This is a genomic window from Streptomyces sp. NPDC003034 (genome assembly GCF_053591375.1).
Map to the genome: position 1 here is coordinate 56,311 of NZ_JBSFTS010000001.1, position 57,671 is coordinate 113,981.

Consider the following 57,671-nt stretch of genomic DNA (forward strand, 5'->3'; position numbering starts at 1 on the left):
CGCACGGGCCGGCCCTACCCGGTCCCGCTGGGTCCACCATCCGGGGCCGCCCCGCCCGCCGCACGCCGGCTACGCCCGGGTGGCGTACGCGCACACCTTCGGGCCACCGCAGACAGGACCTAGCGGGATCCCACGATGCGGCCGGTGACCTCGCCGAGGCCCACTCGGGTGTCCTGCGGGCCCGGGGCCCATGCGGTCAGGGTGACGGTGTCGCCGTCCTCCAGGAAGGTGCGCTTGCCGTCGGCCAGTTCGATGGCGTCGCGGCCGTTCCACGTCAGCTCCAGCAGCGAACCGCGCTGGTCGGTGTCCGGGCCGCTGACCGTACCGGAGCCGTAGACGTCACCGGTGCGCAGCGAAGCGCCGTTGACGGTCATGTGCGCGAGCTGCTGGGCCGCGGTCCAGTACATCGAGGCGAACGGCGGCCGTGCCACCTCCTGCCCGTTGATCGCGACGGAGATGCGCAGGTCGAAGCCGCCCGGCCGGTCACTGTCGGCGTCGTCCAGGTACGGCAGCAGGGGCAAGTCCCGGGCGGGCGGGGCGACCCGGGCCGCGTCCAGGGCCTCCAGCGGGGTGACCCACGCGGAGACGGAGGTGGCGAAGGACTTGCCGAGGAAGGGGCCCAGCGGCACGTACTCCCACGCCTGGATGTCCCGCGCCGACCAGTCGTTGAGCAGGAAGAGACCGAAGACGTGGTCCTCGAAGTCGCCCAGCGCCACCGGTCGCCCCAGCTCGGAGGGCACGCCGACGACGAAGCCGACCTCCGCCTCGATGTCGAGCTTGACGGACGGCCCGAAGACGGGCGCCGGGTCGGTGGGGGCCTTGCGCTGTCCGCGGGGCCGTACGACATCCGTCCCGGAGACCACGATCGTGCCAGAGCGGCCGTGGTAACCGATCGGCAGGTGCTTCCAGTTGGGGGTCAGCGCGTCCCCGTCGGGGCGGAAGATCCGGCCCACGTTGGTGGCGTGGTGCTCGCTCGCGTAGAAGTCCACGTAATCGGCGACCTCGTACGGCAGGTGCAGCGCGACCTCCTCCAGCGGCAGCACGTGCGGCTCGACCGCCGGGCGGTGGCCGGGGTCGGTGACCCAGGCGGTCAGCGCGCGCCGCACATCGCGCCATGCGGTGCGCCCGGCGGCCAGCAGCGGGTTGAGCGAGGACTGCCCGAGCAGGCCCGCGTACGGGGAACCGAGCGCGGCCGCGGCCGCCCCCGCGTCGAGCACGTGCCCGCCGATCCGCACACCGATCCGGCGCCGCGCCGGGTCCTGCGCGGTGGAGAAGACGCCGTACGGGAGGTTGTGCGGCCCGAACGGGTCGCCCTCGGGGACATCGAGGGGGCTCTGCTGGGGCATGGGGTACTGCCTCACTTTCGACGCGGTCCGGGGGTGTCCCGGGGGCTGGTTGACACGTTACGTGGCATGTGGGGCCCGCGGGAGGCCGGATTGGGGCGCTATTTGTAGGACTTGTCCAAAGGGGTCCGTATCCTTGGCGCCGTGACTTCCGCCCTCCCCCACGCCTTGATCGCCACTGACCTGGACGGGACTCTGCTGTGCGCCGGAGACACCGTCTCCGCCCGCTCCCACCAGGCGCTCGCCAAGGCCCGCACGGCCGGCGCCCGGCACATCATCGTCACCGGCCGCCCGGTCCCGCAGGTACGCCACGTCCTCGACGGTCTCGGCTACACGGGGCTCGCGGTGTGCGGGCAGGGCGCGCAGGTGTACGACGCGGCGCGCGGACGCCTGCTGCACTCCGTGTCGATGGACCGGGGGCTGGCCGAAGTGGCCCTCGGCAAGATCGAGGCGGAGATCGGCGAGGTCTACGCCGCGGTCAACCAGGAGGGGGCGGACGCGGAGATGCTGATAGGGCCGGGTTACCGGATGTGGCACCCGCACCTGCCGACCGTGCGGGTCCCGCGGCGGAGCGACCTGTGGTCCGCCCCCATCAACAAGGTGCTGCTCCAGCACCCCGAGCTGGACGACGACGAACTGACACGGGTGGCGCGGTCGGTCGTCGGCGACCTGGTGAACGTCACGATGGCGGGGGAGCACACGGTGGAGCTCCAGCCGCCGGGCATCGACAAGGCGAGCGGCCTGGCGCGGGCGGCGGAGGTCCTCGGCCTGCCGGCCGAGTCGGCCATCGCCTTCGGGGACATGCCGAACGACATCCCGATGTTCGCGTGGGCGGGCTGGGGCGTGGCGATGGCCAACGCGCACCGCGAGCTGATCGCGGTGGCCGATGAGCTGACGCTGTCGAACGAGGACGACGGCATCGCGGTGGTCCTGGAGCGTCTGTTCGGCTGACCGCCGGTATCCCAGGGCTCCGCCCGCCCCGCACCGCTGCGCCGCAAACGCCGGCGGGGCCGGGTGTGGCCGAGCCGCGCCGGCGGATGCCGCCCGGCGGGCCGAACTGCCGCGCAGCGGAGATTCCAGCCCCGCCGGCGATTGAGGCGCGGGTCCGGGGCGGAGCCCCCGCAGAGGTGCCGCGCCCGGGCCTCCTACCCGGGCCCCCTCAGCCGGCGGCGCGCGGGAGGCGGCGTTCCCACGTGCGGTGGAAGAGGACCTCGTCGCCCTCGCGGCAGATCACCTCGTTCGACGTCAGGAAGCCGCCCTCGTCGCACGAGACCTCCGACCGCGTTTCGATCCGGGCGTCCCAGGACAGCTCCGGCCGGTGCAGCCGGATCCGCCGTTCCGAGCGGGTGCGGGCCGACAGCGGGTCCGCCTCCTGGATCTCGTAGACGTCCAGCGCGTCCTCGCCGTACTCCAGGCCGTCCGGGTACATCCGCGTGCCCCCGGGCCGGGGGTCCACCTCCAGCCGCCACGTCCCGCGCGCGACATCCCGTACGACCAGCCGCTGCGGACGCGGTTCGTCCAGCGTGGCGGGGCTGTATCCGAGATCGGCCACGCCGAGGGCGACGCCCAGCGGCGGAGCCTGCTCCGGCGGCTCGAAGACGATGCCCTCCCCGGCCGGGGACGCGGCACGGACCGGCAGGGTCAGCGCGCTGCCCGCGGGGTCCAGGGTCCAGCCCGCCGTGGAGCCGGCCCGGGGCCAGATCCACGGCCAGTAGGCGGAGGACACGGCGAGGCGGATGCGATGGCCCGGCGCGAAGGCGTGGCCGGTGCCGTGCAGCTCGAAGGTGACGTCCTCGTACGCGCCCACGGGCCAGGGCAGCGCCCGGTCCCGCCCCCGCCGGGCGGAGAGGTTCAGCGCGCCGCGCGTGATCAGTGTCGAGGCGCCGTCCGGGGCCACGTCGCACAGCCGGGCCACGACCTGCCCGTACGGCACGTCGAGGCGCAGCCGCAGGGTCACCGAGGGCCGGCCGAGGATCTCCACCGATTCCTCGCGGCCGACCGGGAACTCGAAACAGGCGGACTTGGCGTCCTCCTCCCGCTGGTCCGGCGGCAGGTCGGCGTCCTGGCCGAGGGGCGCGAAGCGGCCCGCGTCCACCCCGGTGTGCTGGGGGGAGGCGACGGCCACCGGCGGGCCCTGCAAGCCGTACGGGACGGGGATGACGGAAGCCGACGGCCAGCTCTTCTCCCCGACCCAGCGGCCCGGCAACTCCTCGTACACGGGGGCGGGACGGTGCGACCCGCTGATCCAGGCGCGCAGCAGCGGCTCGCCCGGCACGCCGTTGTCCAGACCCTTGAGCCAGTGGTCCCACCAGCGCAGGGTCTCCTGGAGGAAACCGATCGCCGGGCCCGGCCGCAGTCCGCGGTCCGGGTACTGGTGCGACCACGGGCCGATCAGGCCCCGTACCCGCGAGGACGGCAGGTGCTCGATCAGCCGCAGCACCGTGTCCCGGTAGGGGTCGTGCCAGCCGCCCACGGCCAGCACGGCGGCGCCGATCGCGGCGTGGTCCTCGCTGACGCCGCCCCGGCGCCAGTAGGCGTCCCGCGTCTGGTGCGAGAGCCAGGTGTGGATCAGGGGTTCGACCGACTCCAGCCGGTCCAGCCACCGTTCGCGCCAGCCGTCGCCGACGAACCGCGGGTCCGGCGGGTGCGCGGCGGAGGCGAGCAGGCTCGCCGCCCGCGCGGGCATGCCCGCCGCCAGCACGGAGCCGCCCAGGTAGTGCGCGTCGCCGTCGTACGGGTCGTCCGGGGCGCAGACCGTCACCACGGCCTTGAGCGGCCCGGGCGCCAGCGCCGCGATGCGCAGGCTGTTGAATCCGCCCCACGAGAGCCCGAACATGCCCACCGATCCCGTGCACCACGGCTGACCGGCCAGCCACTCGACCACCGCGGCCCCGTCGGCCGCCTCCCGGGGGCCGTACCCGTCGCCCGGGCGGCCCGCGCTGCACCCGTGGCCGCGCGCGTCGACGCGCACCGAGGCGTAGCCGTGCCCCGCGTACCAGGGGTGACGCTGGCGGTCGCGCGACGCGGTGCGGTCCGTCAGGCGGCCCGGGAGGTACTCCAGCAGCGCCGGAACCGGCTCATCCGTCACCGGTCGCCAGATCCGGGCGTACAGCTCCACGCCATCGGAGAGCGGGATCCGGACATCCTCGCGGGTGGTCTCGTAGGGGAAATCGGTACGGGTGATCATCGGATCCAGCCGCCAATCGCCTCAGAGGACGCATCAGTCGACACCGGGCTCTCAAGAACATACCGGGGTGTTTCGGGTGGTGCGCGGGTGGCGACGGGACGGGCGCTCTCGGTGATCGAAAGGGGACCCGATACGCTGGCTTGAGTGATGGCAGCGACACATCGACAATCCAGGTGATCGTCAGCGTGATCGTCAGCAGACAGGAGTACCCCTCGTGACCGTCGTCGGGCCGTTCGGACTGAGCGTGCGGGACCAGGCTCTTGAGACCGATGTCCAGGCCGGACTGGCCGCCGTCGAGGCGGGTCTGCTGGAAGCCACCAAGAGCGAAGTCCCCTTCATCACCGAGGCCGCGCAACACCTGGTACGAGCCGGAGGCAAGCGGTTCCGGCCGCTGCTGGTGATGCTCGCGGCCCGTTTCGGCGATCCGTACGCGCCCGGAATCGTGCCCTCCGCCGTGGTGGTGGAACTCACCCACCTCGCGACGCTCTACCACGACGACGTCATGGACGAGGCGGACGTACGCCGCGGGGTGGCCAGCGCGAACACCCGCTGGGGCAACTCGGTGGCCGTCCTGACGGGTGACTTCCTCTTCGCCCGTGCCTCGCACATCCTGGCCGACCTCGGGCCCGAGGCCGTACGCATCCAGGCCGAGGCCTTCGAGCGGCTGGTGACGGGCCAGATCCTGGAGACCGCCGGTCCGCGCGACGGCCGCGACCCGGTCGCCCACTACCTCGACGTCATCGCCGGCAAGACCGGCTCGCTGATCGCCGTCTCCGGTCGCTTCGGCGCGCTGATGTCCGGCGCCGACGAGTCGGTCGTCGACATCCTGACCCAGTACGGCGAGCGGCTCGGCACCGCCTTCCAGCTCGCCGACGACGTCCTCGACATCGCCTCCGACGCGCACGAGTCCGGCAAGACCCCCGGCACCGACCTGCGCGAGGGCATCCCGACGCTGCCCGTGCTGCGGCTGCGCGAGATCGCGGCCCGCGACGGCCGCCAGGACGACGTCGAGCTCGTACGCCTCCTGGACGGCGATCTGACGGACGACGCCCGGCACGCCGAGGTACTGGCCCGGCTGCGGGTCCACCCCGCCCTGGAGCAGGCCCGCCGCGACACCATCCGGTACGCGCAGGACGCGCGGGCCATGCTGGCTCCGCTGCCGGAGTGCTTCGCGAAGTCGGCGCTGGAGGAGCTCTGCGACGCGGTGGTCCACCGCGCGGGCTGACGGCCCCGGCGGCCACGGGCCACCGCGGCTGCGGAACGGGCCCTTCCGTGCCTCGACCCCTACGGGTCGGGGGAGAAGGGCCCTTGCCGTGTCATCCCACGGTCGTACGCGCAGTTGCTTCCGGGGGCTGACGCCTTCGCCCCGCCGATTTGGTCAGATGGATCCATCAACCCCACCAGATCGGGTGAGCGCGGCGACACGGCGGTCGCCGCCGTCGACACAGAGGGCAGGGCACTGACATGGCAGCGAAAACGAAGACTTCTCGCAGGGTCGCCCGGTACGCGGTACCGGTCGCGGTAGCGGGTGTGGCCGCGGCGACCGTCGCGATGGTCCCCGCCTTCGCCAACGCCGGCGGACCGGACCTGCCGAAGGTCACGGCGCAGCAGCTCATCGAGAAGATCGCGGCCTCGGACGTGCAGGAGCTGACCGGCACCGCCAGGCTCAGCACCGACCTGGGTCTGCCGTCCTTCGCGACCGGCCTGCTCGGCGGCGGCGGGGTCGCGGGCGGCTCCGCCGACCCGGAGGACAAGGTCGCCCAGCTCGCGAGCGGCACGCACACCTTCCGCGTCGCGGCCGACGGCCCCGACCGCCAGAAGCTCACCTTCCTGGACGGGAAGGACGAGTACAGCCTCATCCACAACGGCGACGACCTGTGGGGATACGACTCCAAGTCGAACGAGGTCTTCCACGAGAAGAACCCGCAGGCCGGTGGAGGCGGGGCCGAGGACGGCGGTCAGGACGGCGGCAAGGGCGCGGGCCGGGAGCACAAGACCGGCGACCGCCTCGACGCCTCGCCGCAGCAGCTCGCCGAGGAGGTCCTGAAGGCCGCCGGCCCGACCACCGACGTCAGTGTCGGCGACACCGCTCAGGTCGCCGGTCGCGACGCCTACCAGCTCGTGCTCAAGCCCAAGCAGAGCGGCTCGACGGTCGGCTCGGTGCAGATCTCCGTGGACGCGAAGAACGGCGTGCCGCTGCGCGTGCAGCTGCTCTCCGCCCAGGGCGGCAAGCCCATCGTGGACGCCGGTTTCACCAAGGTGGACTTCGCCAAGCCGTCCGCCGACACCTTCGCCTTCACCCCGCCCAAGGGCGCCAAGGTGACCGAGGGCGCGGCCGGGGACGCCCGCGGGGAGAAGGGCGAGGACGGCGAGGAGTTCAAGGCGCTGGAGTCCTTCCCCGGTCTGGGCGGCCTGTTCGGCGGAGCGAACGGCTCCGGGGACGGCAAGGGCGAGACGAAGGTGCTCGGCGAAGGCTGGGCGACCATCGCGCGGATCGACTCCGGAGCCGGCCCGGGCCTGAAGGAGCTGGAAGCCGGCAAGGGCGCGCCGAAGGAGGCCCAGCAGTTCATGGACTCGCTCGGGGACAAGGTCTCCGGCAGCTTCGGCGAAGGCCGGGTGCTCTCGACCCGCCTGGTCAACGCCCTGATCACGGACGACGGCAAGGTCTACGTCGGGGCGGTCACCAAGGACGCGCTGGTGAAGGCGGCCGAAGCGAACAAGTAGGCATCAGCAGCGCAGGCGTCAAGCGTCAAGCGTCAAGCGTCAAGCGTCCGAAGGGTGGGCGGGGACTGTGTCCCCGCCCACCCTTCGGGCATTCCCCTCCTGCGTACAGCGCGGTCGCTGTACGGTGGAGGGCATGTCGAGACACGTCACCATCCGCCTGGACGAAGAGTTCCACGAACGCCTGAAGGCGCGCGCGGCGGCCCTGGGGACGACGGTCACCGCACTGATCACCGAAGTCACGGAACGCGAACTCGACGAGGACCGGAAGAACTTCCTGTCCGGCATAGAGGAGTTCGCGGACCACTGGAGCTATTTCCAGGAGCGGTTCGGCAATTGAAGATCACCATGGAGTGGGCCTGGACCGCTCTGGCCCACCATCTCCCGTCCGATCCCGCCGTGTGGGATCCCTCCGGGGTGGCCGCCGCCGTCGCCCGGCACCAGAACGACCTCGTCCTCGTGCCCGAACAGCCCGCCCCGGACACCGCGTGGCGGGCCGCCGCGTTTCTGCACACCCTGGCCGTGTGCCCGGCGCTGGAATCCCCGATGAACGAGTTCTACGCGGCCGCCGCCACCCGCTCCTACCTGCGCGTGGCGGGGGCCGAGCAACTGCCCTCCCCGGAGGTGCTGGGCGATCTGGTCGAGGCGGCGAAGCTGGGCCGCGCGGACGTCGCGGCGGTGGCCGAGGAGCTCCGCGCCCGGATACGGGATCCGCTGACGTCCTCCGGACGGGCGGCCCGCACCGACGAGCCGTAGCCGCCGCCGCTCCCCACCGCGGGGGTGAGGGATCTGTTCAGCGGCGGCGGCAGCGGCGGCGGCCCGGACGCTCAGGCCGGCGGCTCGGGTCGCTCAGGTCGGCCGGTCGGTTGGCCGGCCGGTTCGGCCGGTCCGGTCAGAAGGTGATCTTCCAGCTGTTGATGTAGCCGACGTCCTGCGCGGCCACGTCCTTGACCTGGAGCTTCCACACCCCGTTGGCCGCCTCGCTCGACGCGTTGACCGTGTACGAGGCGATGACGTTGTCCGCCGAATCCGATCCGCTGGAGTTCTTCAGCAGGTAGGCGGTCCCGTCCGGGGCGATCAGGTGCACGACCAGGTCGCCGCGGAAGGTGTGGACGATGTTGACGTCCACCTTGGTGGTCGCGGGCGCGTTGCCCGAGACGCCGGAGACCGTGACCGGTGAAGTCACCGCCGCCGCGGGGGAGTCCGGGATGCTGACGTCCGCGGTGTTCTCGAAGGAGGGGCCCGGCGGGACCGGCGTGGCCGCGCCGAGGTTCCAGATCGCATGGGCGATGGCGTCGGCGTTGCGGTCCAGGGCGGTGTCGTTGATGTTGGCCGTGCCGTCGCAGGAGGAGTGGTAGCAGCGGTCGAAGGCCTGACCGGCGGTGCCGCCCCACTTCTGCGCCTGGGCCGAGGACTTGGTGTTGCTGGCGCCGGTGAACAGGCCGCCGACGGGTATGCCCACGTTCTTGAAGGAGGCGTGGTCGGAGCGTCCGTCGCCCTCGGTCTCGATCTCGGTCGGGACGCCGAGGCCCGCGTAGTAGTTCTTGAAGGTCTGCTCGATGGCCGGGTCGTCGTCGTAGACGAAGTAGCCCGGGTTCGGCGAGCCGATCATGTCGAAGTTCAGGTATCCGGAGAACTTCGCGCGCTCGGTGCTCGGCAGGTTGTTGACGTAGTACTTGGAGCCGATCAGGCCCAGCTCCTCCGCTCCCCACCAGCCGAAGCGCAGGTGCTTCGTCGGCTTCAGGCCGGCCCGCGAGACGGCGAGCGCGGTCTCCAGGACGGCCGCCGACCCGGAGGCGTTGTCGTTGATCCCGGCACCCGAGGACACCGAGTCCAGGTGCGCGCCGGCCATCAGGACCGCATTGCCGTCACCGCCCGGCCAGTCGGCGATCAGGTTGTAGCCGGTGGCTCCGCTGGAGGTGAAGGTCTGCACGGTGGTGGTGAAGCCGGCCGCGTCGAGCTTGGCCTTCACGTAGTCGATCGACGCCTTGTAGCCGGGCCGTCCGTGGGCGCGGTTGCCGCCGTTGTTGGCGGCGATGGCCGAGAACTGCGACAGGTGGGCCTTGACGTTGGCCAGCGGAATGTCGGGCGGCGTCGGCGCCGCGGTGGCCGCCGTGGGGGCGGCGAGCGCCGCTGGTGCGGTGGAGGCGAACAGGCCCGCGACCGCGAATGCGGTCACGGCAGCGAGGCGCCGGGAGACGGACAGGCTCATGTGGGGGCTCCGGGATTCCGCGGGGATATGACGGAACGTGCGGGGGGTAGCGCGGGTGAGCGTTCGTGCGTCAGTGCGAGCCTGATGGTCAGTGAGATTGTGACATTGAGTCAAGACCACAATTCGGTCAGAGCCGTTCGGAAAACGGACGATCCCCGGTACGGGGCTTCCGTACCGGGGATCGTGAGAGGAGAGGGGGCGCTGTTACGCGGGCCCGCGCGCCGGCGTCACCACCGCGGCGGGGATCCCCGCGAGCCGCGCCCGGGGGCGCCGCGCCGTACGCAGCGCGTCCCACGTCAGGACGGCGAGCGCGGCCCAGACCAGGGAGAAGCCGATCCAGCGCTCGGGCGGCATGGCCTCGTGGAAGTACAGGACGCCCAGTGCGAACTGGAACACCGGCGCCATGTACTGGAGCAGCCCGAGGGTGGAGAGCGGGACCCGGATCGCGGCCGCCCCGAAGCACACCAGCGGGATCGCGGTGACGAGCCCGGCCGAGGCGAGCAGGGCGGCGTGCCCGACGCCGTGCGAGGCGAAGGTGGACTGCCCCTGCGCGCCCAGCCACAGCAGGTACCCGAGGGCGGGCAGGAACAGCAGGGCCGTCTCGGCGGTCAGCGACTCCAGTCCGCCCAGGTTGATCTTCTTCTTCAGCAGGCCGTACACCGCGAAGGAGAAGGCGAGGGCCAGCGAGATCCACGGCGGCCGTCCGTAACCGACGGCGAGCACCAGCACGGCCGCGAAGCTGACGCCGACCGCCGCCCACTGCGTGCGGCGCAGCCGCTCGCCCAGCAGGAGGACGCCGATCGCGATGCTGACCAGCGGGTTGATGAAGTAGCCGAGGCTCGCCTCGACCACCTGCCCGTTGTTGACGGCCCAGATGTACAGGCCCCAGTTCACGGCGATCACCAAGGCGGCCAGGGTGGTCAGGCCCAGCTTGCGGGGCTGCCTGACCAGCTCCCGTATCCAGCCCCAGCGGCGCAGCGCCAGCAGCGCCACCCCGACCACGGCGAGTGACCACACCATGCGGTGGGCGAGTATCTCGATGGCGCCGGAGGGCTTCAGGAGCGGCCAGAAGAGGGGGACCAGGCCCCACATCCCGTATGCGCCCAGTCCGTAGAGCAAACCCGTGCGCTGCTCGGTCTCCGCCTTCACGGGGCCTCCTGTACGACTTCCAGCCAACCTGAAGACCGTAACGCCGCACGGGGCGGATGTCATACCCATGAGGGCGAGATGCTCATGACATCAGCCCTCATGGCATCAGTGATGCAGCGTGCGGACGGGGCGACGGGGGCACGCCGAAGCCCGGGCCCCCGGGGGAGGTCCGGGCTTCACGCGGTCGGGCCGTCGGGCGGGCAGCGGTCAGCCGGGTCAGCCGATGACGGTCCAGGTGTCGTTGCCGCTCAGCAGGGCGCCGAGGTCGCCCTTGCCGTGCTGCTCGACGGCCGTGTGCAGCTGCTCGGCCATGAGCGTGTCGTAGACGGGCCGGCCGACGCTGCGGAAGACCCCGATGGGGGTGTGGTGCAGGGTGTCGGGGTCGGCGAGGCGGGAGAGGGCGAAGGCCGTCGTGGGGCTGGCCGCCGCGGCGTCGTGGACCAGGATCCGCGATGCGTTCTCCGGGGTGACCGCCACCACCTCCAGGTCTCCGGTGGCCGGGTCGCGGACGACGCCCTTGGCTCCGTCCGCGCCGAAGCGGATCGGCTGCCCGTCCTCCAGGCGGATGACGGCGTCCCGCGCCCGCTCGTTGTCCTTCAGGGCCTCGAAGGCGCCGTCGTTGAAGATGTTGCAGTTCTGGTAGATCTCCACCAGCGCCGTGCCCTGGTGCTCGGAGGCCCGGCGCAGGACCTCGGTGAGGTGCTTGCGGTCGGAGTCGATGGTGCGGGCCACGAAGGAGGCCTCGGCGCCGAGGGCCAGGGACACCGGGTTGAAGGGCGCGTCGAGCGAGCCCATCGGGGTCGACTTGGTGATCTTGCCCAGTTCGGAGGTGGGGGAGTACTGGCCCTTGGTCAGACCGTAGATCCGGTTGTTGAACAGCAGGATCTTCAGGTTGACGTTGCGGCGCAGGGCGTGGATGAGATGGTTTCCGCCGATGGACAGGGCGTCGCCGTCACCGGTGACCACCCACACGCTGAGGTCACGGCGGGAGGTGGCCAGGCCCGTGGCGATGGCGGGCGCGCGGCCGTGGATGGAGTGCATCCCGTAGGTGTTCATGTAGTACGGGAACCGGGAGGAGCAGCCGATTCCGGAGACGAAGACGATGTTCTCCTTCGCCAGGCCGAGCTCCGGCATGAAGCCCTGCACGGCGGCGAGCACGGCGTAGTCACCGCAGCCGGGGCACCAGCGGACCTCCTGGTCCGACTTGAAGTCCTTCATCGACTGCTTCGCCTGCGCCTTGGGCACGAGCGAGAGCAGCGCGGAAGCGGAGGCCCCGGCCGCCCGCGTCGTCCCGGTCGCCCCGGTCGTCTCCGTCGCCCCGGTGGTTGCCTCAGTCATGGGTGGCCTCCTTGAGGACCGTGGCGAGCTGCTCGGCCTTGAAGGGCATTCCGTTGACCTGGTTGTAGGACTGGGCGTCGACCAGGTACTTCGCCCGGATCAGGGTGGCCAGCTGCCCGAGGTTCATCTCCGGCACTACTACGTTCTCGTAACGCTTCAGGACCTCGCCGAGATTCCTCGGGAAGGGGTTCAGGTGGCGCAGGTGGGCCTGGGCGATGGGAACGGAGTCGAGGCGCAGGCGGCGGACGGCGGCGGTGATGGGGCCGTAGGTCGAGCCCCAGCCCAGGACCAGCGTGCGGGCCCCGTCCGGGTCGTCGACGTCGAGGTCGGGGACCTCGATTCCGTCGACCTTGGCCTGGCGGGTGCGGACCATGAGGTCGTGGTTGGCCGGGTCGTAGGAGATGTTGCCGCTGCCGTCCTGCTTCTCGATCCCGCCGATGCGGTGTTCGAGGCCGGGCGTGCCCGGGACGGCCCACGGCCGGGCCAGGGTCCGCGGGTCACGCTTGTACGGCCAGAAGACCTCGGTGCCGTCCGCCAGCTCGTGGTTCGGCTCGCACGCGAACGGGGTCCGCAGGTCGGGCAGGTCGTCCACCTCGGGGATCTTCCAGGGCTCGGAACCGTTGGCCAGGTAGCCGTCGGAGAGCAGGAAGACCGGCGTCCGGTACGTCAGCGCGATCCGCGCCGCGTCCAGTGCCGCGTCGAAGCAGTCGGCGGGGGTCCTGGGCGCCACGATCGGCACCGGTGCCTCGCCGTTGCGCCCGTACATGGCCTGGAGGAGGTCCGCCTGCTCCGTCTTGGTGGGCAGACCGGTGGAGGGGCCGCCGCGCTGGATGTCCACGATCAGCAGCGGCAGCTCCAGCGATACCGCCAGGCCGATCGTCTCCGACTTCAGGGCCACACCCGGCCCGGAGGTGGTCGTGACGCCGAGGGCCCCGCCGAAGGCCGCTCCGAGCGCCGCGCCGATGCCGGCGATCTCGTCCTCGGCCTGGAAGGTCCGCACGCCGAAGTTCTTGTGCTTCGACAGCTCGTGCAGGATGTCGGAGGCCGGGGTGATCGGGTACGAGCCCAGGTAGAGGGGCAGATCGGCCTGCCGGCTCGCGGCGATCAGCCCGTACGACAGGGCCAGGTTCCCGGAGATGTTGCGGTAGGTGCCGGTCGGGAAGGCCTTGGTCGCCGGGGCGACCTCGTAGGAGACGGCGAAGTCCTCGGTGGTCTCGCCGAAGTTCCAGCCGGCCCGGAAGGCGGCGACGTTCGCCTCCGCGAGCACGGGCTTCTTCGCGAACTTCCGGCGCAGGAACCGCTCGGTGCCTTCGGTGGGCCGGTGGTACATCCAGCTCAGCAGGCCCAGCGCGAACATGTTCTTGCTGCGCTCGGCCTCCTTGCGGGACAGCCCGAAGTCCTTCAGCGCCTCCACCGTGAGCGTCGTCAGCGGCACCGGGTGCAGGTGGTAGGCGTCGAGGGAGCCGTCTTCGAGGGGGGAGGTCTCGTAGCCCACCTTGGCCATGGGCCGCTTGGTGAACTCGTCCGTGTTGACGATGATCTCCGCGCCGCGCGGCACGTCCGCGATGTTGGCCTTGAGAGCGGCCGGGTTCATCGCGACGAGGACGTTCGGCGCATCACCCGGGGTGAGGATGTCGTGGTCGGCGAAGTGCAACTGGAAGGAAGAGACGCCCGGCAGCGTCCCGGCGGGGGCACGGATCTCGGCGGGGAAGTTCGGCAGGGTGGAGAGGTCGTTGCCGAAAGACGCCGTTTCCGAGGTGAAGCGGTCACCGGTGAGCTGCATGCCGTCACCGGAGTCACCCGCGAACCGGATGATCACACGATCGAGGTGGCGGACTTCCTTGCCGCCAGGGCTCGCCGGGGCGCGCTGTCCTGTGACGACCGCACCCCCGGCCCCGTCGGCCTGCTCGGCTGGGCTACTGACCTGGCTGGTCACTGAACTGGACCTCCTTCGAGGCGTGACGTCCCCGATTCCCACCCTACGTCCGTAGGGACTCAGTCCCCGGGAACCACCACGTTCCGGACCGTCGGCCCGCACATCGAGACGACCCGACCGGTTATGCCATGTCTGACAGAGTGTCGGCCGATCAAGACTTCAGGTAGGTGAGAACGGCCAGAACGCGCCGGTGATCCCCGTCACTCGGCGAGAGGCCCAGCTTCATGAAGATGTTGCTGACGTGCTTCTCCACCGCCCCGTCGCTGACCACGAGCTCCTTGGCCACGGCGGAATTCGTACGGCCCTCGGCCATCAGCCCCAGCACCTCGCGCTCACGCGGAGTCAGACCCGCCAGGACGTCCTGCTTGCGGCTGCGGCCGAGCAGCTGGGCCACGACCTCCGGGTCCAGGGCGGTACCGCCGCGGGCCACGCGGACCACCGCGTCCAGGAATTCCCGCACGTCGGCGACGCGGTCCTTGAGGAGGTACCCCACACCCGTACTGGAACCGGCCAGCAGCTCGGTGGCGTACTGCTCCTCCACGTACTGCGACAGGACCAGCACCCCGATCCCGGGGTACTCGCGGCGCAGGCGTACGGCGGCCCGTACGCCCTCGTCGGTGTGCGTCGGCGGCATCCGCACATCCGCCACCACCACGTCCGGCAGCGCGTCCTGCGCCGCCAGCTCCGCCACCGTCTTGAGCAGGGCCTCCGCATCCCCGACCCCGGCGACGACCTCGTGCCCCCGGTCGGTCAGCAGCCGGGTCAGCCCCTCACGCAGCAGCACCGAATCCTCGGCGATGACCACTCGCACCCTGTCGTCCACGACTCAGCAGCTCCCGCATCCACTCGTACCCGCACGCTCGGGCTCGGGGCCAAGCATCCCAGGTCGGGGGCCACGTCGCGGCGGAGCCGGGGCAACGGGCGTGCGGGCGGGCGGAGTTTCGGCGGGCCTGCCGGGTCCGGGCGCCCCGTCAGGCGGGGGCGGGCCGCCTCAGGGCCGGGCGCGCCAGGGGAGCTCCGCCGTGACCGTCGTACCGCCCTCCGGAGGCGAGTCGACCACCAGCATCCCGTCCACCGCGTCCACCCGCTCGGTCAGGCCCGCCAGCCCCGAACCGGGCCGGGGATCCGCCCCGCCGCGGCCGTCGTCGGCGACCCGGACCAGCAGCCGCTCCCCGGACCTCCACACGTCCACCGAGGCCGAGCGCGCCCCGGAATGCTCGCTGATGTTCCGCAGCAGCTCGCAGACCGTGAAGTACGCGATCCCCTCGATCGCGGCCGCGGGCCGGTCCGGGAGATCCACCGCCACCCGTACCGGAACCGCGCACCGGGCGGCCACCGCCGACAGCGCCGCGTCCAGACCGCGGTCGGTCAGGACGGCCGGATGGATGCCGCGGGCCAGGTCCCGCAGCTCGCGCAGGGCGACCTTCACCTCCCCATGGGCCTCGTCCACCATCCGCGCGGCGGCCCGGGGATCCTCGGTGAGCTTCTCCTTCGCCAGCCCGAGGTCCAGCGCGAGGGCCGCGAGGCGTGCCTGCGCGCCGTCGTGCAGATCGCGTTCGATGCGCCGCAGATCGGCGGCGGCGGTGTCCACGACGACTCCGCGGTCGCTCTCCAGCTCGCTGACGCGGCTGTCGAGGCCGTCGCGGCGGGAGGCGCCGAGCAGCCCGCCGATCAGGACCCGGTCGACGGTGGTCAGGGCCCGGATCACCCACGGTGTGGCGAGCGTGAAGGCCAGACCGACGAGGCTGGCGAGGGCGATCTCCGCGGGGGAGTCGAGGTGGAAGGAGTAGTCACCGTTCTGGAAGAGCTGCAGCCCTGGCTGATCGGTATAGGCGGGGAAGACCCAGAACCAGACCGGGTACAGCAGGAAGCCCCACCCGTACGCCCAGAACACGACCGCCACCGTGAAGCTGAACACCGCCCACGGGAAGTGGACCACGCAGTACAGCGCATGCCGCCAGGCGCTCCCGCTCGTGAGCAGCGCCCCCATCGCGGCGAGGGCGCCGGGCTTGCGGGCGCGGACGGGGGAGGGAGCGGGGATGCCGGTCCGGAGCAGGGCGCGGACGCGGGCCCGTTCCAGGCGCCCGAACCCGCGGCACATCGCGAGTACGCCGGCGAGTACCGGAATTCCGAGGAAGGTGACCAGCAGCCCGGCGCCGAGGCTCAGGCCGGCGATGGCGAGCGAGAAGTACAGGGCGCTGAGCGGAAGCCCGAGGAGCAGATGACCGAACTCCCGCCAGGTCCGCCCCTCGACGGGCGCCCGCACCACAGCCCCGAAACCCCGCCGCCCGCCGGATCCCGTGCGGCTGCGGGCGCGGGCGCCGAACCCACCGGCTCCGGTGCCGGTCCCGTAGCGGCCGCCGGTGCCGCCGCCGGTGCGGGGTCCGGATCCGCTGCCGTAGCCACCGCTGGTGCTGGCGGCGATGCCGGGCCCGGATCCGCTGCCGTAGCCACCGCTGGTGCTGGCGGCGATGCCGGGCCCGGATCCGCTGCCGAAGCCACCGCTGGTGCTGTCGGTGCGGGTGCGGGTGCCGTGGCCATCGGTTCTGGTGCCCCCGCTGCCGTAGCCACCGCCGGTGCTGGCGGCGAAGCCAGCGCCCGTGCCGCCGGTCGCGCCGCCCGTGCCGGTGCCACCGCCGGTGCGCTGGTTGCCGTTGCCGTGGTCCATGCTCGTGCCCCGTCCTTCGGTCCGCCCTCTACGCCTCCACCCTGCCGCCCGCCGCGCGGCCGAACCATGCGGCGAGTCGGCCTGTCCACCGGGGGGTTAACCCCACCCGGCGGCGGCTTCGGCCCCGGCCCGGGCGCCTGCGGGGAGGGAGCCCGGGCCACCGGATCCCGGCCCGACGGCTCGGGCCGGGGTCACCACGCGCTCACGCCGAGCGGTCCGTGGCCCGCTGCCCGGAGCACGGCCCGCCACCCCGTAGCCAGCGGGGGCCGGCCGCCACGCAACGGCAACTGGGACGCACCTTCGAGCTCGCCGAGCAGCGCCGGCACTCAGGCCGCACGGACCGCCTGCCTGGGGTCTTCCTGGCCGTGCCACCGGCCTCCACACCCAAGATGCTGGCCCATCAGCGGGCACACCGGCAGAACCGGAGCCCCCGCCGCCATGCGCATCCGCCGCACGCGGGACCACCCCCACCAGCCGGAGCCACCGCACGCAAGCGGGACCCCCGTCCACCTCGGACGGGAGTCCCACACCCCAGCGGCGGCGTCAGTGCCCCGCGGCCCCGCGGTCGCGCCACGGCAGCTCGGCCGTGACCACCGTGCCCGAGCCCTCGGGGGAGTCCAGCACCAGCACCCCGTCCACCGCGCCCAACCGCTCCGCGAGTCCGGCCAGCCCCGTGCCACCGGACATCCGCGCACCACCGCGCCCGTCGTCCGACACCCGGATCAGCAGCCGCGCGCCCGCCCGCCACACCTCCACGCCCGCGCCCCGCGCGCCCGCGTGCTTGCTCACGTTCTGCAGCAACTCCGACACGACGAAGTACGCGATCCCCTCGATGGCCTCCGCCGGCCGCGCCGGCAGGTCCACCGCCACCTTCACCGGCACCACGCACCGCGATGCCACCGACGACAGCGCCGCGTCCAGTCCCCGGTCCGTCAACACGGCGGGGTGGATCCCCCGGGCGAGGTCCCGCAGCTCCCGCAGCGCCAGCTTCACCTCGCCGTGGGCCTCGTCCACCATCGCCGCCGCGCCCTCCGGATCCTCCAGCAGCTTCTCCTTGGCCAGGCCCAGCCCCATCGCCAGGGCCACCAGCCGCGCCTGCGCGCCGTCGTGCAGATCGCGTTCGATCCGCCGCAGGTCGGCCGCCGCCGTGTCCACCACCACCCCGCGGTCGGATTCCAGCTCCGCGATCCGCCGCTCCAGCTCGTCGGAGGGCGACAGGAGGCCCCGTACCATCGCGCGGTCCGCGTTCGCCATCCCCCGTACCACGTACGGCAGGACCGGCCACAGCACGAACAGCCCGGTCAGCACGACGGCGAAGGTCAGCACGCCCCACGGCAGCCGGATCAGCGCGTACAGCACCGTCCGCCAGGCGACCGGGTCCTTGACGCTCGTCCACAGCCAGGGGAAGAACCCCCCGCTCCGCCCCGGCCCGGGGATCGGCGTCGGTTCGTCCACCCGTACGCCCAGCAGCGCACGCGCCCGTGCCCGCTCCAGCCGTCCCAACTGCCGGGACAGGAAGAGACCGCCGGCGAGCAGTGGAAGTCCGACGGCCGTCACGGACAGGCTGCCCGCGGTCGCGACCAAGGCGAGCGTGCAGGTGAAACCGACGACCGCCACCGGCAGGTTGCCGAGCAGGTAGCCGATCTCCTTCCAGGTCACGGCGCCGAAGACGGGGCGTACGGGGGGCGGCCGGTCGTCGCCGGGCTCCCGACGGGGCCGCTCCGGCGGGTCGGAGCCAGTGGCGCGGCCGGACCCGGTGGGCCGAACGGCGTGATTGATCGCGGTCATGCCGCCCAGCCTGTCAAGTACGGCCCCCGTCGTGCCATGGGGCGGCCGGGGTGCTGTGAACGGGGGATAACCCCACCCTGTGTGAGGCAGGGCCTAGACTCCCGTACATACCAGATTTTCGACGGTGGCCGAGAAGCGAGGAACGGACGTGCCCGACCCAACGGTATCGACCGCAACCGTGCTCGCGGCGGACTACTTCCAGAGTTATTCGGTCGTCGGTCTGCTGGCCGTACTGGGCGTGCTCTTCGTGGCCGTGGCCTTCGGAGCCGGGCGCCTGCTGCGGCCGGCGGTCCCGAGCCCCGAGAAGCTGCTGACCTACGAATGCGGCGTGGACCCGGTGGGCGAGGGCTGGGCCCACACCCAGGTCCGCTACTACGTCTACGCCTTCCTCTACGTCATCTTCGCCGTCGACTCGATCTTCCTGTTCCCGTGGGCGACGGTCTTCGCCGCCGCCGGTTACGGCGCCACGACCCTGGTGGAGATGTTCATCTTCCTGGGCTTCCTGGCCGTCGGCCTGCTCTATGCGTACAAGAAGGGCGTCCTCGAATGGACGTGACACCGGCCGTGACACCCGCTGCGACACCCGCTGGGGCTCCCGCCGCGGCGCCCGCCCAGGCCGAGCTGCTCCCCGAGCCCAGGCGCCTGGGAGTGCTCTCCCGGCTGGCCCCGGAACCGATGAAGGTGGTCCTCAACTGGGGCCGCCGCTACAGCCTGTGGGTCTTCAACTTCGGCCTCGCCTGCTGCGCGATCGAGTTCATCGCCGCCTCCATGGCCCGGCACGACTTCATCCGGCTCGGCGTCATCCCCTTCGCGCCCGGCCCCCGCCAGGCCGACCTGATGATCGTCTCGGGCACGGTCACGGACAAGATGGCCCCGGCCGTGAGGCGCCTGTACGAGCAGATGCCGGAGCCGAAGTACGTCATCTCCTTCGGTGCCTGCTCCAACTGCGGCGGGCCGTACTGGGACTCGTACGCGGTGACCAAGGGCGTGGACCAGATCATCCCGGTCGACGTCTACGTCCCCGGCTGCCCGCCGCGGCCGGAGGCGCTGCTCCAGGGCATCCTCAAGCTCCAGGAGAAGATCGCCCGGGAATCGCTGGCCGACCGCTACACGACGGGCCCGTCCGTCTCGCAGCTCACCAGCGGCCTCGTCACGCCCCCCGCCGGGGCCCCGACGCCGGTCACGGCCCCGTCCGCACCCGCGCCGGGGGCCGGCGCGTGAACCTCTACGACTCCCTCCCCGACGCGGCGCCGGAGGTCTTCGGCGCCGAGGCCGTCGCCGAGCTCTCGTACGACGTCCTCACGGTGGATGTGCCCGTCGGCAGCTGGATCTCCTCGCTCGAAATCGCCCGGGACAAGCTGGGCTGCACGTACTTCGACTGGCTGAGCGCGGTCGACGAGCCGGGCGCCGGCTTCCGGATCTGCGCGCACGTCGTCTCGCTGGAGCCCCACCGCGTACGCCGCCTGCTGCTGCGTACGACGGTCCCGCACTCCGCGCCCTCGCTGCCGTCGGCGGTCGCCGTCTACGCGGGCGCGGAATGGCACGAGCGGGAGACGTTCGAGATGTTCGGCGTGGTCTTCACGGACCACCCGCACCTCGTCCCGCTCCTCCTGCCGGAGAACTTCGAGGGCCACCCGCTGCGCAAGGACTTCGTCCTGGCCGCGCGGGTCGCCAAGGCCTGGCCGGGCGCGAAGGAGCCGGGCGAGGCCGCGGACCCCGACGCCCCGAAGCGCCGGCAGATGCTCCCGCCCGGCGTCCCGGACCCCAACGACTGGGGCCCGATGAAGGGCCAGCTCCCCCCGGCGCCCGCCCGCCCGGCACGCACCCCCCGTGCGGCGGGCGCCACCGGTGCGGCCGCCCGCACCCCCCGCGAGGGCACCCCGCCCCGCCGCACCCGCTCGGTCACCGAAGGCTCGGCCACCCAGTCCCCGGCCACCCAGTCCCCGACTACGGAGACCCCGGCGACCGAGGCTCCGCCCCGCCGCACCCGCCCCACGACGGACGCCCCGCCGACGGCTCCCGCCCCGGAGGCCGAGGCCCCGGCGCGTCCTGCGCGCCGTACCCGCTCGGTGGCGGACGGCTCCGCGAGCCAGACCGCGTCCGGCAGCCCGGATGAAACCGCCGGTGCCGCGGCGGGCACCCCGGCGGCGCCGGACGCGTCGGCAGTACCCCCGGTGACGGAATCCGCCCCGGAGGCCGAGGCCCCGGCGCAGCCTGCGCGCCGTACCCGCGCGGCGGGCGACGGCTCCGCGAGCCAGTCGGCCCCCGCACCCGGGCCGGAGGCCACCCGGCGCAGCCCGGACGCCCCTTGGCACGACCCGAAGCCCGCCTTCGAGGAACCGCAGCCCGGCCGCACCACCCCTACCGGCCGAACCCCCGCGAGCCCGACCCCGGAGGCCTCGGACGAGCCGACGGCCACGTCGGCCCCCGACCCCACGGCCCCCGACCCCACGGCAGACGACGCCACGGCAGACGACGCCACGGCAGACGACGCCACGGCAGACGACGCCCCAACGTCCGAGCCGGCCGCGGGCAACGGGGCGGCAGCCACGCCCCGCACACCGGCATCCGAGCCCGCCGCAGGCGACCGGCCGACGGCTGCGCCACGGACCTCGACGGCCCAGCCCGCCGCAGGTGACGACCCGGCGGCCACGCCACCCACCCCCCCTGCCGAGCCCGTCGCAGGCGACCGGCCCACCCCCGACCACGGAGGCGACGCGTGAACGACGTCCTCGACGTCGCCCTGCGGCTGATCGTCGTCTTCGCCGTCTTCCTCGTGCTCCCGCTCGTCATCGGGCAGACCGAGCACAAGGTGATGGCCCACATGCAGGGCCGCCTCGGCCCCATGTACGCCGGCGGCTTCCACGGCTGGGCCCAGCTCGTCGCCGACGGCGTGAAATTCGCGCAGAAGGAAGACATCGTCCCGGCCAACGCCGACCGACGGATCTTCCAGCTCGCCCCCGCCGTCGCCCTGCTCCCGTACCTCCTCGTCCTCGTGGCCATCCCCATCGGCCCGGGCGAAGGCGCCGTCGGGCAGGTCGTCGACGCCGGAGTGTTCTTCGTACTCGCCGTCATGGGCGTCGGAGTCCTCGGCTCGCTGATGGCCGGCTGGGCCTCCGCCAACAAGTTCTCGCTGCTCGGCGGCCTGCGCACCGCCGCCCAGCTGCTCGCGTACGAGCTGCCCATGCTGCTCGCCGCCGCCTCCGTCGCGATGGCCGCCGGGACGGTCTCCCTCCCCGGCATCGTCGCCGCCTTCGAGTGGTGGTGGCTGCCCTGGCAGATCGTCGGCGCGCTGGTCTTCTTCACCGCCGGCCTCGCCGAACTCCAGCGGCCCCCCTTCGACATGCCCGTCGCCGACTCCGAGATCATCTTCGGCGCGTACACCGAGTACACAGGGCTGCGCTTCGCGCTGTTCCTGCTCGCCGAGTACGCCGGCATCGTCGTCCTGTGCGGCCTCACCACCGTGCTCTTCCTCGGCGGCTGGCAGGGACCGCTCGGCGCCGAAGGCCTCGGCTGGGTGTGGACCCTGCTCAAGACCGCGGTCCTCGCCTTCCTCGTGATCTGGCTCCGCGTGAGCTACCCCCGGCTGCGCGAGGACCAGCTCCAGAAACTCGCCTGGACCGTACTCATCCCCCTCGCGCTCGCCCAGATCGCGCTCACCGGCATCGTGAAGGTGGCGATCAGCTGATGCCCATCCCCGGATCCGGCCTCGCCAAGGGCCTGGCGGTCACGCTGCGCACGATGACGAAGCGTTCGCACACCGCCCAGTACCCCGAGGTCCAGCCCCAGCTCCCGCCCCGCAGCCGCGGGGTCATCGGCCTGTTCGAGGAGAACTGCACGGTCTGCATGCTGTGCGCCCGTGAGTGCCCCGACTGGTGCATCTACATCGACTCCCACAAGGAGACGGTCCCGGCCGCCGCACCGGGTGGCCGCGAGCGCAGCCGCAACGTCCTGGACCGCTTCGCCATCGACTTCTCCCTCTGCATGTACTGCGGCATCTGCATCGAGGTGTGCCCCTTCGACGCCCTCTTCTGGTCGCCGGAGTTCGAGTACGCCGAGACCGACATCCACGAGCTGACCCACGAGCGCGACAAGCTCCGGGAGTGGATGTGGACGGTGCCGGCCCCGCCCGCGCTGGACCCGGCCGCCGAGGAGCCCAAGGAAATCGCCGCCGCCCGCAAGGCGGTGGAGAAGGCCGAAGCCGCCGCTGCCGCCGAAGCCGCCGCGGCTGCGGCGTCCGCCGCCGAGACGCAGCCGCCGACCACCACGACCCCGGAGGGAGACGCGTGACCCCCGCCGCCACCCTGGCAGCCGCCGCCGCCAACGGGCCCGGCTTCCTCTCCCCGACCGGCGTCGAGATCGCTTTCGTACTCGTCGGCATCGCCACCCTCGGCGCGGCCGTCGTCACGGTCACCACCAAGCAGCTCGTGCACGCCGCCCTCTGGCTGGTCGTCGCGCTCGGCGGCATCGCCGTCGAGTACCTGCTGCTGACCGCCGAGTTCGTCGCCTGGGTCCAGGTCCTGATCTACCTCGGTTCCGTGATCGTCCTCCTCCTCTTCGGACTGATGCTGACCAAGGCCCCCATCGGCCGCTCCCCGGACGCCGACTCCGGTAACCGCTGGGTGGCCCTCGGCGTCGCGGTCACCGCCGCCGTCGCGCTCGTCTGGGTCGTCGTCGACGCCTTCCGCACCACCTGGATCGATCTCGACGGCCCCGCCCAGGGCTCCACCAAGGTCTCCGGTGAGATCCTCTTCCAGCACTGGGTCCTGCCCTTCGAGGCGCTCTCCGTCCTCCTCCTCGCCGCCCTGATCGGTGCCATCGTGCTGTCCCGCAAGAACGACGCGGCTGACCACCCGGCCGCCGTGGCCGACGCGGCCACCCCCGCCCCGACGGCCCCGGCCGACGCCCCCGCCGACGCCGGCGGCGAGAAGGGTCAGCGCTGATGCACCTCGCCTACCCCGCCGTGCTGGCGGCGCTCCTGTTCTGCACGGGCCTGTACGGAGTCCTCGCCCGCCGCAACGCCATCCTGGTGCTGATGTCCGTCGAGCTGATGCTCAACGCCGTCAACCTCAACCTGGTGGCCTTCGACGTATGGCTGCGCGACGCCCTGCACGCCGGCCAGGCCCTCACCCTCTTCACCATCGCCATCGCCGCCGCCGAGATCGGCATCGGCCTCGCGATCGTGCTGATGGTGTACCGCAACCGAGGCACATCGGACGTCGACCGGCTGCGTGACACCGCCGAGGGCCACGAACCCCCCTCCCCTACGGCGAGCACATCCGGTGCATCCGGTACGTCGAGCACGCCGCATACGCAGAGCGAGGTCGCCGCGTGACCACCCCGACCCTCGCCGTCCTCGTCCCCCTCCTTCCCTTCCTCGGAGCGGTGGCAGGACTGCTGTTCGGCCGCACCGCCCCCGGCTTCGTGCGGCCGCTCGCCCTCCTGCCGACGCTCGCCGCCGCCGTACTGGCCGTGCTCGTCGCCGTCCGCCACGGCGGCGGCAAGGCGATCGACACCGCCACCGAGCTGACCCCGACCGGCTCGGTGCCGATCGAGCTCTCGCTCCACCTGGACGGCTTCGCCGTGCTCGTCGCCGTCCTGGTCGGGGTCGTCGCCACCTGCGTGCAGCTCTACTCGACGGCCTACCTCCGCGAGGACCCGCGCTACCCCTCGTACGCCGCGCTGATCTCCTTGTTCACCTCCGCCATGCTGCTCGTCGTCTACTCCGGCGACCTGATGGTGCTGCTGGTCGGCTGGGAGATCATGGGCATCTGCTCGTACTTCCTGGTCGGCCACTACTGGGAGACAGAGGCCGCCCGGTCCGCCTCCCTGAAGGCCTTCCTCGTCACCAAGCTCGGCGACGTCCCCTTCCTGATCGGCCTGTTCGCCCTCGCCGCCGACGCGGGCTCCTTCCGGATCACGAACATCCTGGGCACCGTCGCCGCCGGCGGGCTCGACCACCCGACGCTGATCGCCCTGCTCCTGCTCGCCGGCGTCGCGGGCAAGTCCGCGCAGTTCCCGCTGCACACCTGGCTCCCGGACGCCATGGCGGGCCCCACCCCGGTCTCCGCGCTGATCCACGCCGCGACGATGGTCGCCGCCGGTGTCTACTTCATCGCCCGCCTCCTCCCCGTCTTCGCGGCCTCCCGCGCCGCGCTGCTGGTCATGGCCGTCATGGCTGCCGTCACGATGATCGGCTCCGCCCTCGCCGCCCTGGCCCAGGACGACATCAAGCGGGTGCTCGCCTACTCCACGGTCGGTCAGCTCGGCTACATGACCGGCGCCCTGGCCGTCGCCGACCGCGGCGCCGCCGTCTTCCACCTCCTGTCCCACGGCGCCTTCAAGGCGCTGCTGTTCCTCGGCGCGGGCGTGATCATCCACGCCGCCGGTACGAACTCCCTGGCCGCCATGTCCCGCATGGACGGCCTGTCCAAGCGCATCCCGGACGCCTTCTGGACGATGACCATCGCCCTGCTCGCGCTCGCCGCGATCCCGCCCTTCGCCGGCTTCTTCTCCAAGGAAGCCGTCCTCGTCGCCGCCGAACACACCGTCACCGGCGACGCGGGGCTCGCTCCCGCGGCCGCCGGCTGGGTGGTGCTGGTCGCCGGCGTACTGACCGCCCTGCTCACCGCCGCCTACGCCACCCGGCTGTGGCTGATGGCCTTCCGCGGCCGGGGCGCCGCCGCCCCGGACCACGGCCCCGTACCCGACTACGCACCCGCCGCCGACCACGCCCCCGCCCACGCCAAGGAGCCCGTCGCCATGACCGGCGTCCTGTGGCTGCTCGCGATCCCGTCGCTCGGCTTCGGCCTCGCGGCGGGCCCCCTCGCCGACTGGTTCGACGGCGTGGAACTCACTCCCTCCGTGACCACCTCGGTCCTCGGAACGGGCGCCGCGGTCATCGGCGCGATGCTCACCTACGCCCTGTGGCAGCGCCCTGCCGCCCGGGCCGCCGCCGCTCCCGCCACGGTCACCGCGTACGCGGCCTCAGCCGCGGCCGTCCATTCCGCCGCACAGGCCCCCGAGGTCGACGAGGTCGCCCCGCAGGGAGCGGCCGCCGCCGTCCCCGTCACGGGCTACACGGCCTCCGCCGCCCCCGTCGCCGACCCCGGCAAGGCCCTCCTCGGCCCGCTCCACCGCCACGCCGCCGACGGCTTCCACCTCGACGCCGTCTACGACCGGCTCTTCGTCCGCCCCGTCCGGGCCGCCGCGAGCCTGGTGCGCTTCCTCGACCGCGAGGTGGTGGACACCTACGTCCGTGGCGCGGGCACCGGCCCCCGGCTGCTCGGCAGCCTCGTACGCCGTGCCCAGACCGGCAACGTGCAGAGCTACCTGAGCGCCCTGCTCGCCGGCGCCGTGGTCCTGACGATCGCCACCGCCGTCCTCGCCAACGTCAACGCCGGATCGTGAGCCGTGAGTCAGCCGTGATTGATATCAGCCCGTCCGTGATGCAGTTCCTTCTGGCGTTCATCGTCGCCGCGCCGCTCCTCGGCGCCCTCGCGGCCCTGCTGCCGGCCCCGCCCGGCCTCAAGGGGCGCGGCCCCGAACAGGCCGTCCTGCGCCACGGCGTGACCGTCACCGGTGTGATCCTTGCCGCCGCGATCGCCCTCACGCTCGGCTTCGACCACAACGCCCCCGCCCGCTTCCAGGCGACGACGGACATCAGCTGGATCCAGGCGCTGAACGTCCGGATCCACCTCGGCGTCGACGGCATCTCGCTCCCCCTCCTCCTGATGACCGCGCTGCTGTTCTTCCTCTGCGCGCTCTACAGCTACTTCAAGCTGCCCGACGGCCCCTCCCCGAAGGCCTTCGTCGCACTGCTCCTCGTCCTGGAGTCCGGCACCCTCGCGACCTTCGCCGTCCTCGACCTGCTGCTCTTCTTCCTCGCCTTCGAGATGGTCCTCATCCCGATGTACTTCCTCATCGCCCGCTGGGGCGGTGCTCAGCGGCAGGCCGCCGCCTGGAAGTTCATCCTCTTCACCCTCCTCGGCTCCGTCGTCATGCTGCTCGGTCTGCTGCTGATCGGACTGAACAGCGGCACTTTCGACATGGTGGCACTCGCCACTGACAACGGCTCAGGACTGACCCGTACCACCCAGCTCCTGGCCGTTGTGGCCATCGGCATCGGCCTCGCCGTGAAGACCCCGATGTGGCCGCTGCACAGCTGGCTGCCGGACGCCCACACCGCCGCCCCCACCGTCGGCTCCGTCCTGCTGGCCGGCGTCCTGCTCAAGATGGGCACGTACGGGTTCGTCCGCATCCTGCTCCCCATCACCCCCGACGGCATGCACACCTTCGCCCCCTACCTGGGCGCCTTCGCCGCCGTCGGCATCGTCTACGGATCCCTCGCCTGCCTCGCGCTGGCCCGCAAGGGGAACAAGGGCGACCTCAAGCGCCTCATCGCCTACTCCTCGGTCGGCCACATGGGCTTCGTACTCCTCGGCATCGCGAGCATGACCCCCACCGGCGTCAACGGCGCGCTCTTCGCCAACATCGCCCACGGGCTGATCACCGGCCTCCTCTTCTTCCTGGTCGGCGCCCTCAAGGACCGTTACGGAACCGCCGACCTCGACACCCTCGCCGGGGCCACCGGAGCCGCCCTCTACGGCCGCGCCCCCCGCCTCGGCGCGCTCCTCGCCTTCGCCGCCGTCGCCTCCCTCGGCCTGCCCGGGCTGGCCGGCTTCTGGGGCGAGATGCTGGCCCTGTTCGGCGCCTTCGACCCGGCGGAGGGCCTGTCCCGGCCCGCCTTCCTCACCTACATGGCGGTCGGCGCGTTCGGCACCCTGCTCACCGCCGCCTACCTCCTGATCGTCGTCCGGCGCGTCTGCATGGGCGACCCGAAGGCCGAGAGCGCCGCCCCGGCCGCCCTCCCGGACGTCCAGCGCTACGAGTTCGCCGCCTGGACCCCGCTCGCCGCCCTCACCGTCCTCGCCGGCCTGTGGCCCGCGGCCCTCCTCGGCCTCACCGATCCGGCCGTTCAGAAGCTCCTCGCAGGAGGCACCTCATGACGGCCCTGACCACCCTCGGAACCGCCCTGGGAACCGCCACCGCGACCGGTGCCGCCGCCGAACCGGCCGCCGCGAGCCTGATCCAGTCCGTCGACTGGCTGGCCATCGCACCCGTGGTCATCACCGCCGCCGTCGCCCTGGTCGTCCTGGTCGCCGACCTCTTCGTACCGGAGCGCCGCAAGCCGCTCCTCGGCTGGATCTCCGTCGCCGGTCTGGCCGCCGCGACGGCCACCCTGCTGCCGCTGCGCGCCGGCGACCGCAGCACCTTCTGCCTCACCGGCGACGCGACGGCCTGCAGTTACACCGCCGACCACTTCACCCTCGTCGTCCAATTCCTGGTCCTGACCGGCGCGTTGGTCACCGCGCTGCTGTCGGTGACCGCCGTCCGCGAGACCCGCCTGCCGGCCGGCGAGTACTGGTTCCTGCTGCTGTCCTCCGCCGCCGGCGCGGCCCTGCTGCCCGCCTCCCGCGACCTCGCCACCCTGATCGTCGCCCTCGAAGTCGCCTCGCTGCCCGCCTTCGCCCTCGTCGGCATGCGCCGCGGCGACCGGCTCTCCTCCGAGGCCGCCCTCAAGTTCTTCCTCTCCTCCGTCACCGCCACCGCCGTCTCCCTCCTGGGCGTCAGCTTCGTCTACGCCGCCACCGGCACCCTGCACCTCACCCAGGTCGCCGAGCGCCTCGAAAACGTGCCCGGGCAGCTCGACACCCTGGCCGTGGCCAGCGTCGCGCTCACCCTCGTCGGCTTCGCCTTCAAGACCGCGGCCGTCCCCTTCCACTTCTGGGTCCCCGACACCTACGTCGGCGCGCCCCTGCCCATCGCCGGCTACCTCTCGGTGATCGGCAAGGCCGTCGGCTTCACGGGCCTGATCCTCGTCACGGTGATCGCCTTCCCCGCGTACTCCGAGGTCTGGGGCCCGGCCCTCGCCGTCCTGGCCGCGCTCACCATGACGCTGGGCAACGCGGCGGCGCTGCGCCAGTCCGCCGACCGCGCCAACAGCGCCGTACGGCTGCTCGCCTGGTCCTCCGTCGGCCAGGCCGGCTACCTGCTGGTCCCGATCGCGGCGGCCGCGTACTCCGAGCGCGACCAGATCGGCTCCACCCTCGCCTACGCCCTCATGTACGCCGCCGTGAACCTGGGCGCCTTCGCCGTCGCCGCGCTGGTCGCCCGTACGAAGCCGCTCCACCGGATCAGCGACTACCGGGGCCTCTACGCCGAACGCCCGCTCGCCGCGCTCTCGATGGCCTTCTTCCTGCTCTGCCTGGCGGGCCTGCCGCCCGGCCTCATCGGGCTCTTCGCCAAGGTCATCGTCTTCCGGTCCGCCGTCGACGCGGGCCTGGGCTGGCTGGCCGTGATCATGGCGATCAACGTGGTCGTCGCCCTGTACTACTACCTGCGGTGGACGGCGCTGCTCTTCCGTACGCCGGAGGGCGCCGAGGGCGCGGTGCCCCCGGCGAAGGCACCCTGGCCGGTCACGGCCACCATCGGGCTCACCGCGGTGGTCGCGCTGGTCCTCTCGGGCGCCCCGCAGCTGATCCTGCGCGTCGCGGCGGGCAGCCTCTTCCCGCAGTAGCCGTACGCCGTCTCCCGGTCCCGTACGCCCCGTCCCGTACGTCATCACCCGTACGCAGTAACGCCCGCCGCCGCCCCGCCGCCCCCGACGGCGGGGCGGCGGCCCCGCCGTGCCCCGGGAACCTGACGCCCTCACCTCGCGTTGACCAGGAAGGAAGGGTCCACTGGACCGTAGACCCTCAGATCCCTCGACGGGGCTCCCCTGCCGCACCACTAGGAGGGCGTACCGTGCACCGCCGGCACAACGGGCTCAAGACCGCCGTACTCCTCGGCGGGCTGTCCGCACTGATCATCGTCATCGGAAGCCTCTTCGGGCGGGGCGGCCTGATCGTCGCCGTCGTCATCGCCCTGGGGACGAACGCGTACGCGTACTGGAACAGCGACAAGCTGGCTCTACGCGCGATGCGCGCCCGCCCAGTGAGCGAGTTCGAGGCCCCCGGCCTCTACCGGATGGTGCGCGAACTGTCCACGTCAGCCCGCCAGCCCATGCCCCGCCTCTACATCTCGCCGACCGACGCGCCCAACGCCTTCGCCACCGGCCGCAATCCGCGCAACGCCGCGGTCTGCTGCACCGAGGGCATCCTGCGCATCCTCGACGCGCGGGAGCTGCGCGGAGTGATCGGCCACGAGCTGAGCCACGTCTACAACCGCGACATCCTGATCTCGTCGGTCGCCGGCGCCCTGGCCTCGGTGATCATGTTCCTGGTGAACTTCGCCTGGCTCATACCGGTCGGCCGCTCGGACGACGACGAGGGACCGGGCCTCTTCGGCATGCTCCTGATCATGATCCTGGGCCCGCTGGCCGCGTCCGTGATCCAGCTCGCCATCAGCCGCTCGCGCGAGTACGAGGCCGACGCGTCCGGGGCCCAGCTCACGGGGGACCCGCTCGCCCTGGCCAGCGCACTGCGCAAGCTCGAAGCGGGCACCAAGCAGCTCCCGCTGCCCGCCGAACCGCGACTGGAGACAGCGAGCCATATGATGATCGCCAACCCATTCCGTCCGGGCGAGGGACTTTCCAAGATGTTCTCGACCCACCCCCCGATGGCCGAGCGCATCGCCCGGCTCGAACAGATGGCAGGACGCCCGCAGTGAAGACAATCCTGAATGTCATCTGGCTCGTACTGAGCGGCATCTGGCTGTTCCTCGGCTACTGCCTCGCCGGGGTGCTGCTCTGCATCACCATCATCGGCATCCCCTTCGGCATCGCCGCGTTCCGCATCGCGGTCTACGCGCTCTGGCCCTTCGGCTACACCGCGGTCGAACGGCGCGACGCGGGCGCGGCATCCTGCGTCGGCAACGTCCTGTGGCTGGTCCTGGCGGGCTGGTGGCTGGCGCTCAGCCACATCGTCACCGGCATCGCCCTCTGCGTCACGATCATCGGCATCCCCTTCGGCATCGCCAACTTCAAGATGGTCCCGCTCTCCCTGCTCCCGCTCGGCCGCGAAATCGTCCCGACCGACGCCCCGTTCGCCTCTCGGTAAGCGCGCGGCTCGACCGGTTCGCGCAGGTCAGGGCGATTGTCAGTGGGGTCGTCCACCATGAATGCATGGACGAGACCGAGCAGTTGCTGGAGCAAGTCGCGGACCGCGTGCGCCAGGCCGCGCAGGGGCACGGAAAGTCCCTGCCGGCGCCCCTGGGCACCGGGGACCTCACCCGCTCCGCGCACATACTCGGCTTCGCCCTGCCGCCCCTGCTCGCCGGTCTCTACACCCGCGTCGCGGACGGCGGCTGCGGACCGCAGTACGGGCTGCTGTCGCTGGATCAGGCCGTGGGGGCCTACGAGGCCCAGCGGGGTTCCGGCTGGCGCTGGCCCGAGGGCGTGCTGCCGATAGCCGACTTCGGGTGCGGCATGTACGCATGCGTGGACTGCCGCTCGGAAACGGCCCGGGTGCTGCTGTTCGACCCCAATCCGGGGGAGCCCGACCTCGCCTGGTACGTCGACACCCCGAGCCTTGCCGACTGGCTGCGCGGCTGGCTCGACGGCACCGCATGGTTCTGCGAGGAATCCGGCTTCGGAGAGGAGGAAGAGCTGGAGATGACCCAGTGGACCGAGTTCAGATCCCGGCTCTGATCCGCCGCCGGACCACATAGGCCAGCGCGCCCAGTGCCAGTACCGCCGCCCCCGCCACCGCCGACACGAAGGGCAGCGCGCAGACCAGCACCACACAGCCGGCCAGCCCGACCGCTGCCACGGCCCGCCCCTTGACATGTGAATCGAGCGTCCACGCGGAAGCGTTCGCGATCGCGTAGTAGACCAGCACTCCGAAGGACGAGAAACCGATCGCGCCCCGCAGATCGGCGGTGGCCGCGAGCACCGCCACGACCGCACCCACTGCCAGCTCCGCATGGTGCGGCACCCGACGCCGGGGGTGTACGGCGGCCAGCGCGCGGGGGAAGTGGCCGTCCCGCGCCATCGCCAGGGTGGTCCGCGAGACCCCGAGGACCAGGGCGAGCAGCGATCCCAGCGCGGCCAGCGCCGCGCCAACCCGGACCACCGGGGCCAGTTCGGGCCGGCCGGCGGCCCGTACCGCGTCGGCCAGCGGGGCCGGCGACCGCGCCAGCCCCTCGGCGCCGAGCACCGACAGCGCCGCCACGGCCACGGCGGCGTACACCAGCAAGGCGATCCCGAGCGCGAGCGGCACCGCGCGCGGGATCGTCCGTTCCGGGTCGCGCACCTCCTCGCCCAGGGTGGTGATCCGGGCGTAGCCGGCGAAGGCGAAGAACAGCAGCCCCGCCCCCTGCAAGACCCCGAGGACCGCCCAGTCCGCGCCTCCCAGCCGCCCGGGCCGGGCCACTTCGGAGAAGAGGCACACGATGACGACCCCGGCCAGCACGGCCAGTACCGCCGCCACGATCAGCCGGGCCAGCCCAGCGGACTTCTGCACGCCGCCGTAGCTCGCGGCGGTCAGCGCCACCACCGCCGCGACGGCCACCGCATGCTGCTGCCCGGGCCAGACGTACGCGCCGACGGTGAGCGCCATCGCCGCGCAGGAGGCCGTCTTGCCGATCACGAATCCCCAGCCGGCCAGGTACCCCCAGAAGGGCCCGAGCCGCTCGCGCCCGTAGACGTAGGTGCCGCCGGAGGCCGGGTACCGGGCGGCGAGCCGCGCCGAGGAGTGCGCATTGCAGTAGGCCACGAGGGCCGCCAGTGCGAGGGCCGCGAGGAGGGCGCCGCCCGCCGCGCGCGCGGCCGGGGCGAGAGCGGCGAAGATACCGGCGCCGACCATCGCGCCGAGCCCGACGACGACCGCGTCGCGGACCCCCAGGGTGCGCTTGAGCTCGTGTTCCACGGGCGGGAGGGTAGCCGAGCCGGATGACACCCGGGTGAGCAAGCCGTGTCGTCGAAGCGGGACCACCGGCAGAAGCAAGGCCTAGAGGCGACGCCCTCGCGGCCGGGGAGCGGCGTGCCCTTGCGCTGCCAGCCCTCAAGGGCGGTCAGGCAGGCGTGGTCGAGGTGGCGCAGCCCGCCCGGACCGAGCCGTACCGGTTTCCCGTGAGGCAGCGCGTCCAGCGCGTCCAGCAGCTTGGGCAGCCACAGGAAGGTGGCGTTGCCCAGGACGCGGACACACAGCTCATCGCCCTCCCACGCCTCCTCGACGTGCACGTGGAGGTTTCCCAGGCCGCCTTGGCGACGGCCAGGCACAGTCCGATCAGCGCGCCCCCGAAGAGGCTGGTGACCGCGATCGCGCAGGCCGTGGCCACCAGCACCACGGCCTCGCCCCGGTGGGTCCGCCACAGGGCGGCCACCGCCCGGCCCGGCAGCAGCTTCCAGCCCGCGTGGAGCAGCACCCCGGCCAGCGCGGCGAGCGGCACGACCTCCAGCAGCCGGGGGAACGCCGCGGCGAAGAGGAGCAGCCAGCCGCCGTGCAGCACCCGCGCCGCCCCGGGTACGGGCCCCGGCCTCCACATGGGCGGCGCTGCGCACGATCACGGCGGTCATCGGCAGCGCCCCCAACAGCCCGCCCGCGAAGGCGCACGCGTCGGGCACGCCCCGCACACACCCCCCTCCGCACCCTCCGCACCTGCCGAGCAGCCGGAACAGGCCGGGCAGAGAGACCGGGCCCGTGCACACCGCGGCCCGGCGGTCGGGGCGACCGCCGGGCCGGCGTGGAGTCAGGTCGAGGACCTGGGTCGGCGAGGGGTCAGCGGTAGTTCACGAACTGGATCGCGAAGTCCAGGTCCTTGCCCTTGAGGAGCGTCTGCACGGTCTGCAGGTCATCGCGGCTCTTGGAGCTGACGCGCAGTTCCTCGCCCTGGACCTGCGCCTTGACGCCCTTGGGACCCTCGTCCCGGATGATCTTCGCGACCTTCTTGGCGTTCTCCTGGGAGATGCCTTCCTCGATCGTGGCGAAGATCTTGTACTCCTTGCCGGACAGCTGCGGCTCGCCGGCGTCCAGCGCCTTCAGCGAGATCCCGCGCTTGACCAGCTTGGTCTCGAAGACGTCCAGTACAGCCTTGACGCGCTCCTCGGAGTTCGCCTCCATCAGGATCTTCTCGCCGGACCAGGCGATCGTGGCGCCGGTGCCCTTGAAGTCGTAGCGCTGCGAGAGCTCCTTGGCGGCCTGGTTGAGGGCGTTGTCGACCTCCTGCCGCTCGACCTTCGAGACGATGTCGAAACTGGAGTCGGCCATGTGCTGTGGCTCCTTGAAGTCGGTTGCGATCACCCCGGAGGGCGCGGCCGGACATCCCCGGCCCGTTCGGCAAAGCCTAGCCACCGCACCCACCCGCGGCGCTGATCAATCCGGTGGTGAAGCACCCCCGGTCATCAGGTATCGTTTACGTCGTTGCCACGGAGCGCCGCCGCAAGGCGGAAAAACGGCAACATCTCTTGGCGGTGTGCCCGAGTGGCCAAAGGGAGCAGACTGTAAATCTGCCGGCTCAGCCTACCCAGGTTCGAACCCTGGCGCCGCCACGCGATGTGAGACCCCCGTTCAACTGCGGAAGCGCAGTGAGCGGGGGTCTTCTCGCATGCGCCGGTCATCGGCCGCATCGTCGCACGCTCCTGTTCGTTCACCGGGGGTGAAATGGACATCTGACATGCGAGGGAAGGTCGGGGGCGGAGTACTGCTCGCCCTGCTCGGCGCCGGGATTCCGGCTCTGGTGGGGGCGGCGCTCCATACGGACGTGGGGCAGCCCTACCAGGAGACCCGGCTGTACTTCGGCACCGACCGCCCGGGCGGCCGGGACCCGATCGGGGAGGGCGAGTTCATGCGGTTCCTCGACCGGGAGATCACGCCCCGCTTCCCGGAGGGGCTGACCGTCCACGACGGGTACGGCCAGTGGCGCGGGCGGAACGGCGCGGCCGTCCGCGAGACCTCGTACGAGGTCGTGCTGCTGTACCCCGAGAAGGAGGCCGGCGAGCGCAGTGCTCGCATCGAGCGGATCCGGCAGGCCTACGAGGACCGCTACCAGCAGGATTCGGTCGGACGGTCCGACGACAAGGTGACCGCCGAGTTCTGACACACCGCGCGCACGGACATGGCGGTGCGTCAGTTGCCCGCCATGTCCTTGACGGCCACCGACACCGGGGTCGACCCGGAGACCAGTTCCAGGGTCAGTCCCGCCGTCGCCGGGGTGTCGATCAGCTCGGCCAGGACCGCCGCCACGTCGTCGCGCGGGACCGCCCCGCCGCCCGTGTGCGCCTCCAGGTGGACCAGGCCCGTACCGGCGTCGTCGAGCAGCGAGCCGGGCCGCAGGATCGTCCACTCCAGGCCCAGCCGGGTGCGGAGGTGCTCATCCGCCTCGCCCTTCGCCCGCAGGTAGGCGTCGAAGACCTCGTCGCCCTCGCGCCGCGCGTCCGCGCCCATCGAAGAGACCATCAGGAAGCGCCGCACCCGGGCCCTTTCGGCCGCGTCGGCGAACAGCACCGCCGCGCCGCGGTCCACGGTCTCCTTCCGCTCGACGCCGCTGCCGGGGCCCGCCCCGGCCGCGAACACCGCCGCGTCCGCGCCCTGCAGGATCCCCGCCACGTGCTCCACCGACGCCGACTCCAGATCGCACAGCACCGGTTCGGCGCCCGCCTCCCTGAGGTCGTCACCCTGTGCCAGGTCGCGGATGATGCCCGCGACCTCGTACCCGCGTGCGGCGAGCAGTCGCTCCAGCCGCAGCGCGATCCGACCGTGTCCACCCGCGATGACGATGCGCATGACCCGACCGTACGTCCAGCCGGGCGGCCACGCCCGCGAACGACGGCGAACGCCCGGCGAAGCTTCAGGGTCCGGCTTCCGTACGGCCCTGCCGGGGAAGGTCCAGGGCCACCGCGACGGCGGAGTCGCAGTACTCGCGGACGGCACTCGTACGGGCTACCACCCGGCCGCGGTGGATCACGATCCTGCTGTACGCGAGCGAGAGCACGGCCGCGATCCGGTCCCCGCGTACGGCGAGCAGCTCCGCCGGGAAACCGGCCTCCACCCGCACCTCCGGCAGGCCCATGGCCTCCCGGGCGGCGGCGCTGACCGACTCGTAGGCCTCCGCCGCCCGCAGGCCGCCCTGCGAGGCCAGCAGGTACGCGGCCTCCAGCGGGTCACCGCGCCCGACCGGGTTCCCCGCGTCCCGCAGCGCCCCGCTCCCGGCCGCCACCCGCACCCCGGAGGCCCGCAGCAGCCGTACGGGAGCCGTGCGCAGGCCGCGCCGCTCCAGGGCCGCGCAGTCGCCCTGGGGCAGACACGTCACCCGCAGGCCGGCGGCGGCCAGCTGGTCTGCGGCGCGGCCCGCCACGTCCAGCGGAAGCCGGGACAGGCCGCCGCAGGGGCCGATGGTCACCCCGGGGCGCAGCCCGCCGGCCATCGCCGCGAGCCGGGAGAGGCGGGCGGGATCGTCACCGTCCGTGTGCAGGTCCACCGGGCAGCCGTGCTCGCCGGCCAGCTCCAGGACGGCTTCGAGGAAACCCGTCGGGTCGGGATCGAGGTCGGGGCAGCCACCGATCACCGAGGCGCCCATCTTGACCGCGTCGCGCAGCATCGCGAAGCCGTCCGCACCCGCCACCCCGGTCAGCAGCCGCGGTACGGCCACGGCGGTGAGGTCGGTGAGCCCGCGCAGCGAGCGGCGGGCCTGGAGCACCGCCTCCAGGGGGCCGAGGCCGTGCACGTCGCCGATGCGGACGTGCGAGCGTACGGCGGTGGCCCCGTGGCCGAGCTGGAGCAGGGCCGCTTCGGTCGCGCGGCGCTGGACCTCGTCCGGGGTGTACGAGACGGGCCCCTCGCAGTCGGCGGTCAGGGCGGTGTCTCCGTGGGCGTGGGGCTCGGCGGGCGCGGGGAGCAGCAGGTAGCCGCTGAGGTCGACCCGGGAGTGGGCGGGCGCGGGGAGGCTGCCCGCGGTGCCGACGGCCTGGATCCGGCCGCCGCTGAGGCGGACGTCGACGGTGCGGCCGTCGGTGAGGCGGGCCCCGGCGAGCAGCAGGCTGGTGCCTTCGGAGGCGGCGGCTTCGCCGTGCCCGCCCGGGAACGACCGGCCGTGCCCCTGGCCGTGCCCCTGCCCTTGCCGCTGGCCCGACCTGGGGCCGGATCCCGCCCCCTGGCCCGACCCTTGGCCCGAGCTTTGGGACGGGCCCGGCCCCCGGCCGCCGCCATCGCCGGGGCCGCTGCGCGGGGAGTGGAACGGCTGCTGCGGCTGGCTGTCGGACATCGCGCTCCTGCGGGGGCTCGGGCGGTTCCTGGGCCCGTGGCCGCGGCCCAAGATCACGCAGCGTGCTCAGAGCCTAGGGGGCCGCGCTCCCCGCCTCACGGAAGAGCGCAATAGTCGTACCGGTGTGGTGCGGCAGTCGTACCGGGCGCTACGGCGCCCCCGCGTCCGGGCGCCGCCGGCGCGTCCCCCCGGCCGCCTCCGCCCGAAAGCGATGCCGACACCGACACCGACACCGACACCGACTGACACCGACCCGACACCCGCACCGACCCGACACCCACACCGACACCGGCTCACCTGAAGCCACCGCCGACCACCGGTGAGCACGGCTGAGCGGCGCCCTCCCGTGTGAGTCCGCGCACAATCCGGCCCAGAACCAGGCCCGGAGCCGCCGGAGAGCGGATCAAGAATCGCTTCCCAGCCCCTCGGAGCCCGGTCCCCGCAAAGGATTTGGGCGATCGGCGGGCGACCGTGTAATGTCTTCATCGCTCGCCCCAATAGCTCAGTCGGTAGAGCGTCTCCATGGTAAGGAGAAGGTCTGCGGTTCGATTCCGCATTGGGGCTCTGGTGAGAGAGGTTCCCTGCCCTCGGGTGGGGAACGGATCACATCAAAGCGGCGTAGCTCAGTCGGTAGAGCAAGCGGCTCATAATCGCTGTGTCACCGGTTCAAGTCCGGTCGCCGCTACACACAGTAGCCGATTGCGGGGTCGGTCTCCCGGTCGGCTACTCTTGTATGCGTTCATCCGTCCCAATTTCCGTCAAGGAGCACTCACGTGGCTGCCACCGACGTCCGCCCGAAGATCACGCTGGCCTGCGTGGAGTGCAAGGAGCGGAACTACATCACCAAGAAGAACCGGCGTAACGACCCGGACCGTCTTGAGATGAAGAAGCACTGCCCGCGTTGCAACTCGCACACCGCGCACCGCGAGACCCGCTGACCCCAGCGAGTCCCGTTTTAACAGGCACCGTCATGAGGTCGTCCCCTTCTTTTGGGGGGCGGCCTCGTGTCGTATCCGGGTTTGTGTGTTTCCCGTCGCTTCAAGTGGCTTCAACAGGAGGTAGTCAGTCATGGCGCTCGACCAGTCCTTCGTGGGGCGGAGCTACCCGCCCACCGATCCGTACGAGGTCGGCCGGGAGAAGATCCGCGAATTCGCGGTCGCGGTGGGTGACGACAATCCCGCCTACACCGATCCCGAAGCCGCCAAGGCTTTCGGTCACCTGGACGTGATCGCACCGCCGACTTTTGTGTTCGCCATCACTTTCGCGGCGGCGAGCCAGGTCGTCCACGATCCGCAGCTGGGGCTGGACTACAGCCGCGTGGTGCACGGCGACCAGAAGTTCGCGTACTCGCGTCCCGTCCGCGCCGGTGACCGGCTCTCCGTGACCTCCGTCATCGAAGCCGTGAAGTCGATGGCGGGCAACGACATCATCGACATCCGCGGCGAGGTCCACGACGAGACCGGCGAGCACGTCGTGACGGCGTGGACGAAGCTCGTCTCCCGCGCCCCCGAGGAGGCCTGACATGGCAGCGCAGATCAAGTACGCGGACGTCGAGGTCGGCACCGAGCTCCCCGCCGGGTCCTTCCCCGTGACGCGCGCCACGCTCGTCCGCTACGCGGGCGCCTCCGGCGACTTCAACCCGATCCACTGGAACGAGAAGTTCGCCAAGGAGGTCGGACTGCCGGACGTGATCGCACACGGCATGTTCACCATGGCCGAGGCGATCCGCGTGGTCACCGACTGGGTCGGCGACCCGGGCGCGGTGGTCGAGTACGGCGTGCGCTTCACGAAGCCCGTCGTGGTCCCGAACGACGACCGGGGCGGGCTGATCGAGGTCACCGCGAAGGTCGCCGCCAAGCTGGACGACAACCGCGTACGGGTCGACCTGACGGCCATGAGCGCCGGCCAGAAGGTCCTCGGCATGTCCCGCGCGGTGGTCGCCCTCGCCTGACTCTCGGGCGACGACGCGACGCGACGCGACGTGACCGACGCGACGTGACGTGACGTGATCGACGCGACGCGACGCGACGCGACGTGACGCGAGGCAGGGCGGGGGCGGGGCTTCCCCGCCGACCGGTCCGTGGCCCCGCGGGGATGCGAGGGGTACGGACCGTACTCTTGTCCCCGTGCAGGAACTCCACGACGCGCCCCTCGCCCCGCTGACCACCTTCCGCCTCGGTGGCCCCGCCACCCGCCTGATCACGGCGGCCACCGACGCCGAGGTGGTCGCCGCCGTCCGCGCCGCGGACGAGAGCGGCACCCCGCTCCTGGTCATCGGCGGCGGCAGCAACCTGGTCATCGGCGACAAGGGCTTCGACGGCACCGCCCTGCGCATCGCCACCACCGGGTTCGCCCTCGACGGCACCACCCTGGAACTCGCCGCCGGCGAAAACTGGAGCGACGCCGTCACCCGCACCGTCGAGGCGGGCCTCGCCGGCATCGAATGCCTCGCCGGAATCCCCGGATCCGCCGGTGCGACCCCCATCCAGAACGTCGGGGCGTACGGCCAGGAGGTCTGCGACACCATCGCCGAGGTCGTCGCCTACGACCGCACCCACGGTGAGACCGTCACGCTGACCGCCGCCGAGTGCGCGTTCTCGTACCGCGACAGCCTCTTCAAGCACCACCCCGAGCGGTACGTCGTCCTGCGCGTGCGCTTCGCCCTGGAGGACGCCGGGGGCCTCTCCGCGCCGATCAAGTACCCCGAGACCGCCCGCGCCCTCGGCGTCGAGGCCGGCGACCGGGTCCCGGCCGCCACCGCCCGCGAGACCGTGCTGCGCCTGCGCGCCGCCAAGGGCATGGTCCTCGACCCCGCCGACCACGACACCTGGTCGGCCGGGTCCTTCTTCCACAACCCGATCCTGACCGACGAGGCGTACGCCGCCTTCCTCGCCCGCGTCCAGGACCGCCTCGGCCCCGGCACCACCCCGCCCGCGTACCCCGCCGGCGACGGCCGTACGAAGACCAGCGCGGCCTGGCTGATCGACAAGGCCGGTTTCACCAAGGGCTACGGCACCGGCCCCGCGCGCATCTCCACCAAGCACACCCTGGCCCTCACCAACCGCGGCGAGGCCACCACCGAGGACCTCCTCGCCCTCGCCCGCGAGGTCGTCGCGGGTGTCCACGCGGCCTTCGGCGTCACCCTGGTCAACGAGCCGGTGACGGTCGGCGTCAGCATCTGAGGAGTCCCGGCCGCCCATGCTCTGTCCCCTGCACGGGGCCGGTACGGACCCCACCCGCCTCGTGGGGCGCACGCTCACCAGAGTCGTGGCGTCCTGGCACATCAGCGACGGCGAGCGCTCCGAGGCTCCCCTCGACGTCTGGCTGATCGACGGCGCCGGCGACTCCATCCGGATCACCACCGGGTCCGACCAGTGCCTCATCGTCGAGTCCGGGGCGCCGCACGAGCCGTACGACCTGGGGGAGTGGGGCCGCGTCGAGGTCGGCGAGGACCTCGGCGACCACCCCTTCCTGCGCCACCTCGGCGAGACCGTCGTCTCGGTCGCCGAGTACGCGCTGCCCGAGCAGGGCCGTACCCACCTGGAGATCGGCTTCCCGGACGGTGGCCGGGTGCGCGCCGACTGCTACGAGGGAGACCTCAGGCTCACGCGCTGACCCGCACCGCCCGGACGCCGCCGCTCACCCGGTGAGCCAGTGGTCGATCCCGGCGAGCAGCTTGGCCTGTACGTCGTCGGGCGCCGCCGAACCGCGCACCGACTGGCGGGCCAGCTCCGCCAGCTCCGCGTCCGTGAAGGCATGGTGGCGGCGGGCGATCTCGTACTGGGCGGCCAGCCGCGACCCGAACAGCAGCGGGTCGTCCGCACCCAGGGCCATCGGAACCCCGGCCTCGAAGAGCGTGCGCAGCGGGACGTCCTCGGGGCGCTCGTACACGCCGAGGGCGACATTGGAGGCCGGGCAGACCTCGCAGGTGATCTGCCGGTCGGCGAGCCGCTTCAGCAGCCGGGGATCCTCGGCCGCCCGTACGCCGTGCCCGATGCGGGCGGCGTGCAGATCGTCGAGGCAGTCGCGGACCGAGGCGGGGCCCGTGAGCTCGCCGCCGTGCGGGGCCGCGAGCAGGCCGCCGTCGCGGGCGATGGCGAAGGCCCGGTCGAAATCACGGGCCATGCCGCGGCGCTCGTCGTTGGAGAGCCCGAAACCGACGACGCCGCGGTCGGCGTAGCGCACGGCGAGGCGGGCCAGGGTGCGGGCGTCGAGCGGGTGCTTCATGCGGTTGGCGGCGATGAGGACGCGCATGCCGAGCCCGGTCTCGCGGGAGGCGGCGTCCACCGCGTCGAGGATGATCTCGACCGCCGGGATCATCCCGCCGAGGAGGGGCGCGTAGGAGGTGGGATCCACCTGGATCTCCAGCCAGCCGCTGCCGTCCCGTACGTCCTCCTCCGCGGCCTCGCGCACGAGGCGCCGGATGTCGTCGGGCTCCCGCAGGCAGGACCGGGCGGCGTCGTACAGCCGCTGGAAGCGGAACCAGCCGCGCTCGTCGGTGGCCCGCAGCTTGGGGGGCTCCGCGGCGGTGAGGGCGTCGGGCAGGCGCACGCCGTACTTGTCGGCCAGCTCCAGCAGGGTCGACGGGCGCATCGACCCGGTGAAATGCAGGTGGAGATGAGCCTTCGGCAGAAGCGTGAGGTCTCGTGCGTGCGGGGGGTGCGGGGGGTGTCCACCGGAGAGGGGCAGCATTCAGTGATCCTGCCGTACGCACGCGCTGAGCGGGAGGGCGTTTTCCCGATCGGGGGCTTGCTCGAACGCGGAAGCGGCCCCGGAGCGGCCGTCCGGCTCCCGGATCCCGCCCGGCACCGCCGCCTCCAGCGCGGCCGGGCCCGGATGCGCCCGAGCGGCGTCCCCCCTGGGGGAGACGCCGCTCGGGAACGGCCTGCCGGCCGGGTCAGGCCTTGGCCTCGGCCAGGAGCTTCTGGATGCGGGACACGCCCTCGACCAGGTCCTCGTCGCCCAGGGCGTACGACAGGCGCAGGTAGCCCGGGGTGCCGAAGGCCTCGCCCGGGACGACCGCGACCTCGACCTCGTCGAGGATCAGGGCGGCGAGCTCGACCGAGCTCTGCGGACGCTTGCCGCGGATCTCCTTGCCGATGAGCTCCTTGACGGAGGGGTACGCGTAGAACGCGCCCTCGGGGGTCGGGCAGAAGACGCCCTCGATCTCGTTCAGCATCTTCACCATGGTCTGGCGGCGGCGGTCGAAGGCCTTGCGCATCTCCGCGACCGCGTCCAGGTTGCCCGAGACGGCGGCCAGCGCGGCCACCTGCGCCACATTGGAGACGTTCGACGTGGCGTGCGACTGCAGGTTCGTCGCGGCCTTCACGACGTCCTTCGGGCCGATGACCCACCCGACGCGCCAGCCGGTCATCGCGTAGGTCTTGGCGACCCCGTTGACCACGATGCACTTGTCGGCCAGCGCGGGCACCAGCACCGGGAGCGAGGTGAACTTCGCGTCGCCGTAGACGAGGTGCTCGTAGATCTCGTCCGTCAGCACCCACAGGCCGTGCGAGGCGGCCCACTCGCCGATCGCGCGGGCGTCGTCCTCGCTGTAGACGGCCCCGGTCGGGTTGGACGGGGAGACGAAGAGGACGACCTTGGTGCGCTCGGTGCGCGCGGCCTCCAGCTGCTCGACGGAGACGCGGTAGCCGGTGGTCTCGTCGGCGACGACGTCGACCGGCACACCGCCGGCGAGACGGATGGACTCCGGGTAGGTGGTCCAGTACGGGGCCGGGACGATGACCTCGTCACCCGGGTCCAGGATGCTGGCGAAGGCCTCGTAGATCGCCTGCTTGCCGCCGTTGGTCACGAGGATCTGCGACGGGTCCACCTCGTAGCCGGAGTCGCGCAGCGTCTTCGCGGCGATCGCGGCCTTCAGCTCGGGCAGGCCGCCGGCCGGCGTGTAGCGGTGGTACTTGGGGTTGCGGCAGGCCTCGACCGCCGCCTCGACGATGTAGTCCGGAGTCGGGAAGTCGGGCTCGCCCGCGCCGAAGCCGATCACCGGGCGTCCGGCGGCCTTGAGGGCCTTGGCCTTGGCGTCGACGGCGAGGGTGGCGGACTCGGAGATGGCGCCGATACGGGCGGACACCCGGCGCTCGGAGGAAGGCGTTGCAGAGCTCATGCCGGCCATCGTCCCAGACGGCAAAGAGGCGCCGCACACCGTTTCAGGTACCGGACCGGAGCACGTCAGGTCGGGTTCTGTTCGACGTCGGCCCCGGGACCACGTACACTCACCTGTCGTTGGACCCCGCCGACCGCCCCGGAGCGCGCACACTCCGTGCACTCATCCGGATGCGGTAGGTTGGGGAACACAAAGGGTCGTAGCTCAATTGGTAGAGCACTGGTCTCCAAAACCAGCGGTTGGGGGTTCGAGTCCCTCCGGCCCTGCTCCACACTCCTTCTCGGATGTGTGTGCGCAGGTACGTACTTCGATGCAACGCCGTGCGGCGCAACCGGGCGCGGTACGGCCACGACCCGGATTCAGGTGAGAGACGTGACGGACGCCCTGGGCTCCATCGACATGCCTGACGCCGAGGACGAGACTCGCGAGAAGAAGGCCCGCAAGGGCGGCAAGCGCGGCAAGAAGGGCCCTCTCGGCCGGCTCGCGCTGTTCTACCGCCAGATCGTCGCGGAACTCCGCAAGGTTGTATGGCCCACTCGCAACCAGCTCACGACGTACACCACCGTGGTGATTGTCTTCGTCGTCATCATGATCGGTCTGGTGACCGTGATTGACTATGGGTTCCAGGAAGCCATCAAGTTCGTCTTCGGCTGATCCCCGCGGAGGGCGGCGCCTTGATGGGTGCCGCCCGTTTTCGCATGTTCCACCACCTTTTGTATCCAGGAAGAAGCAGCCACCGTGTCTGACCCGAACCTGAACGTGAGCCACGACTCCGTCGAGTCCGTCGAGGACGAGCTCGACATCGTCGAGGCGGCAGACGCTGTGGACCCCGACGAGGCCGAGCACGCCGACGCCAAGGCGGGTGTCGCCGCCGAGGTGGCCGCGCTGCATGTCGAGGGCGAGATCGACGCCGAGGTCGAGGACGACGCCGAGGTCGAAGAGGCTGACGACATCGCCGAGGCCGACGCGGAAGCCGAGCCCGAGACCGACGCTGCGGCCGAGCCCGCCGCCGAGACCGACGCCGGCGCCGAGACCGACGCTGCGGCCGAGCCCGCCGCCGAGACGGACGAAGCCGCCGAAGAGGCTGCCGAAGCCGAGCCCGCCGAGCCGGTCGACCCCGTCCAGGCCCTGCGCGAGGAGCTGCGCCTCCTCCCCGGCGAGTGGTACGTGATCCACACCTACGCCGGCTACGAGAAGCGCGTGAAGGCCAACCTGGAGCAGCGCGCCGTCTCGCTGAACGTCGAGGAGTTCATCTACCAGGCCGAGGTGCCCGAGGAAGAGATCGTCCAGATCAAGAACGGCGAGCGCAAGAACGTCCGGCAGAACAAGCTGCCCGGTTACGTCCTCGTCCGCATGGATCTGACGAACGAGTCCTGGGGCGTCGTCCGCAACACGCCTGGTGTCACCGGCTTCGTCGGCAACGCGTACGACCCGTACCCGCTGACCCTGGACGAGATCGTCAAGATGCTCGCCCCGGAGGCGCAGGAGAAGGCCGCCAAGGCCGCCGCGGAAGAGGCCGGCCTGCCCGCGCCCTCCGTCAAGCGCGAGATCCAGGTGCTCGACTTCGAGGTCGGCGACTCGGTCACCGTCACCGACGGCCCGTTCGCGACGCTCCAGGCGACCATCAACGAGATCAACCCCGACTCGAAGAAGGTCAAGGGCCTCGTCGAGATCTTCGGCCGCGAGACCCCGGTCGAGCTCAGCTTCGACCAGATCCAGAAGAACTGATCCACCGCGTGTGATCCAGGGCTTCTGAGCCACAGCTTCCGGACAGGTCAGACCACCCCTCAAGGGCGGTCTGACCTGCTCGGTTTTTAGCGCCGCACCTGTACCCGTTATCGTGGTGCGGTATGCCTCCATCCGGATGACCGGTTGGCGGCTGAAAACTCTCACTAGGACCCGGAGAGAGCAATGCCTCCCAAGAAGAAGAAGATCACGGGGCTTATCAAGCTCCAGATCAAGGCCGGTGCGGCCAACCCGGCTCCGCCGGTCGGCCCCGCGCTCGGTCAGCACGGCGTCAACATCATGGAGTTCTGCAAGGCCTACAACGCCGCGACCGAGTCGCAGCGCGGCATGGTCGTGCCGGTGGAGATCACGGTCTACGACGACCGTTCCTTCACCTTCATCACCAAGACTCCGCCGGCCGCGCGCCTGATCCTGAAGAGCGCGGGCATCGAGAAGGGCTCCGGCGAGCCGCACAAGACCAAGGTCGCGAAGCTGACGCGCGCCCAGGTCCGCGAGATCGCCGAGCTCAAGATGCCCGACCTGAACGCCAACGACATCGACGCCGCCGAGAAGATCATCTCGGGTACCGCGCGCTCGATGGGCATCACGGTCGAAGGCTGATCCAGCCCCACCCCAGCACCACAGTGGTAGGGCCAAGCGCTGGCCCGCACCACGACTCCACACCTGAAGTCACAACACAGGAGCAGAAGTGAAGCGCAGCAAGACTCTCCGCGCTGCGGACGCCAAGGTCGACCGGGAGAAGCAGTACGCCCCGCTCGAGGCCGTCCGTCTCGCCAAGGAGACCTCCGCGACCAAGTTCGACAGCACCGTCGAGGTCGCCTTCCGCCTGGGTGTCGACCCGCGCAAGGCCGACCAGATGGTCCGCGGCACCGTGAACCTCCCGCACGGCACCGGCAAGACCGCCCGGGTCCTGGTCTTCGCGACCGGTGACCGTGCCGCGGCCGCGGTAGCCGCCGGCGCCGACATCGTCGGCGACGACGAGCTCATCAACGAGATTGCCAAGGGCAACCGCCTCAACGAGTTCGACGCCGTTGTCGCCACCCCGGACCTCATGGGCAAGGTCGGCCGCCTCGGCCGCGTGCTCGGTCCCCGTGGCCTCATGCCGAACCCGAAGACCGGCACCGTCACGATGGACGTCGCCAAGGCCGTCACCGAGATCAAGGGTGGCAAGATCGAGTTCCGCGTCGACAAGCACTCGAACCTGCACTTCATCATCGGCAAGGTCTCCTTCTCCGATGAGCAGCTCGTCGAGAACTACGGCGCGGCCCTGGACGAGATCCTTCGTCTGAAGCCGTCCGCCGCGAAGGGCCGCTACATCAAGAAGGCCGCCCTGAGCACCACGATGGGTCCCGGCATCTCGCTGGACTCGAACCGCACCCGGAACCTCCTCGTCGAGGAAGACCCGGCTGCTGTCTGAGCCTGACGGCTCACCGAGTGGCTGAAAGGGGCCCCTCGCCCGCCTTCACGGGCGGCGAGGGGTCCTTTCGCGTACGGGCCGCTCACAGGCTCGTACGGGCTGCCGGAGGCCGGGCGAGCGCTCCTCAAGGCCCCGCCGATGGCTGCGGCCGGTCGTCGGCGCCGGTGCCCGATGAGGCGATTTGCCTTGGCTCGAACCTTTCACGTAAGCTCCACCAGAAGCCAAAGACCGCTGGTCGTTGCCGTGTCCGAAAGGGTGCGGCGGCCGAAGGATCCGCTGACCGCGGACGTCCTGCGCAGGTGTTCGTGGAGAAGTTCCCGGAGAGATCCAGTTGAGCTTAAGCCCCGTGCGCTTGCGCCGGGGCGTTTCGTTTGTTCAGCCCCTTCTGAGCGGTCCTCATCACCCGGAAGGAGGCCGACGCTCTATGGCAAGGCCCGACAAGGCTGCCGCGGTAGCCGAGCTCGCGGACGCGTTCCAGAGCTCGAACGCCGCCGTGCTGACCGAGTACCGGGGTCTCACCGTCGCGCAGCTCAAGACGCTGCGTCGTTCGCTCGGTGAGAACGCCCAGTACGCCGTGGTGAAGAACACGCTGACCAAGATTGCGGCCAACCAGGCCGGGATCACCGCGCTGGACGAGCACTTCGCTGGTCCGACCGCGGTCGCCTTCATCACCGGTGACCCGGTGGAGTCGGCGAAGAGCCTGCGTGACTTCGCCAAGGACAACCCGAACCTCATCATCAAGGCGGGTGTCCTTGATGGTAAGGCGCTCACCGCCGATGAGATCAAGAAGCTTGCGGACCTCGAGTCCCGCGAGGTTCTGCTCAGCAAGCTGGCCGGCGCGTTCAAGGGCAAGCAGTCTCAGGCTGCCTCGCTCTTCCAGGCGCTGCCGTCGAAGTTCGTCCGCACTGCGGAAGCGCTTCGCGTCAAGCTCGCCGAGCAGGGCGGTGCCGAGTAATTCGGCTCGCGCACTGATCTGCGCCGCCTAGTGCGTGGGTCGTAGCGGGCCGTTACGCCCGCCTCTCAATACATCCGGCACCTGCCGAATTAGTGGAAGGATCGCCCATCATGGCGAAGCTCTCTCAGGACGACCTCCTCGCTCAGTTCGAGGAGATGACCCTCATCGAGCTCTCCGAGTTCGTGAAGGCCTTCGAGGAGAAGTTCGACGTCACCGCCGCCGCGGCCGTCGCCGTCGCCGCCCCGGGTGCCCCGGGTGCCCCGGCCGAGGCCGCCGAGGAGCAGGACGAGTTCGACGTCGTCCTCACCTCTGCCGGTGACAAGAAGATCCAGGTCATCAAGGTCGTGCGCGAGCTGACCTCCCTGGGCCTCAAGGAGGCCAAGGACCTCGTGGACGGCGCCCCCAAGCCCGTCCTGGAGAAGGTCGCCAAGGAGGCCGCTGACAAGGCCGCCGAGGCCCTCAAGGCCGCCGGCGCCGGCGTCGAGGTCAAGTAACACCTCAGGAGCCTCCTGAAGGCTCCCGCGAAGGGCGATCACCCGTAAGGGTGGTCGCCCTTCGGCGTACCCGCAGTGCCTGATTTGCCCTGGTCTCGTTGGGGAGTAGGGTGATCATCGTTGCCCCGCGGCGGGATCCGGAGATGATCCGCACGGAGCAGGGGGCCTTGACGAACGGGACGCGGCGCGCAATTCTCAAACCGGCTCGCGGCTCGGACAGCTCGATCCGGGATTCGAGGCATGGATCGACTACGAAGAGGGCAGTACTGATACGCGCTCTGTGTGCGAGTGCCGCAGCGTTGGACGCAGTTTGAACTACCTGGGGAAGGCCTGTTGCCGGTTTCCGGAAACCTGGTCTGGACATCAGTGAGCCTGTTGGCTACACTGACCCTTTGCGCTGCCTGTTAGCTGCCCCCTGCCCGTCGCCAGGGGCATACCCACGCTTGAGCACACTGATTGATCGCCCTGACCTGGACCTTAAAACCAGATTGGGAGCGCTTGTCTTCTGTGTCGGCTGGGACCGGTACGCGCGTAGTGAGTCCGAGCCCTCGGAAGGACCCCCTCTTGGCCGCCTCGCGCAACGCCTCGACCAATACGAACAACGGTGCCAGCACCGCCCCGCTGCGCATCTCCTTTGCAAAGATCAAGGAGCCCCTGGAGGTTCCGAACCTCCTGGCGCTGCAGACCGAGAGCTTTGACTGGCTGCTCGGCAACGCGGCCTGGAAGGCCCGCGTCGAGTCGGCGCTTGAGAGTGGACAGGACGTCCCCACCAAGTCCGGTCTGGAAGAGATCTTCGAGGAGATCTCGCCGATCGAGGACTTCTCCGGGTCGATGTCGCTGACCTTCCGCGACCACCGTTTCGAGCCGGCGAAGAACTCTGTCGACGAGTGCAAGGACCGCGACTTCACGTACGCGGCGCCGCTGTTCGTTACAGCCGAGTTCACGAACAACGAGACCGGAGAGATCAAGTCTCAGACGGTCTTCATGGGCGATTTCCCGCTCATGACCAACAAGGGCACCTTCGTCATCAACGGCACCGAGCGTGTCGTCGTGTCGCAGCTTGTCCGTTCCCCCGGTGTCTACTTCGACTCCTCGATCGACAAGACGTCCGACAAGGACATCTTCTCCGCCAAGATCATCCCGTCCCGGGGTGCCTGGCTGGAGATGGAGATCGACAAGCGCGACATGGTCGGTGTCCGCATCGACCGCAAGCGCAAGCAGTCCGTCACCGTTCTCCTGAAGGCTCTCGGTTGGACCACCGAGCAGATCATGGAGGAGTTCGGCCAGTACGAGTCCATGCGCGCCACCCTGGAGAAGGACCACACCCAGGGTCAGGACGACGCGCTGCTCGACATCTACCGCAAGCTGCGTCCGGGCGAACCGCCGACCCGCGAGGCCGCTCAGACGCTGCTTGAGAACCTCTACTTCAACCCCAAGCGCTACGACCTCGCGAAGGTCGGCCGCTACAAGGTGAACAAGAAGCTCGGCGCCGATGAGCCGCTCGACGCCGGGGTGCTCACCACCGACGACGTCATCGCCACGATCAAGTACCTGGTCAAGCTGCACGCCGGCGAGACCGAGACGACCGGCGAGTCCGGCCGTTCGATCGTGGTCGAGACCGACGACATCGACCACTTCGGCAACCGTCGTCTGCGCAACGTCGGCGAGCTCATCCAGAACCAGGTCCGCACGGGTCTGGCTCGTATGGAGCGCGTCGTCCGCGAGCGGATGACGACCCAGGACGTCGAGGCGATCACGCCGCAGACCCTGATCAACATCCGGCCGGTCGTCGCCTCCATCAAGGAGTTCTTCGGCACCAGCCAGCTGTCGCAGTTCATGGACCAGAACAACCCGCTGTCGGGTCTGACCCACAAGCGCCGCCTGTCGGCGCTGGGCCCCGGTGGTCTGTCCCGTGAGCGGGCAGGCTTCGAGGTCCGTGACGTCCACCCGTCGCACTACGGCCGCATGTGCCCGATCGAGACCCCTGAAGGCCCGAACATCGGTCTGATCGGCTCGCTCGCCTCCTACGGCCGGGTCAACGCCTTCGGTTTCGTCGAGACCCCGTACCGCAAGGTCATCGACGGTGTCGTCACCGACGAGGTCGACTACCTGACCGCCGACGAGGAAGACCGCTTCGTCATCGCCCAGGCCAACGCCGGCCTGTCCGACGACATGCGCTTCACCGAGACGCGCGTACTGGTGCGCCGTCGTGGCGGCGAGATCGACTACATCGCCGGCGACGACGTCGACTACATGGACGTCTCCCCGCGCCAGATGGTGTCCGTCGCGACCGCGATGATCCCGTTCCTGGAGCACGACGACGCCAACCGCGCCCTCATGGGCGCGAACATGATGCGCCAGGCCGTTCCGCTCATCAAGGCGGAGGCCCCGCTCGTCGGCACCGGCATGGAGTACCGCTGCGCGGTCGACGCCGGTGACTCGATCAAGGCGGAGAAGGACGGTGTCGTCCAGGAGGTCTCGGCCGACTACATCACCGTCGCCAACGACGACGGCACGTACACCACGTACCGCGTCGCCAAGTTCTCCCGCTCGAACCAGGGCACTTCGGTCAACCAGAAGGTCATCGTCAACGAGGGTGACCGCATCGTCGAGGACCAGGTCCTCGCCGACGGTCCGGCGACCGAAGAGGGCGAAATGGCCCTCGGCAAGAACCTGCTCGTCGCGTTCATGCCGTGGGAAGGCCACAACTACGAGGACGCGATCATCCTGTCGCAGCGCCTCGTACAGGACGACGTCCTCTCCTCGATCCACATCGAGGAGCACGAGGTCGACGCCCGTGACACCAAGCTCGGCCCCGAGGAGATCACCCGGGACATCCCGAACGTCTCCGAGGAGGTCCTCGCGGACCTCGACGAGCGCGGCATCATCCGCATCGGTGCGGACGTCGTCGCCGGCGACATCCTGGTCGGCAAGGTCACGCCCAAGGGCGAGACCGAGCTGACCCCGGAGGAGCGCCTGCTCCGCGCGATCTTCGGTGAGAAGGCCCGCGAGGTGCGTGACACCTCGCTCAAGGTCCCTCACGGTGAGATCGGCAAGGTCATCGGTGTCCGCGTCTTCGACCGCGAGGAGGGCGACGAGCTTCCTCCGGGCGTGAACCAGCTGGTCCGCGTCTACGTCGCCCAGAAGCGCAAGATCACCGACGGTGACAAGCTCGCCGGCCGCCACGGCAACAAGGGTGTTATCTCCAAGATCCTTCCGATCGAGGACATGCCCTTCCTTGAGGACGGCACGCCGGTCGACATCATCCTGAACCCGCTGGGTGTCCCGTCCCGAATGAACCCGGGCCAGGTCCTGGAGATCCACCTCGGCTGGCTCGCCAGCCGCGGCTGGGACGTCTCCGGTCTCGGCGAGGAGTGGGCCGAGCGTCTGAAGGTCATCGGTGCCGACAAGGTCGCGCCCGGTACCAACGTCGCCACCCCGGTCTTCGACGGTGCCCGTGAGGACGAGCTCGCCGGCCTCTTCGAGCACACCATCCCGAACCGCGACGGAGACCGCCTGGTCATGCCGTCCGGCAAGGCGCGTCTGTTCGACGGCCGCTCCGGTGAGCCGTTCCCGGACCCGATCTCGGTCGGGTACATGTACATCCTCAAGCTCCACCACCTGGTCGACGACAAGCTCCACGCCCGGTCGACCGGTCCGTACTCGATGATCACGCAGCAGCCGCTGGGTGGTAAGGCACAGTTCGGTGGCCAGCGGTTCGGTGAGATGGAGGTGTGGGCGCTGGAGGCTTATGGCGCCGCTTACGCCCTCCAGGAACTGCTGACCATCAAGTCCGACGACGTCACCGGCCGCGTGAAGGTCTACGAGGCCATCGTCAAGGGCGAGAACATTCCCGAGCCGGGCATTCCCGAGTCCTTCAAGGTGCTCATCAAGGAAATGCAGTCGCTCTGCCTCAACGTGGAGGTGCTGTCCTCGGACGGCATGTCCATCGAGATGCGCGACACCGACGAGGACGTCTTCCGCGCGGCGGAGGAGCTCGGTATCGACCTGTCCCGGCGTGAGCCGAGCAGCGTCGAAGAGGTCTGACGGGCCTGACGGGGGGCTCCGAAGAGAGCCCCCCGTCATCCCCGGGACCGTTCAGACCATGATTGAGACTCGACCCCGAAAGAGGGATTGACGCACAGTGCTCGACGTCAACTTCTTCGACGAGCTGCGGATCGGCCTTGCCACCGCGGACGACATCCGAACCTGGTCCCACGGCGAGGTCAAGAAGCCGGAGACCATCAACTACCGCACCCTCAAGCCCGAGAAGGACGGACTCTTCTGCGAGAAGATCTTCGGTCCGACCCGGGACTGGGAGTGCTACTGCGGCAAGTACAAGCGTGTCCGCTTCAAGGGCATCATCTGTGAGCGCTGTGGCGTCGAAGTCACGCGCGCCAAGGTGCGCCGTGAGCGGATGGGCCACATCGAGCTTGCCGCTCCCGTCACCCACATCTGGTACTTCAAGGGCGTCCCGTCGCGCCTGGGCTACCTGCTGGACCTCGCGCCGAAGGACCTCGAAAAGGTCATCTACTTCGCCGCGTACATGATCACGTTCGTCGACGACGAGCGCCGCACCCGCGACCTCCCGTCGCTGGAGGCGCACGTATCCGTCGAGCGCCAGCAGATCGAGAACCGCCGTGACGCGGACCTCGAAGGCCGTGCCAAGAAGCTTGAGACCGACCTGGCCGAGCTTGAGGCCGAGGGCGCGAAGGCCGACGTACGCCGCAAGGTGCGCGAAGGTGCCGAGCGCGAGATGAAGCAGCTCCGTGACCGCGCCCAGCGCGAGATCGACCGCCTCGACGAGGTGTGGGCCCGCTTCAAGAACCTCAAGGTCCAGGACCTGGAGGGCGACGAGCTGCTCTACCGCGAGCTGCGTGACCGCTTCGGCACGTACTTCGACGGCTGCATGGGCGCCGCCGCGCTGCAGAAGCGCCTGGAGTCCTTCGACCTGGAGGAGGAGGCCGAGCGCCTCCGCGAGATCATCCGTACCGGCAAGGGCCAGAAGAAGACCCGTGCGCTCAAGCGCCTCAAGGTCGTCTCCGCGTTCCTGCAGACCAGCAACAAGCCCAAGGGCATGGTTCTGGACTGCGTGCCGGTGATCCCGCCGGACCTGCGTCCGATGGTGCAGCTGGACGGTGGCCGCTTCGCGACCTCCGACCTGAACGACCTGTACCGCCGCGTGATCAACCGCAACAACCGCCTGAAGCGCCTGCTCGACCTCGGTGCCCCCGAGATCATCGTGAACAACGAGAAGCGGATGCTCCAGGAGGCGGTCGACGCCCTCTTCGACAACGGCCGTCGTGGCCGCCCCGTCACGGGCCCCGGCAACCGTCCGCTGAAGTCCCTCAGCGACATGCTGAAGGGCAAGCAGGGCCGGTTCCGCCAGAACCTCCTCGGCAAGCGTGTGGACTACTCCGCGCGTTCCGTGATCGTCGTCGGTCCGCAGCTGAAGCTGCACCAGTGCGGTCTGCCGAAGGCCATGGCGCTGGAGCTCTTCAAGCCGTTCGTGATGAAGCGCCTGGTCGACCTGAACCACGCGCAGAACATCAAGTCGGCGAAGCGCATGGTCGAGCGCGGCCGTACGGTCGTCTACGACGTGCTCGAAGAGGTCATCGCCGAGCACCCGGTGCTGCTGAACCGTGCGCCCACGCTGCACCGCCTCGGCATCCAGGCCTTCGAGCCCCAGCTGGTCGAAGGCAAGGCCATCCAGATCCACCCGCTCGTCTGCACCGCCTTCAACGCGGACTTCGACGGTGACCAGATGGCCGTGCACCTGCCGCTCTCCGCGGAGGCGCAGGCCGAGGCCCGCATCCTGATGCTGTCCTCGAACAACATCCTCAAGCCGGCCGACGGCCGTCCGGTCACGATGCCGACCCAGGACATGGTCCTCGGTCTGTTCTTCCTGACCACCGACGGTGAACTCCGTGACACCAAGGGCGAGGGCCGCGCGTTCGGCTCCACGGCCGAGGCGACCATGGCGTTCGACAACGGCGAGCTCGCGCTCCAGTCGCCCGTCGACATCCGCTTCCCGGTGGGCACCATCCCGCCGCGCGGCTGGGTGCCGCCGGTCGCGGAGAGCGGGGACGACGGCGTCACGGAGCGTGAGTTCCAGCCGGGCGACAGCTTCCGTCTGCGCACCACCCTGGGCCGCGCGCTCTTCAACGAGCTGCTGCCCGAGGACTACCCGTTCGTCGACTACTCGGTGGGCAAGAAGCAGCTCTCCGAGATCGTCAACGACCTGGCGGAGCGCTACCCCAAGGTCATCGTGGCGGCGACGCTCGACAACCTGAAGGCGGCCGGCTTCCACTGGGCGACCCGTTCGGGCGTCACCGTGGCCATCTCCGACGTCGTCGTGCCCGAGGCCAAGAAGGCCATCGTCAAGGGCTACGAGGAGCTGGACGAGAAGGTCCAGAAGCAGTACGAGCGCGGTCTGATCACCAAGGACGAGCGCACGCAGGAGCTCATCAACATCTGGACCAAGGCGACCAACGAGGTTGCCGAGGCGATGAACGCGAACTTCCCCAAGACGAACCCCATCTTCATGATGGTTGACTCGGGTGCCCGAGGAAACATGATGCAGATGCGGCAGATCGCCGGTATGCGCGGTCTGGTGTCGAACGCGAAGAACGAGACCATCCCGCGTCCGATCAAGGCGTCCTTCCGTGAGGGCCTCACCGTTCTGGAGTACTTCATCTCCACGCACGGTGCCCGTAAGGGTCTGGCGGACACCGCCCTGCGTACCGCCGACTCGGGTTACCTGACCCGTCGTCTGGTGGACGTCTCGCAGGACGTGATCATCCGCGAGGAGGACTGCGGCACCGAGCGCGGTCTGAAGCTGAAGATCGCCGTTCGCGGCGAGGACGGCGCGCTGCGCAAGGCCGACGACGTCGAGACCTCGATCTACGCCCGCATGCTGGCCGAGGACGTCGTCATCGACGGCAAGGTCATCGCGCCGGCCAACGTCGACCTCGGTGACGTGCTCATCGACGCCCTGGTCGCCAACGGCGTCGAGGAGGTCAAGACCCGCTCGGTCCTGACCTGTGAGTCCGCGGTCGGCACCTGTGCCTTCTGCTACGGACGCTCGCTCGCCACCGGCAAGCTGGTCGACATCGGTGAGGCGGTCGGCATCATCGCCGCCCAGTCCATCGGTGAGCCCGGTACCCAGCTGACGATGCGTACCTTCCACACCGGTGGTGTGGCCGGTGACGACATCACGCAGGGTCTGCCGCGTGTCGTCGAGCTCTTCGAGGCCCGTACGCCGAAGGGTGTCGCCCCGATCTCCGAGGCCGCCGGCCGCGTGCGGATCGAGGAGACCGAGAAGACGAAGAAGATCGTCATCACGCCCGACGACGGCAGCGACGAGACGGCCTTCCCGATCTCGAAGCGCGCCAAGGTCATCGTGCACGAGGGCGACCACGTCGAGGTGGGCCAGAAGCTCACCATGGGTGCCACCAACCCGCACGACGTGCTGCGCATCCTCGGTCAGCGTGCCGTCCAGGTCCACCTGGTCGGCGAAGTCCAGAAGGTCTACAACTCGCAGGGCGTGTCGATCCACGACAAGCACATCGAGATCATCATCCGGCAGATGCTGCGCCGCGTGACGATCATCGAGTCCGGCGACGCGGAGCTCCTGCCGGGCGAGCTGGTCGAGCGGTCGAAGTTCGAGACCGAGAACCGTCGTGTGGTCACCGAGGGCGGTCACCCCGCCTCCGGCCGTCCGCAGCTGATGGGTATCACCAAGGCCTCGCTCGCGACCGAGTCCTGGCTGTCGGCGGCGTCCTTCCAGGAGACGACCAGGGTTCTGACGGACGCGGCGATCAACGCCAAGTCCGACTCCCTGATCGGCCTCAAGGAGAACGTCATCATCGGTAAGCTCATCCCGGCCGGTACGGGCCTCGCCCGCTACCGCAACATCCGGGTGGAGCCCACCGAGGAGGCCAAGGCCGCGATGTACTCGGCCGTCGGTTACGACGACATCGACTACTCGCCCTTCGGCACCGGCTCCGGCCAGGCTGTCCCGCTGGAGGACTACGACTACGGCCCGTACAACGGCTGAGGCTCGTAACGAAGAAGCCCCCCGCCGCTCCAAGAGGAGTGGCGGGGGGCTTCTTCGTTCCCGGGGCGGGGTGGAGGCCCCGCGTGTGCGGCCTCAGGTGCGGCGGCGGCGCAGGCCGGCGGCCGTGACCGAGGCCAGGGCGAGGAGGGCGAGGGCCGCGCCGGTGAGGCCGGGGGTGAGGCCCTTGGGGGTGAAGGCGCAGGCCACCTTGTCCGTGCCCGGCGCCAGCGGCACGGACAGCAGGCCGTGGAAGCTGTCCGGGGTGAGCGTCCGCGAGCCCGCCGTGCACTGCCAGCCCGGGATCGCCGTCGTGGCGATGACCGCGGTGCCCGTGGCGCCCTTGGGGAGGGTCGCCTCGATGCTGTGGCCGCCCGCCGTGACCTCGGTGGCGCCCGTGGCGGTGAGGTGCGCGACCGCCCGGTCGAGCGCCGCGCGGTCCAGGCAGCCGACCGGGTGCTCCCCGGCGGTGGCGCCCTCGGTGCGGGTGCTCACCGTGACCTCGATCCGGCCGGAGGCGGGGACGGCGCCGAGGGGGATCACCCCGCTCATCCGGTCCTCCAGCGGCTTCTCGGTCCCGGCGGTGCGCAGGGTGCCGTAGAGGGCGGGGGAGTACCAGTAGGCCTCGGAGCCGGGCGCGCACCGGGCGGTGTACGTCTGCTCCGTGGCGCTGCCGCCGCGGAGCGTCCGCGGCACCTGGTAGACGGTGGCGCCCAGGACGTCCTCCTGGTGGGCGAAGACGCTGACCGGCGGATTCGGTGAGGTGTAGGGCGCGGAACGGACCGTGACCAGCGGCGGCGCCGGGAACCTCGCCGCCGTCCAGGTGTCGGGGACGCTGCCCGGGCGGACCCGCGCGCCGATCGAGAAGATCGCGTCGAGTACCGGGTTGTCGGCGCCGAAGAAGGTCCGGCCGTCGTTCTTGTAGCCGTAGCCGAGCGGCTCCAGGGCCTGGTAGGTCGCTTCCGGCAGGTAGCTGCTGTAGTACTGCGGGCCCTCCGCCCGCAGGGCGAGGGCGTCGTTGTACGAGGTCCGCGGCGCGCCCGGGTCCGTGCGGTACGCGGGCCAGCCGTCGACCTGCCGGACGGCGTCGAAGTGGCGGCTGATCGACTGGTTCGAGGTGGCGACCGGCTTCGCCCAGCGCTCGCGGGCCCGGCGGGCGTCCGCGTTGGCCGCGGCGGCGGTGGACTCGGCGAAGACGACCCCGGCCATGAGGACAGCCGCGACGGGGAGCAGGCGCCGGTGCTTCTCGCCGAGGCCCAGCAGGATCAGGGCCAGCAGGGAGACGCCGCCACCACCCAGTACGGCATGCCAGGTCCAGCCGCCGAAGTCGTCGGTGTGCCGCAGCAGGAAGGCGGCGGCGACCAGCAGGCCGGCGCTCAGCGCCAGGTGGAGCGGGCGCGGCCGGTGGGCCAGCGCCAGCCAGGCCACGACGACCACCATCCCGCTGAAGACGAAGGCCTCGCGGTACGGGTTGCCGTTGGGCACCGCCAGGCCGTGCCACACGTACTGCGTGGGCGGGAACTGGAAGGAGGCGGCCACGAGCAGGATCGCGGCCGCCCACACCAGGCGGGTCCTGCGGCTGATGGCGGAGTTGAAGAGGAAGGCCCCGGCCAGGATCAGGCCGAGGGAGGCGACGTACAGCCGCGGCCGGCCGCCCCACAGGTGGGTGGCCGGGAGCATGCCGCTGAGGAAGATCTCGATCCGCACCGGGTCGAAGGCGGCGGCCTTGGTGGGCTGCGCGGCCCCGCTGGACAGGAAGGACGGCAGCAGGAACGGGAGGGTGAGCAGGATCCCGGTCCCGGCGGCCGTCGCGGCCCGCCACACCGCGCGCAGCCGCTGCCCGGCGCTCATGTCGCGGAGGATCAGCCGGACGGCGAGCAGGACGCAGGCGGCCATCGTGGCCATCATCGCGGTGTAGAAGTTGCCGAACCAGGCCAGGGCCACCAGCAGGGCGACGCCGGGCCAGCGGCGCTCCTCCAGGCACCACTCGACCGCGATGCCGAGCAGGGGCAGGGCGACCAGGCCCCACAGCCACATCGGGATGTACGAGGCGTCGCTGAGCGCCCAGCCGCACAGGCCGTAGCAGGCGCCGAGCACACCGCGCTGCCACCACGGGCCGGGGTGCAGCTTGCCGAGGTAGACGGTCATCAGGGCCGCGGCGGTACCCATCGTGATCGGGGTGATCGCGAAGACGGCGAGGTCGACGTGGGCGCGCGGGACGAGCACGGCCAGCCAGGAGAAGGGATTGCCGAGGTAGGTGTAGTAGTCGGACAGGAACTGCTGCCCGAAGCCGCCCCGCCAGCTGAAGAGCACATCGCCCGCGGCCTGGCCGTGGA

Annotated in this window: 47 protein-coding genes, 4 tRNA genes and 2 pseudogenes (1 of these 53 running past the window's edge); 36 read left to right on the forward strand and 17 right to left on the reverse strand. The window is 71.0% G+C overall.

Features of this window, described 5'->3' with window-relative positions; translation table 11 throughout:
• Positions 1-119: 119 nt before the first annotated feature.
• Entirely contained in the window at positions 120-1,346 is a 1,227-nt protein-coding gene (gene fahA, locus ACWDX7_RS00280) for a fumarylacetoacetase (protein ID WP_451489013.1), read from the reverse strand.
• Between the two features lie 141 nt (positions 1,347-1,487).
• Here fahA and ACWDX7_RS00285 point away from each other — a divergent pair, with 141 nt between their 5' ends.
• Positions 1,488-2,294 (forward strand): Cof-type HAD-IIB family hydrolase, encoded by an 807-nt coding sequence (locus ACWDX7_RS00285; protein WP_451489012.1) that lies wholly within the window; start codon positions 1,488-1,490, stop codon positions 2,292-2,294.
• A gap of 208 nt (positions 2,295-2,502) precedes the next feature.
• On the opposite strand, the gene ACWDX7_RS00290 is transcribed toward ACWDX7_RS00285, so the two are convergent.
• Positions 2,503-4,530, reverse strand: coding sequence for a CocE/NonD family hydrolase (locus tag ACWDX7_RS00290; protein WP_451489011.1), 2,028 nt, complete (start codon positions 4,528-4,530; stop codon positions 2,503-2,505).
• A 214-nt stretch (positions 4,531-4,744) separates the two neighbouring features.
• On the opposite strand from ACWDX7_RS00290, the gene ACWDX7_RS00295 reads away from it, so the two are divergent.
• The 4 genes from ACWDX7_RS00295 (at position 4,745) to ACWDX7_RS00310 (ending at position 8,007) form a co-directional block, all read left to right on the forward strand.
• Positions 4,745-5,755 carry a polyprenyl synthetase family protein gene (locus ACWDX7_RS00295; protein ID WP_451489010.1) on the forward strand — a complete coding sequence of 337 codons (1,011 nt, stop codon included), beginning with the start codon at positions 4,745-4,747 and terminating at the stop codon, positions 5,753-5,755.
• Positions 5,756-5,994: 239 nt separating this feature from the next.
• Entirely contained in the window at positions 5,995-7,254 is a 1,260-nt protein-coding gene (locus ACWDX7_RS00300; RefSeq protein ID WP_451489009.1) for a LolA family protein, read from the forward strand.
• A gap of 133 nt (positions 7,255-7,387) precedes the next feature.
• Positions 7,388-7,591 (forward strand): ribbon-helix-helix domain-containing protein, encoded by a 204-nt coding sequence (locus ACWDX7_RS00305; protein ID WP_229337077.1) that lies wholly within the window; start codon positions 7,388-7,390, stop codon positions 7,589-7,591.
• Positions 7,588-8,007 (forward strand): hypothetical protein, encoded by a 420-nt coding sequence (locus ACWDX7_RS00310; protein WP_451489008.1) that lies wholly within the window; start codon positions 7,588-7,590, stop codon positions 8,005-8,007. The genes ACWDX7_RS00305 and ACWDX7_RS00310 overlap by 4 nt, the downstream gene beginning before the upstream one ends.
• 136 nt (positions 8,008-8,143) lie before the next feature.
• Here the strand turns inward: ACWDX7_RS00310 and ACWDX7_RS00315 are convergent, their stop codons facing one another.
• The 7 genes from ACWDX7_RS00315 to ACWDX7_RS00345 form a co-directional block, all read right to left on the reverse strand.
• Positions 8,144-9,463: a M28 family metallopeptidase gene (locus tag ACWDX7_RS00315; protein WP_451489007.1), complete on the reverse strand. Its 1,320-nt coding sequence runs from the start codon at positions 9,461-9,463 to the stop codon at positions 8,144-8,146.
• 204 nt (positions 9,464-9,667) lie between these two features.
• Positions 9,668-10,612 (reverse strand): EamA family transporter RarD, encoded by a 945-nt coding sequence (gene rarD / locus ACWDX7_RS00320; RefSeq protein ID WP_451489006.1) that lies wholly within the window; start codon positions 10,610-10,612, stop codon positions 9,668-9,670.
• Between the two features lie 216 nt (positions 10,613-10,828).
• On the reverse strand, positions 10,829-11,830 hold the full coding sequence (locus ACWDX7_RS00325) for a 2-oxoacid:ferredoxin oxidoreductase subunit beta (RefSeq protein ID WP_451489154.1): 1,002 nt from the start codon (positions 11,828-11,830) through the stop codon (positions 10,829-10,831).
• A gap of 112 nt (positions 11,831-11,942) precedes the next feature.
• Positions 11,943-13,886 carry a 2-oxoacid:acceptor oxidoreductase subunit alpha gene (locus tag ACWDX7_RS00330; protein WP_451489005.1) on the reverse strand — a complete coding sequence of 648 codons (1,944 nt, stop codon included), beginning with the start codon at positions 13,884-13,886 and terminating at the stop codon, positions 11,943-11,945.
• Positions 13,887-14,037: 151 nt separating this feature from the next.
• Positions 14,038-14,697, reverse strand: a complete 660-nt coding sequence (locus ACWDX7_RS00335) for a response regulator transcription factor (RefSeq protein ID WP_451489153.1) — start codon at positions 14,695-14,697, stop codon at positions 14,038-14,040.
• Positions 14,698-14,877: 180 nt separating this feature from the next.
• A complete protein-coding gene (locus tag ACWDX7_RS00340; RefSeq protein ID WP_451489004.1) occupies positions 14,878-16,554 on the reverse strand; it encodes a sensor histidine kinase in 1,677 nt (558 codons plus the stop codon).
• A 543-nt stretch (positions 16,555-17,097) separates the two neighbouring features.
• Positions 17,098-18,342, reverse strand: a complete 1,245-nt coding sequence (locus ACWDX7_RS00345) for a sensor histidine kinase (RefSeq protein ID WP_451489003.1) — start codon at positions 18,340-18,342, stop codon at positions 17,098-17,100.
• A gap of 148 nt (positions 18,343-18,490) precedes the next feature.
• On the opposite strand from ACWDX7_RS00345, the gene ACWDX7_RS00350 reads away from it, so the two are divergent.
• The 13 genes from ACWDX7_RS00350 (at position 18,491) to ACWDX7_RS00410 (ending at position 30,991) form a co-directional block, all read left to right on the forward strand.
• Positions 18,491-18,898, forward strand: coding sequence for an NADH-quinone oxidoreductase subunit A (locus ACWDX7_RS00350; RefSeq protein ID WP_451489002.1), 408 nt, complete (start codon positions 18,491-18,493; stop codon positions 18,896-18,898).
• Positions 18,889-19,563 carry an NADH-quinone oxidoreductase subunit B gene (locus ACWDX7_RS00355; protein WP_451489001.1) on the forward strand — a complete coding sequence of 225 codons (675 nt, stop codon included), beginning with the start codon at positions 18,889-18,891 and terminating at the stop codon, positions 19,561-19,563. Before ACWDX7_RS00350 ends, ACWDX7_RS00355 begins: the two co-directional genes overlap by 10 nt.
• Positions 19,560-21,065 (forward strand): NADH-quinone oxidoreductase subunit C, encoded by a 1,506-nt coding sequence (locus ACWDX7_RS00360; protein ID WP_451489000.1) that lies wholly within the window; start codon positions 19,560-19,562, stop codon positions 21,063-21,065. Before ACWDX7_RS00355 ends, ACWDX7_RS00360 begins: the two co-directional genes overlap by 4 nt.
• The gene (locus tag ACWDX7_RS00365; RefSeq protein WP_451488999.1) at positions 21,062-22,030 is read left to right on the forward strand and encodes a complex I subunit 1/NuoH family protein; all 969 of its coding nucleotides are present in this window, start codon (positions 21,062-21,064) and stop codon (positions 22,028-22,030) included. Before ACWDX7_RS00360 ends, ACWDX7_RS00365 begins: the two co-directional genes overlap by 4 nt.
• A complete protein-coding gene (locus tag ACWDX7_RS00370) occupies positions 22,027-22,632 on the forward strand; it encodes a NuoI/complex I 23 kDa subunit family protein (protein WP_451489152.1) in 606 nt (201 codons plus the stop codon). The genes ACWDX7_RS00365 and ACWDX7_RS00370 overlap by 4 nt, the downstream gene beginning before the upstream one ends.
• A complete protein-coding gene (locus ACWDX7_RS00375; RefSeq protein ID WP_451488998.1) occupies positions 22,629-23,285 on the forward strand; it encodes an NADH-quinone oxidoreductase subunit J family protein in 657 nt (218 codons plus the stop codon). Before ACWDX7_RS00370 ends, ACWDX7_RS00375 begins: the two co-directional genes overlap by 4 nt.
• Positions 23,285-23,677 carry an NADH-quinone oxidoreductase subunit NuoK gene (gene nuoK, locus ACWDX7_RS00380; RefSeq protein WP_451488997.1) on the forward strand — a complete coding sequence of 131 codons (393 nt, stop codon included), beginning with the start codon at positions 23,285-23,287 and terminating at the stop codon, positions 23,675-23,677. The genes ACWDX7_RS00375 and nuoK overlap by 1 nt, the downstream gene beginning before the upstream one ends.
• The gene (locus ACWDX7_RS00385) at positions 23,674-25,752 is read left to right on the forward strand and encodes an NADH-quinone oxidoreductase subunit 5 family protein (protein ID WP_451488996.1); all 2,079 of its coding nucleotides are present in this window, start codon (positions 23,674-23,676) and stop codon (positions 25,750-25,752) included. Before nuoK ends, ACWDX7_RS00385 begins: the two co-directional genes overlap by 4 nt.
• A 38-nt stretch (positions 25,753-25,790) precedes the next feature.
• Positions 25,791-27,350 (forward strand): complex I subunit 4 family protein, encoded by a 1,560-nt coding sequence (locus ACWDX7_RS00390; protein WP_451489151.1) that lies wholly within the window; start codon positions 25,791-25,793, stop codon positions 27,348-27,350.
• Positions 27,347-28,921 (forward strand): NADH-quinone oxidoreductase subunit N, encoded by a 1,575-nt coding sequence (locus ACWDX7_RS00395; RefSeq protein ID WP_451488995.1) that lies wholly within the window; start codon positions 27,347-27,349, stop codon positions 28,919-28,921. The genes ACWDX7_RS00390 and ACWDX7_RS00395 overlap by 4 nt, the downstream gene beginning before the upstream one ends.
• A 227-nt stretch (positions 28,922-29,148) precedes the next feature.
• Positions 29,149-30,012 carry a zinc metalloprotease HtpX gene (gene htpX / locus ACWDX7_RS00400; RefSeq protein ID WP_451488994.1) on the forward strand — a complete coding sequence of 288 codons (864 nt, stop codon included), beginning with the start codon at positions 29,149-29,151 and terminating at the stop codon, positions 30,010-30,012.
• Positions 30,009-30,401: a YccF domain-containing protein gene (locus ACWDX7_RS00405; RefSeq protein ID WP_451488993.1), complete on the forward strand. Its 393-nt coding sequence runs from the start codon at positions 30,009-30,011 to the stop codon at positions 30,399-30,401. Before htpX ends, ACWDX7_RS00405 begins: the two co-directional genes overlap by 4 nt.
• Before the next feature lie 65 nt (positions 30,402-30,466).
• Positions 30,467-30,991, forward strand: coding sequence for an SMI1/KNR4 family protein (locus ACWDX7_RS00410; RefSeq protein ID WP_451488992.1), 525 nt, complete (start codon positions 30,467-30,469; stop codon positions 30,989-30,991).
• On the opposite strand, the gene ACWDX7_RS00415 is transcribed toward ACWDX7_RS00410, so the two are convergent.
• The 3 genes and pseudogenes from ACWDX7_RS00415 to ACWDX7_RS00425 form a co-directional block, all read right to left on the reverse strand.
• Positions 30,975-32,210, reverse strand: coding sequence for an APC family permease (locus tag ACWDX7_RS00415; protein WP_451488991.1), 1,236 nt, complete (start codon positions 32,208-32,210; stop codon positions 30,975-30,977). The two genes, ACWDX7_RS00410 and ACWDX7_RS00415, sit on opposite strands and share 17 nt — an antisense overlap.
• Before the next feature lie 119 nt (positions 32,211-32,329).
• Positions 32,330-32,881 (reverse strand): annotated as a pseudogene (locus ACWDX7_RS00420) (SulP family inorganic anion transporter); the annotation flags it as partial.
• 181 nt (positions 32,882-33,062) lie between these two features.
• Positions 33,063-33,551, reverse strand: a complete 489-nt coding sequence (locus ACWDX7_RS00425; RefSeq protein WP_451488990.1) for a YajQ family cyclic di-GMP-binding protein — start codon at positions 33,549-33,551, stop codon at positions 33,063-33,065.
• 199 nt (positions 33,552-33,750) lie between these two features.
• Between ACWDX7_RS00425 and ACWDX7_RS00430 the strand changes: the two genes are divergently transcribed.
• Positions 33,751-33,832: transfer RNA gene (locus tag ACWDX7_RS00430), tRNA-Tyr, on the forward strand.
• 125 nt (positions 33,833-33,957) lie between these two features.
• On the forward strand, positions 33,958-34,380 hold the full coding sequence (locus tag ACWDX7_RS00435; protein ID WP_451488989.1) for a DUF3574 domain-containing protein: 423 nt from the start codon (positions 33,958-33,960) through the stop codon (positions 34,378-34,380).
• Between the two features lie 29 nt (positions 34,381-34,409).
• Here ACWDX7_RS00435 and ACWDX7_RS00440 read toward each other — a convergent pair whose 3' ends face one another.
• Complete coding sequence (locus tag ACWDX7_RS00440; RefSeq protein ID WP_451488988.1) at positions 34,410-35,066, reverse strand: SDR family oxidoreductase; 657 nt, start codon at positions 35,064-35,066, stop codon at positions 34,410-34,412.
• A gap of 64 nt (positions 35,067-35,130) precedes the next feature.
• Positions 35,131-36,543, reverse strand: a complete 1,413-nt coding sequence (locus ACWDX7_RS00445; RefSeq protein WP_451488987.1) for an amidohydrolase family protein — start codon at positions 36,541-36,543, stop codon at positions 35,131-35,133.
• A gap of 491 nt (positions 36,544-37,034) precedes the next feature.
• Between ACWDX7_RS00445 and ACWDX7_RS00450 the strand changes: the two genes are divergently transcribed.
• The 7 genes and pseudogenes from ACWDX7_RS00450 (at position 37,035) to ACWDX7_RS00480 (ending at position 40,158) form a co-directional block, all read left to right on the forward strand.
• Positions 37,035-37,107: transfer RNA gene (locus ACWDX7_RS00450), tRNA-Thr, on the forward strand.
• Positions 37,108-37,155: 48 nt separating this feature from the next.
• Positions 37,156-37,228 (forward strand) — tRNA-Met (locus ACWDX7_RS00455).
• Between the two features lie 88 nt (positions 37,229-37,316).
• Positions 37,317-37,481 carry a 50S ribosomal protein L33 gene (rpmG, locus tag ACWDX7_RS00460; protein WP_006604855.1) on the forward strand — a complete coding sequence of 55 codons (165 nt, stop codon included), beginning with the start codon at positions 37,317-37,319 and terminating at the stop codon, positions 37,479-37,481.
• Positions 37,482-37,611: 130 nt separating this feature from the next.
• The gene (locus tag ACWDX7_RS00465) at positions 37,612-38,064 is read left to right on the forward strand and encodes an FAS1-like dehydratase domain-containing protein (RefSeq protein WP_451488986.1); all 453 of its coding nucleotides are present in this window, start codon (positions 37,612-37,614) and stop codon (positions 38,062-38,064) included.
• Position 38,065: 1 nt separating this feature from the next.
• On the forward strand, positions 38,066-38,494 hold the full coding sequence (locus tag ACWDX7_RS00470; protein ID WP_451488985.1) for a MaoC family dehydratase: 429 nt from the start codon (positions 38,066-38,068) through the stop codon (positions 38,492-38,494).
• A 157-nt stretch (positions 38,495-38,651) separates the two neighbouring features.
• Positions 38,652-39,725, forward strand: a pseudogene (locus ACWDX7_RS00475) (UDP-N-acetylmuramate dehydrogenase); the annotation flags it as partial.
• A 16-nt stretch (positions 39,726-39,741) separates the two neighbouring features.
• A complete protein-coding gene (locus ACWDX7_RS00480) occupies positions 39,742-40,158 on the forward strand; it encodes a hypothetical protein (protein ID WP_451488984.1) in 417 nt (138 codons plus the stop codon).
• Between the two features lie 24 nt (positions 40,159-40,182).
• On the opposite strand, the gene ACWDX7_RS00485 is transcribed toward ACWDX7_RS00480, so the two are convergent.
• Positions 40,183-41,235, reverse strand: coding sequence for an adenosine deaminase (locus tag ACWDX7_RS00485; RefSeq protein WP_451488983.1), 1,053 nt, complete (start codon positions 41,233-41,235; stop codon positions 40,183-40,185).
• A gap of 205 nt (positions 41,236-41,440) precedes the next feature.
• Complete coding sequence (locus ACWDX7_RS00490; protein WP_451488982.1) at positions 41,441-42,667, reverse strand: pyridoxal phosphate-dependent aminotransferase; 1,227 nt, start codon at positions 42,665-42,667, stop codon at positions 41,441-41,443.
• 193 nt (positions 42,668-42,860) lie between these two features.
• Here ACWDX7_RS00490 and ACWDX7_RS00495 point away from each other — a divergent pair.
• The 9 genes from ACWDX7_RS00495 (at position 42,861) to ACWDX7_RS00535 (ending at position 55,338) form a co-directional block, all read left to right on the forward strand.
• Positions 42,861-42,933, forward strand: a tRNA-Trp gene (locus ACWDX7_RS00495).
• A gap of 106 nt (positions 42,934-43,039) precedes the next feature.
• A complete protein-coding gene (gene secE, locus ACWDX7_RS00500; RefSeq protein WP_030825982.1) occupies positions 43,040-43,321 on the forward strand; it encodes a preprotein translocase subunit SecE in 282 nt (93 codons plus the stop codon).
• An 84-nt stretch (positions 43,322-43,405) separates the two neighbouring features.
• Entirely contained in the window at positions 43,406-44,395 is a 990-nt protein-coding gene (nusG, locus tag ACWDX7_RS00505) for a transcription termination/antitermination protein NusG (RefSeq protein ID WP_451488981.1), read from the forward strand.
• 183 nt (positions 44,396-44,578) lie between these two features.
• Positions 44,579-45,013 carry a 50S ribosomal protein L11 gene (rplK, locus tag ACWDX7_RS00510; RefSeq protein WP_355410195.1) on the forward strand — a complete coding sequence of 145 codons (435 nt, stop codon included), beginning with the start codon at positions 44,579-44,581 and terminating at the stop codon, positions 45,011-45,013.
• Between the two features lie 88 nt (positions 45,014-45,101).
• Positions 45,102-45,830 carry a 50S ribosomal protein L1 gene (gene rplA, locus ACWDX7_RS00515; RefSeq protein ID WP_451488980.1) on the forward strand — a complete coding sequence of 243 codons (729 nt, stop codon included), beginning with the start codon at positions 45,102-45,104 and terminating at the stop codon, positions 45,828-45,830.
• A 424-nt stretch (positions 45,831-46,254) separates the two neighbouring features.
• On the forward strand, positions 46,255-46,785 hold the full coding sequence (rplJ, locus tag ACWDX7_RS00520; RefSeq protein WP_451488979.1) for a 50S ribosomal protein L10: 531 nt from the start codon (positions 46,255-46,257) through the stop codon (positions 46,783-46,785).
• A gap of 110 nt (positions 46,786-46,895) precedes the next feature.
• The gene (gene rplL, locus ACWDX7_RS00525) at positions 46,896-47,279 is read left to right on the forward strand and encodes a 50S ribosomal protein L7/L12 (protein ID WP_355410198.1); all 384 of its coding nucleotides are present in this window, start codon (positions 46,896-46,898) and stop codon (positions 47,277-47,279) included.
• A gap of 564 nt (positions 47,280-47,843) precedes the next feature.
• Positions 47,844-51,326: a DNA-directed RNA polymerase subunit beta gene (rpoB, locus tag ACWDX7_RS00530; protein ID WP_451488978.1), complete on the forward strand. Its 3,483-nt coding sequence runs from the start codon at positions 47,844-47,846 to the stop codon at positions 51,324-51,326.
• A gap of 97 nt (positions 51,327-51,423) precedes the next feature.
• On the forward strand, positions 51,424-55,338 hold the full coding sequence (locus ACWDX7_RS00535; protein WP_451488977.1) for a DNA-directed RNA polymerase subunit beta': 3,915 nt from the start codon (positions 51,424-51,426) through the stop codon (positions 55,336-55,338).
• A 93-nt stretch (positions 55,339-55,431) separates the two neighbouring features.
• On the opposite strand, the gene ACWDX7_RS00540 is transcribed toward ACWDX7_RS00535, so the two are convergent.
• A protein-coding gene (locus ACWDX7_RS00540; protein WP_451488976.1) for a YfhO family protein crosses the window boundary here: on the reverse strand, positions 55,432-57,671 show its 3' portion. Its footprint extends 229 nt past the window's final position; the window shows 2,240 of its 2,469 coding nt (coding positions 230-2,469); its start codon lies beyond the right edge, outside the window — the gene reads right to left on this strand; it ends in the stop codon at positions 55,432-55,434.

Bases quoted from the DNA above. Each gene is read 5' to 3' on its own strand.
- ACWDX7_RS00305 (WP_229337077.1), top strand. From the start codon at position 7,388: ATGTCGAGACACGTCACCATCCGCCTGGACGAAGAGTTCCACGAACGC.
- ACWDX7_RS00425 (WP_451488990.1), bottom strand. From the start codon at position 33,551: ATGGCCGACTCCAGTTTCGACATCGTCTCGAAGGTCGAGCGGCAGGAG.
- fahA (WP_451489013.1), bottom strand. From the start codon at position 1,346: ATGCCCCAGCAGAGCCCCCTCGATGTCCCCGAGGGCGACCCGTTCGGG.
- ACWDX7_RS00390 (WP_451489151.1), top strand. From the start codon at position 25,791: ATGCAGTTCCTTCTGGCGTTCATCGTCGCCGCGCCGCTCCTCGGCGCC.
- ACWDX7_RS00445 (WP_451488987.1), bottom strand. From the start codon at position 36,543: ATGTCCGACAGCCAGCCGCAGCAGCCGTTCCACTCCCCGCGCAGCGGC.
- ACWDX7_RS00395 (WP_451488995.1), top strand. From the start codon at position 27,347: ATGACGGCCCTGACCACCCTCGGAACCGCCCTGGGAACCGCCACCGCG.
- rplK (WP_355410195.1), top strand. From the start codon at position 44,579: ATGCCTCCCAAGAAGAAGAAGATCACGGGGCTTATCAAGCTCCAGATC.
- rplJ (WP_451488979.1), top strand. From the start codon at position 46,255: ATGGCAAGGCCCGACAAGGCTGCCGCGGTAGCCGAGCTCGCGGACGCG.
- ACWDX7_RS00440 (WP_451488988.1), bottom strand. From the start codon at position 35,066: ATGCGCATCGTCATCGCGGGTGGACACGGTCGGATCGCGCTGCGGCTG.
- rplL (WP_355410198.1), top strand. From the start codon at position 46,896: ATGGCGAAGCTCTCTCAGGACGACCTCCTCGCTCAGTTCGAGGAGATG.
- ACWDX7_RS00480 (WP_451488984.1), top strand. From the start codon at position 39,742: ATGCTCTGTCCCCTGCACGGGGCCGGTACGGACCCCACCCGCCTCGTG.
- ACWDX7_RS00290 (WP_451489011.1), bottom strand. From the start codon at position 4,530: ATGATCACCCGTACCGATTTCCCCTACGAGACCACCCGCGAGGATGTC.
- nuoK (WP_451488997.1), top strand. From the start codon at position 23,285: ATGCACCTCGCCTACCCCGCCGTGCTGGCGGCGCTCCTGTTCTGCACG.
- ACWDX7_RS00465 (WP_451488986.1), top strand. From the start codon at position 37,612: ATGGCGCTCGACCAGTCCTTCGTGGGGCGGAGCTACCCGCCCACCGAT.
- ACWDX7_RS00485 (WP_451488983.1), bottom strand. From the start codon at position 41,235: ATGCTGCCCCTCTCCGGTGGACACCCCCCGCACCCCCCGCACGCACGA.
- ACWDX7_RS00435 (WP_451488989.1), top strand. From the start codon at position 33,958: ATGCGAGGGAAGGTCGGGGGCGGAGTACTGCTCGCCCTGCTCGGCGCC.
- ACWDX7_RS00355 (WP_451489001.1), top strand. From the start codon at position 18,889: ATGGACGTGACACCGGCCGTGACACCCGCTGCGACACCCGCTGGGGCT.
- ACWDX7_RS00315 (WP_451489007.1), bottom strand. From the start codon at position 9,463: ATGAGCCTGTCCGTCTCCCGGCGCCTCGCTGCCGTGACCGCATTCGCG.
- ACWDX7_RS00300 (WP_451489009.1), top strand. From the start codon at position 5,995: ATGGCAGCGAAAACGAAGACTTCTCGCAGGGTCGCCCGGTACGCGGTA.
- ACWDX7_RS00340 (WP_451489004.1), bottom strand. From the start codon at position 16,554: ATGGACCACGGCAACGGCAACCAGCGCACCGGCGGTGGCACCGGCACG.
- ACWDX7_RS00345 (WP_451489003.1), bottom strand. From the start codon at position 18,342: ATGACCGCGATCAATCACGCCGTTCGGCCCACCGGGTCCGGCCGCGCC.
- ACWDX7_RS00490 (WP_451488982.1), bottom strand. From the start codon at position 42,667: ATGAGCTCTGCAACGCCTTCCTCCGAGCGCCGGGTGTCCGCCCGTATC.
- ACWDX7_RS00410 (WP_451488992.1), top strand. From the start codon at position 30,467: ATGGACGAGACCGAGCAGTTGCTGGAGCAAGTCGCGGACCGCGTGCGC.
- ACWDX7_RS00470 (WP_451488985.1), top strand. From the start codon at position 38,066: ATGGCAGCGCAGATCAAGTACGCGGACGTCGAGGTCGGCACCGAGCTC.
- ACWDX7_RS00325 (WP_451489154.1), bottom strand. From the start codon at position 11,830: ATGAAGGACTTCAAGTCGGACCAGGAGGTCCGCTGGTGCCCCGGCTGC.